This is a genomic window from Bacillus cereus group sp. MYBK14-1 (assembly GCF_051916885.1).
In the GTDB taxonomy this organism is placed as follows: Bacteria; Bacillota; Bacilli; order Bacillales; family Bacillaceae_G; genus Bacillus_A; species Bacillus_A cereus.
In genome coordinates this window covers 346,029-393,629 of the sequence record NZ_JBQAHM010000004.1, presented here as the reverse complement: position 1 = coordinate 393,629, position 47,601 = coordinate 346,029, and the positions used below count along the sequence as shown (strand labels likewise).

The following is a 47,601-nucleotide window of genomic DNA, read 5'->3' as shown; positions in this document are numbered from 1 at the left end:
TCTTGAATCGAAAGATTCATAAAAAACGTCATCCTTTCTAGTTAGTTTTGTAGAAAGAATAACGTTTTTTGACAATTGGGGGTAGTAAAATTTCTTAAGTTGATGGGCATGTGGCGGCACCCCATCGCTATCAACCTAACAGAACAGGTTGCTCCCAAAAGTTTTTTATACAAAATAACATCAAAAAATACGTCTTGAACAAGCGTTAAAAAAGAAAGCTGAAGGGCAAGTATACCCTTTTGGAATCTTTTTAAGAGAAAATGATAAAATGAAGATAATATTAGGGAATTGTGAGGATGATTACGTTGCTTACTTTGATAAAATTTGTAGTTAGTTATGCTGCAAGTCTATTTGCTTTTATTTTTGGATGGTTCTTAATTTCATATATTTTTAATCCTAGCTTTATTCACCCAGACGTTTTACAGGGGTTCATAAAAACTATCGTCACTTATGGTAGTATACCAGCTCTTATAGCTTGTCTAATTGGGGAAGTTTTATATAGGAAAATTAAACGATGTCGAGAGTTTCAATTTGGAATTCCTTTATTTATAGGACTAGCAGTTATCTATACACTTATACCATTTCTTTTTCTTTTTAATTTTTCTTTTTCATATTTCTTTGACTTCGTTGCACCTGTTATTATGGGTTCCTTAGCGTTTTATTTAGTACGTAGAAAAATATAATTTTCGTTTTGATGCATTATAATAGCTATCTCTGAATCACTAGTTTCAAAAAGCCTTCACGCAATGATAATTGCATGAAGGCTTTTGATGTTTTCTTATTTTTTTGTCTCGTTAACCCATGTAATAATGTCCTGGATGACGTACTCGGGAATATTAGCAGGGATTTCATATTCACTAGGGAGGCTTAATTCCCCGTCACCTTCCGTGAAGAAATGATTCAATTTCGGGTATTTTTTGAACTGAACATTCCTGCGGTTTGCAAGCCCTTCTTGCCATTTTGTATATTCATTTTTTACTGTTACTTGATAATCGCGTGCTCCTTGCAAAATGAGTAAAGGCTCTTTTCGTGATTTTGCCTCTTCAACTGGACGCCACCTAGAAACATCATACATAAAATGAGGTGACCTAAAATTGTAGCCAGCTGGAGGATGGTCAGGATTGAAAGTAGGGTCCTGAATAAAAGCAGCCTGTCTTTTTAGTTCATCGATTTCTTCCTTTGATGCCCCAAGGTATTCATACTGATCAATGGCAATGTCAGTCAAAGGGCGTGCAGGTGGTGCGAGTAAGATACTTCCTCGAACAAGTGAGGAAGGCGCTTTGCTCAGTATACGCGGCATTGTGCCAGCTCCTTGGCTATGTCCGAGAATGAAAATATTATTTGGATCAATGCCTTCCTGCTGCGCTGCTGACTTTGCTGCATATATGGCATCATCTGTAGTATCACGGTCTAATGTAACAGGTTCTGTACTCATCTTTAATGCATGTTCTAAGGTACGTTTTTCATAGCGCAACACTGCAATTCCGTTGGATGAAAGGCCCACCGCAAGGTCTCGTAAGATTTTTGTTCCCAAATAGGTAGCATCGCGATCATGGATGCCAGCACCATGCACAAGAACAACGACGGGTACCTTTTCACCACGCTGATGCTTCGGAACTGTTAATGTCGCTGGTAACGGATAGGTAGAATTTCCAATGACGATTTCACGTTCTTGATAGGAGTCAGGTTGATCATAGCTAGGATGTGGGATGGTATAAGATTCTTCGGGTGGCCTTTCTCCAATTTCATCTACTTTCCCGCCAGGTGTGAATTTAAGGAGTAGCGGTATGGTAGTTCCTTCGGTAGCTGCTGGAATTTCTACCGTCTGATGGACCAAGTTTCGTTCTTTTATCACGGGGGTTCCCATGCTTTTTATCCCGCTCCCGCCACTTTGTGTCCACCAGTTTTGTAATGTGGTTGCTGTAAACTTGGATTGAAAAGCAGTAGACGTCAACTGTAGTGCCTCTGCATACTTACCTTGCTGGAGATATTCAAAAAATAATGATGTACGCTCCGTTAAAGAGACTAGTTTCTTTTCAGCAGATTGTTCTTCGCGTGTATCTGCGTGAATAGTTGTTGTAAGCGGGAAAGATGAAACGCCTAAAGAAAAGAGTAGGGGAAAGGTAAGTACTGATCTTTGTATTTTCTTTTTTTTATTCATGTTTTAACCTCCAATACGTGATGGTACAAAACAGGTATGGTAATTAGAATTCTGGTGCGAAAACTTCAAAATATTTGCAAGCAATCTCCAAAACTTGGACATACTCATATTATTATTCTAAAAAAACGTAGCTTTCTTCTCTTGTCACATGCATATTAATCCCAGAAATAATCTTTCTTCCTTCACTTTATATTTTGATTATACGAAACAAAGCTCTCGTTTTTCTTACTTGATACTTACAAATTCCTTAAGTAAAGGATATTTTAAAATCTTAGCTTGATGAATATGTAGCGGTACTCCTATGTTAAGAGATAGCTTAAGGACCGAGGATTATATTGTTTTTATAAAGGGTTGATGTTATGTTTGTTTTGTAACATATGGTGTTTTATGCATGTAGGAGGATTTATTGAAGAAATTATTAATATTGTTTTTATTAGCTACATTTTGTCTACAGATTACAGGATGTTCTAATAATATGGGTACACTAAGGGAGAAGTCTAAAACTTCAACAACTGTGAAGTCTAAACGCATCAATAAAGGGTGGTACAAACATATGTAATAGTTTGTATCACCCTTTGTTGATGATAGAAGTCATAAAGAAAAGACACCCTAAGGTGCCTTCCTTCGACTTGAACCATCTTAATTTTAATAATATATTGGACTCCCATCCAACTATTATTTTACCATGTTAAATTGTTTTATTCCTTGAGAAATATAGTTTTAACCTATATTTAAAAGAATTATATCGATTTGAACCAACTAATAATTAGGGGGGAGCTGACATGCTGAGCCAATATTATACTATCCCCAGAACGGAAATTATGAGCAATATGTATACGAGCCACATATCAAAAAAAGACACTCTCAAGAGTGCCTCTCCTTAGCAGCCGAATCCGCCGCCCCAACAGCTAGCGCCAACGATGATTAATAAGATGAAGAGCACAACAAGTAAGGCAAATCCGCCGCCGAAACCACAGCCACCACCACAACTACCTCCATAGCCCATATTAACTCCTCCTTCCATAAAGACCATTTATTAATGGATTTAATTTAATTTATGTTTTTAAGGGTGAATGGAGCAGGTCCTTAAAAAAATAAAAGGATTTTGGAAGTTAAAAAGAGTTGACGATCTTATTTTTGTCACCGGAATTTTGTCTTCTACATATTGTATTTTATTCTGTGTATTGGGGGAAGGAGGATCTTATGGCTAATTCTGAGATGATTTTACGTTTACTTACGGATTTAAAGATTGAACAACAATTGTTGAAAGAACAGTTAGAGAAAATGCAAACAGCTGTGACTATTCTTGAAGAAAAGTCAGTGACGCTTAAAGAAAAACCAGCGACTCTTAAAGAAAAAACAATGACTCCTGAAGAAAAACCATCTGTTACAAAGCAAAGAGCTTTTTCTGGACGCCCAACATCTTTTCGTGATTGGAGAGCAGCTGCTCAAAAAAATTCATAAAACTACAAGCAAAAGAAGACATCAATTAAGATGTCTTCTTTTGCTTGTACAATCCAAATGAAGTTAAGAAGATATATCCATATTGCTTTAGAAATAAGAAGAAAATAACGATTGTCGACTCCTATTTTAGTTATCTATTATTTGTTTTAATTCATTTATTCGTATTATTTTTTGAGAGCCCCAGTAATGAGGCCTTTTTTATAATTGTGTTAAAGTAGAAACCCCTCAAGCGTAGTGAGGGGTTACATGACTAGGGAAATGAATGATTATTAGTGTTTCATGAGCTGAAGTTCAGGATATTGCTTCTGAATTTCTTCTAAATGATTTTCGTTTATCCCTTTTAAATTTTGATCAAAGAAGCTAGTTACTAGTTTATTAATGAGTGTATAATTTGCGGCTACATCTTCGTCTGGTTCATTAATAATAGGTGAAAATGCTGCTAAATCTGTAAAACTGGTATGGTTTGTTTTTGGAATTACCACTGTGTACACGCCCGGTTTTTCAATCGTTTTATTTCTTAAATAGGATATTTCCAATAATTCATTTTGGATTCCGGTTGTCTTTTGATTCTCGGCTTCTTTCATATAATGAATCGTCGCCTCAGCATTCATCAACATGAATGGTTTCTGAGGACCGTCTTTAGGCATTGGGTCGCCAAACAATCCGCCATCCATATCAATTGCAGCTTTAATACGCGTATCCTTTACTAGCATCTGTGCGGCAGTTGCTCCGCCAAAAGAGTGACCGAACATTCCAATTTTGTCATAGTTAATTAAGTCTGCAATCGTTTTAAAACTTTTATCGAAATTACCTTTTATTACTTCGTTTAAAACAAAAGTAGTATCCTGTTCCCATTTTTGAACTATGGTATTTAAGGCCGTAGGTGTATTTTCAATTGGTATAGAGTCTACACGGTTTCCGTTAGGGAAAATCGTTGTTGCTGCATATCCCGTGAAATTAAGAGCGATTACTACATAGCCTTGACTAGCTAATTCCTCTAACTGGAATGTATTTTGTTGACCATATAATCCCATCCCATGGCCGAATAAAAGGAGGGGGAATTTTTCTTTAGCTTGAAGTGGCTTAGCATTTTGATAAGAATGTGTTTTTGTCAGCCCTAAATGTGTCGTTACGATATACGGAGCACCGTTTGTTACTGCCAATTGTTCACCCAGTTCGTTTATGTTCTCAAAATAGGCAGAAGGATTCCCTGATCCTTTTGCGGCAGGATAGTATACTTGTATCATTAACTCACGATTTCCATGATTATTTGGTACAGTTGTTTCTTTTCGATTTGTATCAATTAAATGAAAAGCTTTCGTGCCTACTGTATATTTTCCACTAGGCTCTGGGAGTGTTATGATCGGAAAAAGTAAAGGTAATGTAAACATTGCGATAGCAGTTACGATAATTCCTAAACCTTTTAAAACTTTCATCACTAACTTTTTAGAAACGGCTGTAGTTTTTGGTTTCAAAAAAACTTGTAATGTTAAAACGAACAATAAGAAATAGGCGGGAATCATACGCCAGTTTGCACCAATTACAATGATGGTGACAAATAATAATGCATAATTTATTAGTAAAATGACTCCATTTTTTTTCGTCAAACCCCGTTTGATAAAGATGGGAATGATACTAGATAAAAGTAATGCAGCAACAAAAATGATTTCTAACATTTTTAGCTCCTTTCCTAATCAACATAAATATAGATTGATAATTTAAAACCTTCTCAATTATATAACTATCTTTGATAATTGTATGCATGTAAGTAAGTTTAGAATGTTTTTATATGACATTTAAAAAAGTACTCATACGAGTACTTTTTCTTAAATGAATTATTATTTATTTTTAAACCGTTCCCCATAAATGATAAACCATACCGAAAACAAAAAATGCTAGTCCTACAAATAAAACAATTAAAGCAAGCACTCCATTTTTGTTATGTTCCATAAAATTAGCTCCTTTTTCATTTACTTACATACAAAAAGCCTTTAGTCGTAATTATGGCTAAAGGCTTTGAACTTCATACTTTGTAGTTCATAAAGAAAAGACACTTTAAAGTGCCTTCTACAGATTTGAATTATTTAATTCATGTAATTAATATTCGTTAGCATAAAACTCTTTTATTAATTTTATTTCATTTGTATCTGGATTAAACTTAAATATTTTAATTTGATTCGATTCGTCTTTGTATGCAAATGTATTCTCACCAACTTGGGTCATATTGCTGGTGTTTAAGATAGGATCGCTACCGTGATCAGTAATTTCCACAGTTTTCTCACGATCCCAGAATGCAATGACAATAATCAAAATGATAAGACATACCCGTATAAAACGTAATTCTCTTGCAACAGGATGTTCCATCTGTTTGTCTCCTTTACTGTTTGATAGAGTCTGTTTATAAAAGAGATGATTCCTAGGAATATAAATAAAAAAGACACCGTAAAGTGTCTTTTTTATTTTAGTTATGCGCATTACTTAATAAGACGCTAGTTCCTCAGTCTGGCTATGAGTAACTATGTAGGGTAATTCCATTATAACATTTTAACCAGTAATGGGTCTATATGGAATTTGATTGATTTTCTTTTTGATTATTCAGAACGATTAATCGGGTATTTGGATGAAGGAAGCGGTGAGGAAGAAGGGACTTAACTTGTTTTAGAAGAGTGTCTTCTTTTTTGTATCATTGTGAGTAAAGTGTAGAGTTATATTTCCCTTTACACGAACATAACGGTATAATATAGTTAAGTTAAGTAAACTTAACTATTAAACAAAACGAAATAAAAGCATGGAGGAATAACGCTATGACTAGAACGTATAAAGAAGTAATTAATGAAATGAACCGAGCTTATAATGAATTCTACATTTTACTATTCCAGGAGTTAAAAGATGAATTCGGTCTTACAGGACAGCAAGAGAGCATGCTATTTCATATTAATTTAAATGAAAACACGACAGCAAATCACATTGCGACTACTTTTAATATATCAAAAAGTGCCGTTAGTCAAGTTTTATCTAAATTGGAGAAACAGAAGATGATTTCAAAACAAGTAAACCCTAATAATAAACGGGAGTATTTTCTTACACTTGGTCCAAACGGTAGTAAGTATATAGAGCGGTTGTCGGAGTTAGATGATGTATTAATTGAGAAATATTTTTCTAAAATCGATATAAACGCCCTAGAGCAAATGACAGATACGTTAACGAAAATAAATAAAGTCATATTGGAAGAAAAACAGAAAGATCTTGATTGTAATGAGTAAGAACGTAGATGAAGCAATTAGTAGAAAGGAGGAGAAGTGTATTATGAGTTTCATACCAAATATGATTACGATAGCAAATTTTGTATGTGGGCTTTTAGCTATTTACGCTGTTTTCGTTCACGATATTTATTTGGGAGCAGTTTTTATTATTACAGGTATGTTGTTTGACTTTTTAGATGGTATGGTCGCTCGGAAACTTGATTCTGTTTCGGAAATTGGTGGAGAGTTAGACTCATTTGCGGATTTAGTTACTTTTGGTGTGGCACCGTCTATTCTTGCATATAGTGCCTCGTTAAAAGATTTGCAGTCTATCGGGATGATATGCGCGCTTGCTTACAGTATTTGCGGCATGCTTCGGCTTGCAAGATTTAACACACAGCAAAGCAAACTCCCGACCTTTATCGGCATGCCAATCCCATTCGCGGCAATGTGTCTCCTCATTTTATGTTTTTTAAAGAATCCAGTTTCCGTGGCGTTTGGTACATGCGTACTCGCTTATTTAATGGTAAGCAAAATCAAATTCCCTCATTTTAAAAAAGATATAGCTGAAAGCTTGAAGCCTGGATTGATGATATGGGATTACAATGAGAAAGATAAAGGAGTATAACATGATTCGTATGGCATTAAGATCATTCAACATACAAATGTATTGTTTGCTAGGCGTAATGTTATTGGGATGGCTTGTGACACCTTTTTCAGCCCAGTTCGTAGGGATAAGCATTGGCCTTTTAGTAAGTATGTACTGTGCCTGGATTTTAGGAAGGCGTATTGAAAAGTTCGGAGATAGCATTGTAAAAAAAGAAAAAGCACCGATGCTTGGAATGATAAATCGGTTCGCAGCCGCAATACTCGGCGCGATTATTATGTATGAAATTGAACACCATGAATTCATGTGGACATTCGCTGCTGGAATTATGAGTGGGTATTTCTTGGTTATTATTAATTTGGGGTATTACAGTATGAGGGATGAGAAGGGATAAAGTGAAACCTAAGTTTAAGCATACTGTTGCCTAACAACGAATAGCGGATTAGTAATTAGAGTAATAATAAAATCTAACATAAAATTTAAGAAAAATTTTATATTTCCCCCACTTTTTATTTTAAAAGTTTTTTCTATCCTATAAACAAGTTACATCAAGGAGGAGACTGAAAATGAATAAGTGGGGATTTTTTTATTTTTAATATATTCCCTATATTCGAAGACAAAGTAGAAGATTAAACATATGAACAAAGTACTGGTTCTTAAACTATATTCTAAAATAATAGATGAAAATGTAAAGTTAGGGGATTCCACATGCATACAGAAGTTTTAATGAGTTATTTGTATACTTATTTTTTTACAATTATGTTTTGTATTTTATTTCAAATTGGATTTTATTTTAAAGCGAAAAGAAACATATCTATTCGGCATTTTCTATGGGTATATGTTTTTCTGTTCTACCTTTCGTTAGTGTATAAGGTGACGCAGATTGCAACTGTATGGGATATAAGTAGATATGAAACGTGGATTCGTGTAAGTCAAATCAACTTGACTCTATTTGATACGGCAGGTAGTACTACGTATCTTTTGAACATCGTACTGTTTATGCCGTTCGGTTTTTTATTACCGATGATTTGGCCGTATTTTAGAAAAATAAAAAACACGGTATGTGCAGGATTCTTTTTTTCATTGGCAATTGAGTTAAATCAATTGTTAAATAATAGAATTACAGATATTGATGATTTATTTACGAACACCCTCGGGGCGATTATTGGGTATTTATTATATAGAGCTTTAAAAATGATATTTAAAAGAGAGGGGGAAAAGCTTGATACCAGCTCTTCTCTAGTTATAAAATACGAGGCTATTTTTTGTTTAGTATGTTCATTTGTAGGAGCGATGTTAATTTATCATCCAGCTTTATTTGGAAGACCTGTCATCATTCAGTGAGGCAATTACGAATTTCTTTTGAATGCTCGAGTGATATTTCAATTTGCAAAAAGCCTTTAACTTGTTATAGTTAAAGGCTTTTATCATCATAATTTTTACTTACCAATTACCCACTCTAACATCCGCCTTCAACCACTTCACCCAATCAAAATCCTCTACCTTAAGCAAACTAAGCGAAACACCCTTCATATCTAAAGAAGTTAACAGTGTACCAACCTTTACGAATGTCACTTGCAATCCTTCAAGTTCACACAAACGGCGAATGTCGTTTGCGAAAATGTATTGTTCCATTAATGGAGTTGCGCCGAGTCCGTTAATGAGGATAGCGAAGTTGTCTCCTTTTCTCCAGCGATAAATGCTTTTTAGTTTGTTCATTAGTTCGATCGCTAATATTTCAGAAGAGGATAGTGCTTCTTTACGGTAACCTTTTTCTCCGTGAATGCCGACGCCATAAAACACTTCATCGTCATTTAATGTGAATGAAGCTTTTCCTTTTACTGGATCGTTGACAGGGGAAAGAGCAACTCCTAATGTGTGTAAGTTTTTAGTGATAGAGCGGCCAAGTGTTGTTAGTTCTTCTAGAGAATGGCCTTCAAGAGCGGCCGCACCAAGTATTTTTTGAACGAAAACAGTACCAGCGACGCCGCGTCTTCTTTTATTAAAAGAAGCATCATCTTCAATTGAAACGTCGTCATTTACGATGATGTGGTCAATTTTTCTTCCTTCTTCTTTAGCGATCTGCTTTGCCGCAAGAAAGTTCTCAACGTCATCTTTAAAGTTTTTAATAATGAATAGTATACTTTTATCTTTTGGCATAAGGCGAGTTGCCGCCGCAATTTGTTCCACTGTAGGCGGAGTGAAGATGCTTCCGTTTACTGCCGCTGTAAGCATACCTTTTCCTACATAGCCAATATCAGCAGGTTCATGTCCGCTACCACCGCCACTTATAATAGCGACGTCTTGCTTCATTTTTTCGATATCTTTTACATAAATGATGTTATTCGTTTCATCGTAATTTACTTTGTCGTTATGTTCAAAATAAAAGCCGTGCAGCATATCTTGAACGATATTTTGTACATCATTCATAATCTTTTTCATTGCTTTTGCCACCCTTTAATTACTTTGCTGATTGCTCCAGTAATAGTAGTAATTGATTGTTTATCATATTTTTCATAAGAGAAGACATAATGGAAGGATCTACTTCGCACTTACTTTCAATCCAATCTTTTATCGTTCCAACGAAGCCGTGACTATAAAAGGAGGCAATCGTATTTTTTGTCTCATCAGAAAGGCTGAATCCACAGCTCACAGATAGTTCATCGATAATCTTCATATATAAGTTTTTCGTATGCTCAAATAAATAGTGATTAAACGAGTTTTGCTCAATGACTTTAAAAGCATTTCGGTAAAATTTTTGATTTTCATAAAAGTAATCAAATAATAAATCGAAAATGTTTTCCCACGTTTCATAATCGAGAAAGTCGATAATGTTTTCCTTCGTTTCTTCTCTATAAATCCAGCTTAATAGTTCAAATTTATCTTTAAAATGATAATAAAAAGTTTGCCTACGCATTTGACAGTGTAACATAATATCGCTCACTGATATTTTATGAAACGACTCTGTTTCCATTAAATACTTCAATGAGTTCGCGATTATCTTTTTAGAAATTATAGAAGAGGTCATCTGAATCATCCCTAGAATGTTATTAATATGAAAATCCTATCTATAAATGAGAGCGGTGTCTTTAGACAGATTGTCCATTTTGTCCGTTTACTATAAAACGCTTTCATTTTAACATGGTTAGTAAGAAGAAGATTTCAAATATATCACAATATATTAAAGGAATTGAGGGAGAACTACAATGAAAAAGATTATAAACAAACCAGAAACATTAGTAATGGAAATGTGCAACGGAATGGTTATGGCTCATCCAGAGCTTGAGCTTTTGAAAAAATATAAAGTGATTAAGAAGAAAGAAATGAACGAAAATAAAGTAACGTTAATTAGTGGAGGCGGTAGTGGTCACGAGCCGGCACATGCAGGATTAGTCGGAAAAGGAATGTTAGATGCGGCAGTGTGCGGAGATGTGTTTGCGTCACCTTCACAAATTCAGGTATACCAAGCGATTAAAGAGACAGCTAGTAAAAAAGGTACGTTATTAATTATTAAAAATTATAGCGGCGATATTATGAATTTCAAAAACGGTGCGCATTTAGCGACGGAAGATGGAATTGAAGTCGACTACGTAAAGGTGGACGATGATATTGCGGTAGAAGATAGCCTGTACACAGTAGGACGCCGCGGCGTTGCGGGCGTTATTTTAGTTCATAAAATTGCCGGCGCAGCAGCGGAAGCAGGTATGGATTTAGGAGCGGTGAAAGCTGTAGCAGAAAAAGCAGCGGCTAACGTGCGCACAATCGGTTTAGCATTAACGTCTTGTACAGTTCCAGCGAGTGGATCACCTACTTTCACACTTGCGGAAGATGAAATGGAATACGGTGTAGGTATTCACGGCGAACCAGGAATTAAGCGTGAAAAAATGCTGTCAGCAGATGAACTAGCGAACCGTATGACAAATGACCTTGTAAAAGATTTAGGAGTAAAAGATGGCGAGGAAATCGCAATTCTAGTTAACGGTTTTGGCGGAACACCACTGCAAGAACTTTACTTATTTAACAACGCAGTTACGAGAGAACTAGCTGCAAGAAACATTAAAATTAATAGAGTATTCGTCGGTAACTATATGACAAGTATTGATATGGCTGGTATGTCTTTAACGGTAATGAAGTTAGATGAAGAGCTAAAAACATTACTATCAAAAGAATGTAATACACCAGCGTTTAAAGTAGACGGTCCAGTTGAAAGTGTAGAGTACGTAAATGTACTTGAAGAGACAGAAGAGAAGGAAGTTTCATTTGAACTAGAAACTGCGGAAGAGCACGCTGTTATTAAAGATAATGTTATTACATTAAACAACATGATTTATCTCGTTGATAAAATGAGCGATATTATTATTAAAAATGAAGTACCGTTCTGTGAGCTAGATACGCATGCTGGTGATGGCGACTTCGGAATGAGTGTGGCAAAAGGATTTAAGCAATTAAAACGTGAGTGGCACTCTATTGTAGAACAAGAAAACGTAACGATCGGATCATTCCTTGATGGCTGTTCGATGATTATTATGGAACATTGCGGCGGCGCATCTGGTCCAATTTGGGGCGGTGCATTCCGCGCAGCTAGTAAAGCAGCAGCCGAGAAGCGTGAGTTAACAGTGAAAGAATTCGCTGAAATGCTGCAAGCAGCATTGCAAGGCATCCAATCGATCGGTGAAAGATCATTCGGCAGAGGAGCAGTAGTTGGTGACAAAACACTTGTTGACGCACTTGCTCCATGTGTAGACTCTTGGTTAGATAGCGCCTCAAACGAAGTAGACGTAAAAACTGCCTTTGAAAAAGGAGCAGAAGCAGCGGTCAAAGGAGCAGAGTACACGAAAGAAATCGTAGCTCGCATGGGCCGCGCTGGTACAGTTGGCGAAAGAAGCTTAGGATATCCAGATGCAGGTGCACATGCACTTGGGGTTATCTTTACGGAGATTGTAGGTAGTTTGAAATAGTAATTGGAAAGTCCCTCTGCCTTAAGGTGGAGGGATTTTTCTGTAGTTTTCGAGAATAATAGTATGTGTCTTTTTGTATTACCAAAAACGACCGATTTTGGTGATACAGAAGGACATAAATCTCGTTTTTTATCGGACTTCTTTTTACTCTACTTTTATTTTCTTTATGAGTTATTAGAAAAATAATTGTCTATATAAGTCTTTATTTTTTCAAAATCCTTTTCCATAAATAAAATTGCTGGTACTTCAATTATTGGAAGATTATTTTCATTATCAAAAGGTGGACACGGTTTGGGAACTACCAAATAGTCAACTGAGCTTTTATCCCTAATATAATTAATTGAAACATCATAATGTTTGGAAAAATATTCCTTCAAATCATCCTGATTCCTTAAAAATGGTAGAGAAAATATTGAACCATAATTTATACCAGCGTCGACAATTAATACAAAGCATATTTTTTTCATGATACACCCTCCTCGTATAATAAGTTTTAAGTTAATAATTGTTCCTTGAAAATTAAATAGTTTTTATATTCAAGAGCTACATCAAAAAAATGATGTATGGGTAAAATTTAGTCTTGGATACTGGGGGGGTTCCTAGATAATGGAAGTATAGAAGTAAAAAGATATGGTTATAATTTAAGTCTTCGACACGATATAACATATCCCCTGTAAAAATTTTGTAAAATAGCCTGTGAAAAACTGGATTTTCACTTGTAAATAACAGAAATAGGAGATGGAGAGAATGTTATTTACTTTGGATGAAATTATGACGCCGAGGGAAGCATGTGATCGTTGGGAGATTACGCTGGATAATCTACACATGAAATTAAATAGATTAAAAAATAGTGATGTGTTGAATGGATTAATTAAAGAAGGAAAAGCAAAATATTATAAGCCAGAAGGAAAAAAAGAGGGGAATGGATATTTACAATAGAAGAGATTAATAAGGTGCAGCAAGTAAAATTATTAGAAATGGAACAAAGATTAGGTGATCGCATTGATCAAAGAAATAAATTAATTGAAAATGATATCAAAGATCGTAAGGAACGTGAAGAAAGAATAGAAAAAAGGCTAGAATTAAGAGATGATAACTTTATGGAAATGGTAAGAGAAATCCAAGATGCAAAACGTACTATCGTATTGGCTCAACAAGAAATAGCGGCAGCTAAAAAGAAGTCCTGGTAGAAGTTTTGGAAATGAGTATCATTTTTAAATTAATACAAGTAAAAGAGACCTTATATGGTCTCTTTTTTTTAGGGTATTTTACTGTTTTCGCTCAAATGGATTGTCTTATACATCTAAGTTGTTTCTACATAAATATCTGTAATCTCACCTATTACTATATCTTTAGAAAAATTTCCAACAGAACCAATAAACCGTTATAAAAAGTATTTAAAATAATAACAAATAGGTATAATAATTCCCACTATAGAAAATACAATACTTCCTAAATTAAATGCAGAAAGTTTCGCACGATGAACTTGAATTTCACCTAAATCTACCCCTCCACTAAAATGCTTATCCATAACTTTAGCGACGTTTTGTTGTTGATTAACAAAATAAGGTATTAGCCATATACAGCAGAACAAAATAATACTACCAAAAAAGAGTGTGTCAATAATTGAAGCTTTCCAATTTAATGAAGTAATGACTATGAGAACAAATTCTCCCACCATAACAATTATCATAGTTACTACATATCTGGTTTTTTCAGAAACGTTTTTAAATACAGTCTCGTCCATAATTTTTTCTATTTTAGTCCATATTACACTGATTAACACGATTAGGCTAATTAAGAAAATAGTAAATAAAGCTTTAACTAAAAGGTACTCAAACACTACCGACACCACCTAGTAATTTCTAAATTAGAATATAAAGTTGATTTTTTTAACTCTATCAAAAGATTAAATTCAATAATCTATTAACTAGCTTATCGAAAAATTTATTGATTTAAAGATACAACACTATATGTATTAGTTATATGGGATAAGATCTCCCAAAATTCCTTTTCTAATATATATATCTTCTAATCGTTGTTGGACTTCAATTGTCTAAATATTTTATTTAGCACTTTATATTAGTTAATAATTAGAATTTTCCGAATTAAAATTCCGTGATATTGTTAAGAAAATAATTATTATTATGATATTTCGATGTAATTGCTGCTAATGCTTTATCTTCAGGGGGAAATATAAGGTTTTCGTTACCATAATACTAATAACAACCTAACAAATTGAATAGTTACCAGAAAATACTAAAGTTGCCCCTCAGCAATTTACAGTATAATACACTTTTAGAAAAAATGGAATATTTCAATATTTTTTATTAATAATAATATTAATCGTCAGAATACTTATAATTATTGTATGGATTAAAGATAACTCATCTGTGGTGATCTTTATTCATTTTTTCTAGAGTTTATATTAACTTAGAAAACTTTGTAACAGAATCATATATAAGAGCAAATATGATACAAGCAATATCATAAGTTTTTTATTTTTTTACAGTAACCATTTCTCAGCTAATCTCCACTATTGATTCACAATATTCTGTTATTTTTTTATCAATTTACAATTGCAGGTTGAACTATTATATAATATACAGAATAATGGTAATATTCAGGTGAATAGAAGTAGTTGAGGAGGACGTAGTGATATGAGCACAAATATTTTAATGCATGAAGCGGTTATGCAACAACTTAATGATTTTTATCAAATGATGTTGTCGCAGCACATTATAAAAGCAACTGAATTAAAGAAAGAAATAGATGAAAAAATTGAACAGATTAAACATGCAGAAGAAAAAGAAAATCAAAATTTATTATTATATTATTCTTTACTAGACCTAAAATATAGAATGCTAACTGATCGAGTGAGTATTCGAAAAGATAGTTTTGAAGCAATTGATACAATTGATGAATCGACAGATACACTCACAGCTTATTACTATCATTCTTTTAAAGCAGAACATGCTTTAATGTTTAGTAACTATAATGAAGCCAGAAGGCAATATGAAGAAGCTGAGAGTTTATTAGAACATATTTCTGACGAACTAGAGCATGCAGAGTTTTATCAAAAATATGCGGTGTTAAATCATCATATGTCTAGTATGTTAATATCTATTGAATACGCAAATAAAGCGAAAGAAATCTTTGAAAGGCATGCTGGATATGAGGTGAAAGTTGCTTCTTGTGAAAACACACTAGGGACAGCTTGTATATTCTTAAAGCAATTTGAAAAAGCGGAAGAACATTTGAATCGTTCCATTGACCTGTTGCAAAAACATAATGTAGAAAAATTAATTTTAGTAGTAAGGCATAATTTAGGATTATTATATGCAACTCAAAACTTATCTACATTAGCGATTCGTCATTTATCAGAAGTGACAGAGAAGAATCCTGTCCATTTTAAAGCATTGTTCTTACAAGCACGTGAACACTACAAGCTAAGAGAAACAATTATTGCAAAAGAACTTATTGAAAAAGGATTAGCAGTTTGTATAGAATTAGGAAATGAAGAGTATGTATATCATTTCAATATTTTACGTTCTCTTAATGAAGATGAAGCAATTGAACTCTTAGAAGAAGAAGTGAAAAAAGGTATTTCTTACTTTGAAACGCAGGATTTATGGGATTTCGTAGAAGAATATGCAGAAGTATTAGCAGTTCGCTTCCGCAAATTGAATAAGCATGAAAAAGTTAGTGATTATTTCGATGTATGTTACGAAGCGAAACAAAAATTACTAAGCAAAGGGGCGTTAAAATAATGAAGAAGCTTGTATTAGCGACGTTAGGATTAGTGATAGCATTATCATTTAGTAACAATACAGGTGATACACAACATGCTCTAAAAAAGGAAGAAATTATACAATATTCACATGCTGATCATTTTTAATATCTCATTAACAAAGGGACTCCAATTATGGAGTCCCTTTGTTAATGGGATATTGCTTTAGTTTATCTAATTGTAATAATGCTTGTAAAAAGTGTAGATATTTTCTAAATTTGCAGAGGTAATTATTTGTTAATCTTTTAAAACATTGGCTTAGTAATACCGAGGGTTATTATAGATATATTAATCATGTAATTTGTCCATATCAAAATGAACGTTTTTTGCATTTAATATATTGTAAATATATTTTATTTTGGAAGGATGTGATTATATGGCTCATAAATCTACTGGAGTGTTTCGAGTTCCAGTTTCTGAAAATGGGATTATTCCAACTGCTCTCAACATTATGTTAAACAATGATTCACGCTGTCATACTAGTAATGTAACGGTAACTGTTAAGAGAAGTCGAAACACCTTTTTCCCAACTCAAAATGAATTAGTTGAAATCTCTCGTACTTTTGTTTCTTTAGAACCAAACAGAACAACTAAGATTGTGTTGTTTACTCCAGAATTCCAAGTAGAAGATTTCCTTGATGTCATCATTAGTGGAAATAGAGAGGATGTTAAGGATGTTCTTGTATATTCTTTCTTAGCAGATTCAGTAGGTCATAATCTGCCATCTACTGTTTTCAGAAATGCAGAATACACTTTTGCTTGCTGACACTGTGATAATGTATTCTTTACTGTCGTATATCTGAATTGAAATGTTGCAAACAGCACTTCAAGGCATATAATCTATCGTTGAAAGATCATTCGGCAGAGGAGCGGTAGTTGGTGAAAGAAGTTTAGGATATCCAGATGCAGGTGCACATGCGCTTGGGGTACCTTTACGGAGATTTCGGGTAGTTTGAAATAGAAATTAGAAGATCCCTTCTACCTTAAGGTGAAGGGTTTTTTTAATATGTTTTTTGATATATATTGCTAAATATGTTCCCATAATTCATTCTATTGTATTGAGAATAATGTCATCTACATCAAAAAACGGTTTATAAAAGGAACTAGTATTTGAAGAAGTTCCACCTCAAACATACTCCTATGCATATAAGTATGTTTGAGGTGGATTTATTAAAGAATTTTATATATAGCATGACTGAAAATGAGATAAATAAAACAATATTCCCTATTATGTTTTTAGAAATTAATTGAGCAGGTCCTTGTAAAAATAAAGAAAAGACACCTAAAGGTGCCTTTCGCCGACTTAAATTAATTTTAATATTATCGATCTAAGTTTAAAAGCTGTAGGGATTTTTTTTGTGGGTTTTGTAAGTAGTTTTTACGAAATTATGAGTGTTTTTTATTTTGTATTTCAATAAGTTCATCTGGTAGCATTTTTGTATAATATTCTTTTTCTGTTAGTTCAAATATAAATAATGCTTTTTTCCAGTTATAAATAACATCTTCTACATTATGTTGTTTCATTTTTAATAAACACTGACCTTTTAAATAGAATAGTTCACCTAGTAAGTATAAAGTATTTAGATTAATTGCTAATTTGATACCCTTATCAATATACTTTATTGCCTCTTCATGTTGATATGTGAAGTCGAAACATTTTGCTAAATTTAACATGAGTTTTAATTTAATTTCTTTATCTCTAGGAAAATCTAATTTATTAAAATTAGTTAAACATCTTTTGAATATATTAATACTTTTTTCATATTCTTTACTTTCTGCATAAAATATAGCCATTGTTTGCATAATATCTATTTCTCTTTCTGATAAAAAATCAGAATTAGTTAAAGTCAGTTTTAATGCATTATTTAAAAAATCTAAAGCAGTTTTTATTGATTTATCCACCATAAATATAGCAATTGCTTCATGCCACATTAGAAATTGTTTCTCATCTTTTGTTTGAAAATTATTTAAGTTTTTCTCTTTTTTTACTATTTCATAAAGTTCTTTATATTGTTTTTGCTTTAAGCAATCTTTTATTACGTATTTTACGTTTTCTACATATTTTAATCTTTTGTTTTGAGTTAGTGCAAATATGTTATTCGGATCAATACCAAGTCTTTCTGATAATTGATATAACAATATACTAGATGGATAAATCATACCTTTTTCAATCTTGCTAATTTGACTTTGTGAACATATTCCATGACATAATTCGGATTGTGATATATTTTTTTTAATTCTAAGTTCTTTAATGGTAATACCCAAATCGTTAAATTCCATTTTGCCACCTACTATTTAGCACTTTATTAATATAAGAACATTCTCTAACCTTAATGTAATGTAAAATTAATATAGTTGCAATTATTGTTTTAAAGGGCTTATCGTTTCGATAAAATGGTGAGATTTTTTTATGTACAAAAAAGACACCCTAAGGTGCCTTACGCCGACTTGGACCACATTCGTTTAATATAAACCTATCTGTATTTTCACACGTTTCTCTAATTCCTCTATTTTCCATTTGATAAAATAAAATCCTAATATTACTAATAATTAAATAAATATTTCTACATATTCAAGATATTTACATAAATTACAAAAGTGATACATTTAAGTTGTAATCTATAAAAACTATTAAAGGGGGATTTATTATGTTCAAGAAATTAGTAGTAGGAGCGTTAGCAACAGGTATTGCATTAACAGGAGGAATGGGTGCAGCTTCAGCTGATACACAAAAAGCTGTGAGCTCTCCGAAGCAAGCAGCCTGCTCCATTCCTTATGAGTATTCTAATGGTAAATTCAAAAGAACTCTTTATTACTCAAATGGAGTATATGCTAATAGTTTTAATGAAAATGTTTGTGGCGGGACGATTACGTGGTATTTAAAACATGTTCAACATGGAGTTGCTTTTTACGAAGGTAATTTAAAATAGTAGATTTTTTGAACCTCATTTATTGAGGTTCTTTTATTTTTAGTTTTTAAACTGATTCTCTATAAAAAAGACACCCTAAGGTGCCTTCTTGCGATTTGCTCCATTGTAATATGGTATTGGATGCCAGTCCAATTATTATTTTACCACGTTAAATAGTTTCGGTTATTGAGAAAAAAGACAACTCATTATTTGAATGCAAAAAGTCCTAGGGGGACTAGGACTTTTTGCTAGAATGAATATGATTTAAAAAAGGACTTATATAACGTAACATATGAATGTTTCGTAAATGTATCAAAAAAGTGAACAAAAGCGTTAATTTTAATAAAAAAAGCTCCGCGATAAAAGCTGCGGAGCTTCATAAGGTCGAGTTATGTCGTACTCACAAGGGATTTTAACATGAATGTTATGGTAAAAATACTGGTAAATTTATCCCGTAAAACTCCCGCTGATTAGAGTTTCACTTCATTCGAAGGAATTTATGTTTTATAAATTAGATTATAATAGTTGATATTCTCCATATTGACCAGAAAAGAACTAAAAATTCTAGTGAAATTCCAAGTGTTCGTTTCCTAGTTTTTTGAAATTCTTTTATTAAATAGCCAACAGCACTAATTGCTATAAGAATGAAAAGAATAAGTTCGAGTGTAACTGGCATTTTATCTACTCCCAATACATTAATTTGTTATATAAAGATTATAAGATATTTTTGTGATTAGTAGTGAAAAATTCAATAGAATTATCTCTAAATGGAGTAAATGTTTCAACGGACCAATCAAAGGTCAATACAACAAGTGTTATACAATATACGCATGGAGAGCCGTGGGGCTGAAGAAATATTGAAGTATAAAGAGTTGTTAGATCGAAGGATGATTACCGAAGAAGAGTTCTAAGTGAAGAAAAAGTAACTAATAAGTATATAGATGAAACGCTCAGATGAGCGTTTTTTTATTTATATATTCGCAAGTAAAATAACATAATATCACTATGAATCCTTATAACAATATGAATTTTTGCATATTTTAAAATTCAATATATCCCTCAAAAACTTTTAATTGTATAATATATTTTGTCATATTTTTAGATTTTTCGACATAAACCAACAAAAATAGAGAACGTATTGGGAGAAGACATTATGTATACAAAACTATTAAAATCAATTACATCATTATCACTGATTGGTGGTGCGTTGTTATATACAAATGGCAGTGGTGTGAAGGCTGCTGAAGTGGGTGTTTTTTCTGATGTGCCGACATCACATTGGTCATATCCTGCGATTAAAGATTTAGCGAGTAAAAATATTATTTCCGGTTATGGGAATGGGATATTTGGTTTTGGAGATGTTGCGACAAGGGAGCAAGTTGCGGCTTTAATTTATCGAGTGTTAGTACCGAATAAACAAGGCGGTTCGTTTAGTAATGATGGAACTCGTTACGTATTAAAGGATGGGTCTACGTTTAAAAATCCTTACGGTGATATTAATCAAAGTTCTACAATGTTTCCAGAAGAGGTATTAACTTTAACGAATTTAGGAGTTTTTAAAGGTGATGAAAATGGCCAATTTAGACCGAAAGCTTCTGTGAGTCGTGCGGAAATGGCACAAATTCTTACAAATGCTTTCCATCTTGCGGCAAAACAAAAACATACCTTTAAGGATGTTCCAAATCCATTTTGGGCAGAAAACGCAATTAGTGCAGTGCAGTCAAATGGAATCGCAGATGGCACAGGGAACGGGAATTTTGAACCGTATGGAACAGTAACACGTGAACAGTATGCGCAGTTTTTATATAAAACTTTAAAATATAAAAATGCCGATGTGAAAGATACAGGAGATGCTGCATTATTAACAGCGTTTAAAGAGGAAGTACAAAAGCGTATTAATACATACGAGACAAATATTACACTTCCATATAAAACGAAAAACAATAATACAAACGAAGTGATGAATACACTTTTTAACGCATATAAAGAAGTTGCAAGTAAAAATGAGTATACAAATAATAATAGATCGAATGTTTCATATGGACTTTCTGGATCACCTGGAAATTATACATTTACGCTTAAGATTACATATCGTGAAACGAAAGAACAGACGGAATATGTCATGAAACAAGCGAAAGCAATCGTTTCTTCTATTACTCAAGTTGGAATGGATGATCACGAAAAAGTGAAGGCGATTCATGATTACGTAGTAAAACATGTTTCTTATGATACGTCTTATAAAGCTTACACAGCATATGAAGCACTTGTAAATCGTTCTGCGGTTTGCCAAGGTTACGCACTATTAACGTATCAATTATTAAAAGAAGCAGGAATTGAAAATCATTTCGTGACAGGAACTGGGGACGGACAACCTCATGCTTGGAATTTAGTGAAAATCGAAAACAAATGGTATCATCTTGATACAACATTTGATGATCCGGTTCCAGATGAGCAGGGCCGCGTAACGTATTCGTATTTCAATTTATCAGATGAACAAATCGCAAGAAATCATGAGTGGAACCGCGGAGACTACCCGCAAGCTACAACGAATTATTATAGTACACTGACAAACAAAATTGCGGCAGGTAGTACGAAAACGCCTGCATATCAACAAATATTAAAAGATACAAAGTTAAACTATTTAGGAAATGAATATATCGCAAATAACTATACCGAATTAAAAAATAAAATGCAGCAACGCTATAGTGCAAAACCAGAGAAAATTGAAGTGCTATACAAGCAATCAATGAATGGTGCACTGCAAGATGTGAAAAAGGCAATTGGTGAAATCGATTATCCGCAAGGGGCAAATCGAGTTTCTTATAAAGCGGAGCCTTACAATGCGAAAGAAGGGTATTCTTTAGTAACAATTACGTTTACGTATTAAGAATGAGAAAAAGCATCTGTTTCAGATGCTTTTTTTTTATTGTATTGATTCGACAAAATATGACAGGGGAAAGCGAATTGGTCTGTTATGATAATTTTTGAAATTTTACATTTTGGAGGATTAATCATGAACAAAAAGAAGATTTTTGGTGCGTTAATAGGAATTATAGCTTTATTTGTAATTATTAATGTAGTTGTTACGAAAGAGAAAACGACATCAACCAGTGAAAAAATGTACTCTGAGAAAGAATACAATAAATTAGTAGATGAACATTTTGAAGAAACGCAAAAGTTGAAAAGTGATATGAGTGTGTTAGAAACTGAAAAAAGATCTCTTGATGAGCAAGTGAAGAAGTTAAAAGATGAGTTAGCGAAAAAAGAGCTACAAGTAGCGCAGCAGCCGGTTCAACAAGAACAACCAAAGCAGGAACCACAACAACCAGCACCAGCGCAACAGCCGGAAAAGAAAGAAGAGCCAAAAACGGAACAACCTACTGGAGTATTCGAAAACCCAATGAAAAGCATAAACAAAACAGAGGCAATGAATAAAGTAAAAGAAAAGGCGAAGAAAGACTTCCAAGATGATTATATGACACAAAACTTTGTTGCGGAGGAACAATCAAAAGCATTTGATTTCTTAAACAGTATTGAAATTAAATCACAAGAAGAATTAAATGTAATGAAGAATGCATTGAAAGATTTTTCTAACGACTTTATGACCGCGAAGTTTGTTTATGAAGAGCAAATGAAGGCGAAGAATAAGCAAGGGTAAAACAAAAACGTTATCTTTTAAAAGATAGCGTTTTTGTTTTGGGTTATAAAGTTATTCCTACATTTGACATATACAGTCTGACTGTATAAAATCAAACTATACAGTTTAACTATACAGTTTAACTATACAGTTTAACTATACAGTTTAACTATACAGTTTAACTATACAGTTTAACTATATAGTTTGGCTATATAGTTATCGTGACATTGGAGGTCTTTATGAATAGAGATAAAAATTTACCATTAACGGAAACAACGTATTACGTTCTTTTAGCTTTATTAGAGCCAGCTCATGGATATTTAATTATGCAAAAGGTGGAGGAACTGAGTAATCATCAAGTAAAAATCGCAGCGGGTACATTGTATGGTGCGGTTGAAAATTTATTAAAACAAGGGTTAATAGAATCAGTAAAAAGTGAAGATAAACGAAGAAAAGTGTATGTCATTACGGAACGCGGGAAAGAAGTATTGCACTTAGACTTTATGAGAATGCAGCACATTATTGAGGTTACAAAGAGTTTATTACACGTATAGTTAGGGGGAAACGATGATATGGAGATTGAAATTCTTTTTAGACTTTGAGAAAGAGGAAAAATGGTTAGAAGAGATGGCTTGGAAAGGCTATCAACTGGAAAGCACTACATTTGGTTATACATTTAGATATTTTGAGGGGCTTTTTTGAATTTAAAAATGCAACATCTGGGTTATATTGTAAAAAATACTTTATAAACATTTGAATGTTATATAATTTTAATAATAATATTACTTAGGAGGATGATCATCATTCATACACTTTTAGGTATTATTGGAGTAATTGTTTTACTAGCTTTTGTTATCCACCCCGGCGTCCCAGACAAGCGTGTCCCTCTAAAAAATAAACTCGCAGTAATCCTTCCATTGATTGTTATAGCCGGTTTCATTTCCTTTTATATATGATTAAAATAAGAACTTATCAAGTAGAAAGAAGTATATATATTTTTCTACCAATGTGTAGTTCCACTAGGAGGTTGCTTATAATGAAATTTCATAAATACACAGTAACGCTTATGTTTCTAGCCATCAGCTCAAGCAATGACTTTTAGGTGTCATCACTGCTATTGTCCTCTTGTTAATCGCTGCATGGACCATACAGACAACCAGCACAAATAAATTATTGTATTTCTCAATAAACACAAATAACAGTTGGATGGGAGTCTAATACATATTATTAAAATTAAAGTGGTTCAAGTCGGAGGAAGGCACCTTAGGGTGTCTTTTCTTTATTTTGCTAATGAATAGCGTGTCCTCTTCTATATAACTTTTTAAAATGTAAAATGTGCCATCTTTGCCCTTCCCTTATGAAGGGAGGGACAGGAATGAAAAAACGTAAAAAAAAGGCGACCAAAAAGACAGAATCCCAGTCTTTCGTAAGTAATCTAGCATCGTGGACGACAGTACTGAGAAATATTCATTACTTCTTCACGCAAAGCCAGTTTGTAAAACATATAATTCAATTCATCAAAGAACAAATCGGAATGTAAAAAAGTGCTGCTATGATTAGCAACACTCAACTCAAAAACTAAAGTAGATCGAACACTGAGCTGAAAGTACTGACCATCCTTTCTTCGCACAAGACCAAAGTGATTTAGAAGCGGCAAAGATGTCAGTGTTCTATCTTCTACTAAGATTATATTTTATTTTGTCCATAATAGACCTATATATACGTTAATAAAAAAGAAATACCCCAGCGACCAACCGGGGTATTTCATGACCGATAGGAATGAAAAAACTTGGCGACCAAACCTAGCTTTTGTGTTATTCCCATAAAATTTAAAAACTAAGCAACATCTTGTTGCACTTTTATTTTATCATTATCTTTCTCTTATTGGAATACATTAGATTATTTTTTAGATAAGAGTCCAATACATATTATTAAAATTAAAGAGGTTCAAGTCGGAGGAATGAACTTTAGGGTGTCTTTTTTTCTTTCTAAAAGAGAGTTTTGCTTTCAAGAAGATACATTTTCAATGGATTACTGTCATGAGTATATAGATAAAGTCCATCAAGACATGTATGTTCATGAATATGTAAAATTACATAAAATTTCAGTGAAAAAGAGAGTATACTTTCGTATTGTGTAATAAAGATAAAGCCCGCCTACGGAAATAGGCGGGCTTTTTTTACTTATAAAGAAAAGACAACCTTTAAGGTGTCTTCCTTCGATTTGAAATATTTTACTAGGTTAAGTTTTTGTGATAATAAACTCTTTTAATTGGAATGAACCTACGCAGTACATCACTTTATTCTTAAGCATCATGCTCAACAAAAGTGAAGATTTTCATTATCTTTTTAACTACAAAGGGTAATAATTTAGAAGCTAAAAATGCAAGTATGAAAGCAATTCCCCATGTTTTTATCCATGATTTGAGAAATAAAGCTGTATATCCAACATTCATTGAAACCATGACGAAAGAGATAATGCTAGATATGCCTAAAATCATAAAGATATTAAAAATTATTGGTTCGAATTTTTTATTGATTTTCAACATTAACACCTATTTTCTATATATGCTTTGCTGCCCAATTTCACCAACATCTAATCTTACAGTTTGAAATCTAGGTTGTCCAGTTTGTTTTACTTTGGTGCAATAGCGATATTGTTTGGAATAAAGTTTCACTTTATTATTTAAGAGCGAATAAATGAAAAATAAAATATCCAAAAATATAGATAGAAATCCGCTTTTATACCTTTCAATAAAAGAATACTAGCATTATATATTATAAGGAATACTTGTCCTTAATTGTAAATGAAAGGGGGGAATTGGTATGAGTTATGGCTATGGTCACCCTCCAAAAAAATGCTTTGAACATCATAATGAAACTTTATCAACGGGTGTATTACGTAGACATTCCGCTACGTTATTTCTTACTGTTGAAGCTATGAATGTTGATCCAGATGATACTCGTAGAGTAACAGTTGAAATGTTTGATTGGTCATCGGGTTCTCCGGTATTGTTACCATTAATAGACCCTTCAACACAAACATTGCCACCTAATCGATATGTTACTTTTCGTTCAGCAGCTCTTCCTCCAGCACTCTTTGCTTATGAAGTAAGAATCATTCGTCCGAAAGATAGAGATGTTGTTACAAATGTTTTTGGTCTTAGTGCAATCGTATTTAACCCACAAGAAGGAAATAATGTTTTACAACATGATTTAGCAAAATTAGACCTTAAATAGATTTTATAAAGGTCTATTTATTGAGCATGATTAAACAAAAGAGTAGGGTGTAATCCTACTCTTTTTTTAACGTTAACTAGAATTTTAAAAGAAATCCTTCATCATTTTAGCATCTTTAATATTTACTATCACACCTTCTACCTTATCTTTCTTCTCATCTTTAGCAATTGTAATTTGTTCCTTATTATCAACCCAAACAAGAAACTCTTCTTTGGAATCATCTTTATATGTAACGGTAATAGTAGAATGTGCAGATTCTCTCTTTTTTTGATCTAAAGTAATTGTTGTAGGTGTTCCATTTTGAACTGCTGAAACGATAGATTGTATCATTTCTTCGTTATCTGTTTGAGATTTGGAAGTAGTATGATTTGTTGTTTTCAGTATTTCAATGTCTGTAATATTTGCGGAGTTTAATTGAAAGGTATTTTGTGTATGTTCTTGCTTAGCTTGTGAAGCTTTATCTGTAGCTGAGGTGCTTGTACAGCCTATTAAAGTGAAAGATAGAGCGGTTAGAGCGCATATAGATATGATTTTTTTCATAGTATCCCTCCTTAAGTTTAATTATAATAATTTTCTGTTAATTTAGATAGTTATTGTAAGGTGGGTGAGGTGTGTTGAAGTGGTAAATCACGCTATTCTTTCTCTATCAAAAACAAAATTTAGATATTTTTTTAGATTTTATGTTTAACATTTCGAGAATAGGTGTACTACATATAATATAACAAATAATTCATTTTAAAGGAGGAAGTTAAAGATGGAAACGAAGTATAGTAAACCTTTTGTATATGAATTTATTACGGAGAAAGAGGTCATAAATGCGGCGAATGATCTAGTGAAGAAAGGGATAGACCAAAAAGATATTTACGTATTAACACACGAGAAAGAAAGGACAGATAGAATCGCAGACAATGCAGACTTGAATACAATTGGTATACAAGAGGAGGGACTTGGGACAAGTATTATTAACGTCTTTCAAAAAACGGGAGATCAGTTAAGAAATAAGATGCAGGAGTTAGGGCTTAATGAGGAAGAAGCGAACTTCTACGAAGAAAAGCTAGATGAAGGAAAAATCTTGTTATTCGTTAAAGATTTAGAGAGAGTCGGTGAATGGTTACAAGAAAGAAGATGCATGTATTCTATTTAAATTTGTATCCTGTAAATCTATAAATCTATTACGAAAAGGAGATGGGAAATATGAGTGAGAACGGACTAAAAGAACAAATTACGGGTAAAGTGGAAAAGACAAAGGGACAAGTAAAAGAAGGAATTGGTGAGGTTACAGAAGATAGAAAGTTGAAAAATGAAGGGAAGTGGGACAAGACGAAGGGAACGATAAAAGAAAAAGTCGGAAAAGTGAAACAAAAGATAAGTGATGGGTTGGATAATAAAGAATAATACATGTTTATCAAGCTTTGGTTACATACCAAAGCTTGATAAATACAATATAAAACGAATATAGGAGGGTTAATTGTGGGACTTATTATTACGTGTATTGTAGGTGGACTTATTGGTGCGTTAGCTGGAATGATTACGGGAAAAGACTTTCCTTTAGGTATAGTTGGTAATGTGATTGCCGGATTAATCGGATCTTGGGTAGGTAGTGCATTATTTGGTCATTGGGGTCCTGAATGGGGAGGCATCTTTGTTCTTCCAGCGTTATTAGGTGCAATCGTCTTTATTTTAATCGTAACATTTTTCTCTAGAATGCTGCGGAAAGCGTAAGTATGATCATGAATAGTAATCTTAAGTTTATTATATATAACTATAAAGTGAATGAACTGATAAATATACATAAAAAAGCATCCAATTAAACTAATTTGGATGCTTTTTTAATGTAACCTACATAGGAATGAGTGGGGGATGAAGGCCCCCACTCATTGAAATTACACTTTTTATTATGTATTAAACCGTCGTTACTTTTTCACAATTATTTATTCTTACGACCTGCCTCGGTTCTATATGAGATAAGTCCTCGTTATTACCTATATCCACTACAATTGTATTCGTTAGTATATTAATAATGGAACCAACTAATTTTGTAGCATGATCGTGTCGATAAGAAAATTGAACAAAATCTCCCTTTTTAAAGCTGTGCTCTTCCATAGATAGATCCCCCTAAAAATAATGTTTATACATTATATATACACAAATTTATAAGGTTTAAACATTTGGTAGTATTTTTTACGTGTTAAGCCGAGAAAGCTGTAGAAAATTTATTTATAATAAAAATAAAAAAATATGTTTAAAACTAATTTTTATGGGTAATTAACATAGTAGTAGTTCGAGATAAGGGGGCGGAAATGATGAATTTGGCAATAAATATTTTGCAAAATGATGTAGGTTATACGGTACAACTTAATGGTGAAATTGATGCATATACGGCATCAGATTTAAAAAATAAGATTATGCCTATTACAAGCGAAAAAGAGGTTCATATTGTAGTAGATTTTCATAACGTAGATTATATGGATAGCACCGGTTTAGGTGTTTTTATAGCGCTATTAAAAGCGGTTAAGAAAAATGATGGGAAACTAGAGTTTATCGGTGTATCTAAAAGATTAAAAAGATTATTCGATATTACAGGATTAACGGAAATATTAAATTTGAATTCTGATTTTGAAAAAGTAGAAAGAAGGTGACTAGGGATGATGGAGAGATTTGAAAAGATAGAAATGAAAATTCCTGCAAAGGCAGAATATGTGGCTATTATTCGTTTAACAATGGCTGGTGTTGCGAATCGAATAGGCTTTGCTTATGACGATATAGAAGATATGAAAATTGCTATTAGTGAAGCATGTACAAATATTGTACAACATGCATATAAAGAAGACGTTGGAGAAATTGCAATTGTCTTTGGACTATATGAAAATCGATTAGAAATTATGGTTGCGGATAATGGGGTTAGCTTTGATTTTAATAACTTAAAAAGGAAAGTTGGTCCGTATGATATTAGTAAACCAGTAGAACATTTGCCAGAAAATGGTTTAGGTTTATATTTAATTAATACGTTAATGGATGATATACAAATCATGCATGATGAGGGCATGACAGTTTTAATGACAAAATATATACAAAGAGAGCAGGTGGAGAATGATGGAAATCCAATCTCAACCTACGAATCTTACTAAAGAAGACGTTATTAAACTAATTGCAGACTTCCAACAAAACCAATGTGATGAAGCGCAGGAAAGGTTAGTTGAGCATTATAAAAATCTTGTCTATTCCATTGCATATCGCTATTCAAAAGGCGGACCGATGCATGAGGATATTATACAAGTAGGCATGTTAGGGCTCTTAGGCGCAATAAGAAGGTATGATTATTCGATAGGGAATGCCTTTGAGCCTTTTGCAATACCTACAATAGTAGGCGAAATAAAGAAGTATTTACGTGATAAAACTTGGGGCATTCACGTTCCAAGGCGAATTAAAGATTTAGGCGGAAAAATTAAACTTGCGATAGAGGAGTTAACAGATCATCTGCAACGTTCACCGAAGATAATAGAAATTGCAAATCATTTAGGACTATCGGAAGAGGAAGTTCTAGAGATTATGGATGCGAAAAATAATTATCGAGTATCTTCCTTAGATGATGTAGTTGAAAATTCATCTGATGGAAGTTCGGTAGCGAGAATTGAATCTGTAGGTGAAGTAGAGCAAGGATATGAAGAGACAGAAAGGCGTCTCGTTTTAAAGGATATTTTTAACGTATTAAATGATACGGAAAAGAGTGTTATTCATTATATATTTGGAGAAAATTTAAATCAAAAAGATACAGGGGAACGGTTAGGTATTTCACAAATGCACGTTTCTCGTATTAAAAGACAAGCGATAAGTAAATTGAAGCAAGCCGCATTTTTAGATACATAAAAAATTTAAAATAATGATGTTTAAAACATGAGAAAAGGGGTACTTATTAAGTATAGGAGGAGATATGAAAATGTCACACGATGTGAAAGAACTAATCGAAGGGTTGAATGAAGATTTAGCAGGAGAATACGCAGCAATTATTATGTATAACCATAATGCAGCTACAGTTTCTGGTATATATAGACAAGTGTTAAAGCCTTTCTTTGAATCTGAAATTAGTGATGAACAAGGACATGCCCTATATTTAGCGGAGAAAATTAAGACGCTAGGTGGTACCCCCACTACGATCCCTTTACCAGTGAAACAAGTAGAAGATGTTAGAGAAATGTTAGAATCCGCTAGACAATCAGAATATGAAACAATTAAGCGTTATGAAACGAGAAAAGAACAGGCAGCGAAATTAAATATGACAGAGTTAGTTGTAAAACTAGAAGATATGATTGCCGATGAAACAAATCATATGGAAGAATTAGATCGTCTTTTAAATGACAAAGCAATGGTATTAAATTAATAGTGGAAATTTATAGAATGAAAGAACAAACTCTCATTTCTGGGGGTTTGTTCTTTTGCTGTATAAAAATTATGTTAGAGTAGGAAATTTTCATTTTGTAACTGAGTATGCAATACTAGAAAAATAGAAAATGATAATAGATTTACATTTTAAATAAGAAAAGGGGAAATAACTTGTGTCCATTTTAATTGTCGATGATAATCCGGTTAACATCTTTGTAATTGAAAAAATTTTAAAACAAGCCGGATATCAGGATCTTGTATCGCTGAATTCTGCACAAGAGCTTTTCGAATACATTCAATTTGGAGGAGATTCTTCCAGGTATAATGAAATTGATTTAATACTATTAGATATTATGATGCCTGAAATTGATGGACTTGAAGTTTGTAGGCGATTACAAAAAGAGGAGAAGTTTAAAGATATTCCTATTATTTTTGTTACAGCTTTAGAGGATGCAAATAAATTGGCCGAAGCTCTTGATATGGGGGCAATGGATTATATTACGAAACCTATAAATAAAGTTGAACTATTAGCACGTATGCGTGTAGCGTTACGCTTGAAATCAGAATTAAATTGGCATAAAGAACAAGAAGAAAATCTTCGGAATGAACTAGATTTAGCTACGCAAGTACAAAGAAACTTATTAAGTAGCCCATTAAGAGAAGATCATATAAAAATTGAAGCAAGTTACTTGCCCTCATTTAAACTAGCTGGAGATATGTATTATTGGTATAAAATCGATGAAAATCGCTACGGTATTATATTATTAGATGTGATGGGACATGGTGTATCTGCTTCATTAGTTTGTATGTTTATTTCGTCTGTATTACGTGAAACGATTAAATGTTTAATTGATCCAGAACTCGTTATTAAAGAATTAAATAAATATATGACCCTTTTACATAATGAAAATGACAATATTCCTTATTATTTTACGGCGATATACTTAGTTGTTAATACAGAAGGTAGAACAGTTGAATATGTCAATGCAGGGCATCCTTCTGGATATGTTTTAGTTGATGAAACAAATGTAGTTGAACTAGATCGCGGGAGTTGTGCGGTAGGATTTTTTGATGAAATAAAAGTTGAAAAGACAGTTATACCTTTTGAGAAAAATGCTCAAATCGTATTATTTACAGATGGTGTTCTTGAAGCAATTGCAAATGATGAATTTGAGGCTGAAGAGAAATTACGTACTTTTACAGAAAGAAAATGGGGAGATTTAGAAGGCGAGATAGAAGGGTTTTACAAGGAAGAACAAAAGAAAGCGCAATCAGATGATATGTGTCTCATTATGATACAAACGAATGCGAAATAAAAAGCGTATGAAATCCAAACAGAGGATTTCATACGCTTTTTATTGTATTTTTTGATAAATTTGTTCGCTAGGATTAAATTGAGTATAATGCGGCATTATATTTGAAAAACGAAGAGTTTCTTTATTTCCTAAACATAGAAATCCATTGTGACCTAAGCTTTCATAAAATAGTTGCTGCACTTGATTTTGAAGTTTGCTTGTAAAGTAAATTAAAACGTTACGACAAAGTATAATATGAAACTCGTTAAAAGATTGATCGGTTACTAAATTATGCTGTGCAAAAATAATGTTTTGTAAAAGTGATGGATTAAAATAAGCAAAACGATTATCTGTTGAATAATAGTTAGAAAACGCTTGTGTACCGCCAGCTTGTAAATAGTTTTTCGTATAAGTTTGCATTTTATTTAACGGGAGGATACCTTGTTTTGCTTTTTCTAACACATTTGTATTCATATCTGTTGCGTAAATAACCGACTTTTCACTTAATCCTTCTTCGTGAAGTAAGATGGACATTGATAATACTTCTTCACCAGTTGCGCATCCAGCATGCCAAATTCTAATTTCAGGTTGCTTTTTCAATTCAGGAATAACATGCTCTCTTAGCGCTTTAAAAAAGGCAGGGTTACGGAACATCTCAGTTACATTAATCGAGAAATCATTTAATAACTGTTCTAAAACCCCTTCCTCGTGAATTACTTTTTCAATTAATTTTGAAATGGTTGGGATATTAGAGAGCTGCATTCGATTACAAATCCTTCTATAAATAGATGTGCGAGCATATTGACGAAAATCAAATCCTGATAGTTTAAATACCGCTTCCAATAGTAATTCAATTTCTAAGTTTGTGCGCTCATCCGTATCTACTGATGGATCAAAATTATAATACTTATTTTCCACTCCAACTAAACCTCACTTATTTTATTAACCATACACTCATTACCGAATAGAGTTGATGTAGATTTAATGGTTTACTTATATAATCTGAAGCGCCAGCAGATAAACATTTTTCCTTATCATTTGGCATTGCTTTAGCAGTTAATGCGATAATAGGTATTTCATTTAGCCCTAAGTTCATTCGGATATTTTCCATCGTTTCATAACCGTCCATATTCGGCATCATAATATCCATTAAAATAAGGTCAATATTTGTATTGCTTTTTAGTATTTCTAAACACTCTATGCCGTTTTGGGCAGTAATAATGTTGGCATTTTGTTTTTTTAATGCATTTTGTAACGCAAATATATTTCGATGATCATCATCGACAATTAAAATGTTTTTCTCTTGGAAGACGTTATTTGTTTCTGGAGTAACGATAGTTTCTTCAACAACTTCAGCAGGAATAACATCTTCTATCGTTGCTGCGACTTCTAAATTGGATAACTGTATATCATGTAATCCATTTGGAAGGTTAGGAATATATACGGTGAAAGTACTACCTTCTCCTACATTACTCTCTAACGTAATCCAACCACCTAATAATCTCGCAAACTCTTTACAAATAGATAAACCTAATCCTGTACCACCATACTTTCGAATCGTTGCTCCATCTGCCTGTTGAAAGGCTTCGAAAATAAGTTGATGCTGTTCTTTAGCGATACCAATACCAGTATCTTTTACTGAAATTGTAATCCAATCTTTACTGATAGACTGCATATCATGACTTAAATTGGTTGTTTCTATCGAATCAAAATGTAAAGAAACGGATCCTTTTTCTGTGAATTTAAATGCATTGGATAATAAGTTTTTAATAATTTGCTCAATCCGTTTTGCATCTGTATAAAACAGATCAGGAATCGTATCACTGTCCTCAATAGTAAATTCGACATTTTTTTGTGCAGCTATATGTAAAAAGTTTTGATGCATATTGGCTGCCATGTCACTTATGTTCGTTGCCTCAAAAATGATGTCTAGTTTGCCTGCTTCTACTTTAGATAAATCTAGTATGTCATTAATTAAAGTAAGTAAGTCTTTCCCTGATGAATGAATGACAGTTGCTAATTCAATCTCATCGTCGGATAAATTGTTATCATGATTTTCTCTTAACATTTCAGATAATAGTAAAATACTATTTAACGGTGTGCGTAATTCATGTGACATATTTGCTAGGAACTCAGATTTGTATTTTGAGCTGCGTAACAACTCGCTTGCTTTTTCTTCTAATTCTGATTTGGTAATTTGTAAGTCAGCTGTCTTCTGCTCAGCCTCTTCAGTTCTAGACTCTAATTGTTCATTCGTTGTTCGTAATTCTTCTGCTTGCATTTGTAGTTCTTCCGCTTGCGTTTGTAATTCTTCTGATTGAACTTGCAACTCTTCTGTCATTGCTTGTGATTCATGTAAAAGAGTTTGAATTCGCATACGTCCCATAATGCTATGAATTGTTAAACCTAGATTATCAACGGTTTGTTGAATTAAATCTTGATGTAAATCTGAAATCTCAGTTACACTTACTAACTCCATTACTGCGATCACTTCATCCTCAAATAAGATAGGGATGACTAGTAGATTTTTAGGACGTATTTCTAATACTCCACTAGTGACATAACGAAACTCTTCGGGTATGTCACTGAGAATAAAACTTTTCTTTTCTAAGGCAGACTGTCCAATGAAACCTTCACCCATTTTAATGGATTGTTTTCCAATATCAGCACCTTGATCGGCGAAAGAAGCTTTTTTCACATAGTAGACAGTTTCTTCATATTCTTCACGTACATAAAATGCACCGCAAGAAGTTTGCGTTTTTTGTATGATGCCACTAAGAATTTTTTTACCTAACATCTCAATAGAAGATACACCTTGATACATTAAAATTAATTCTGCAAGCTCAGTTTGTAACCACTCTCTTTTTGATATTTCGTCTAGTAGGTGATTTGTTGTATGAGCAAGATCTTTTATTTCATCATGTGTATTTACATGAATTCTTTCCGTAATTTTTTCTTTAGAAGAAATGGATTTAATAGCTTGAATTACATTTTTAATCGTTTTTGTAATGGCATTCGAAATATAGAGTGAAACGATAATAGAAATACAAGAAAGTAAGAACAATAAACTGTATAACCAAATCTCTAATTTATTATTTTCAGTATCTAATTGTGCAGCTCTTTTTTTCGTTAGTTGCTCCTCAGTGCTCCGGAAGTTAGTTACCTGCGATTGTAATGATTGAATTTGAGTCGTGTCGATTGTTTGTACATTATTACTATTATTATTTGTAATGAGTGGGTGAATCTCTTTATTAATCCAACTAGTAATGTTTTCGTTAATCTGTTTTAATTTTTCTTGCTGAGAGGGATTATCCTCTAATAAAGCAAAAAGATCTTGATAATGTTTTTCGTAATCCTTTTCCGCAGAGTTAAGGGATTGCACGTAAGTAGGGTTATTAGAAATGATAAACCCTTTCGCTTTATTTTCAATTGTTAGTAACTCTTTCTCCACTTGATTCGTTAAATTGAGAACTTTAAAATCGTGATCAATAATAAAATTACGAGATTTTTGTAAGCTGGAAATCTCATTGTTTAACATAATGAAAGAAACAAGTAAGAACAAAATGATAACTAAATAACCAGCCATAATTTTGTAGCGAATACTAAATTTTGCTTTCGAGTTCATTAAAAATTCCTACCTTCAAGGTTATTAAAACTTTTCTATTTTAAAGAATGAAAAACGTAATATATATTATATCAGTTTTCATAAGGTCAAACTAGAAATCCCCCTATTGTATTAGGGGGTTCTTTTTTAATAGAGGAAATCATTTTGAAATATAAAAACATATATGAAAGGTAGTAGACGAGGGAATAGAGGATAACAAACATTCTAAGAAGGGAAGAGTGTTTTTAAAGCTCTTTCTGCATCTATTCCTTCAAAAATAAATAATACAAGATCTCTCTTTTTTACAGTAAGGAAAAAGGATACTAGAGTGCTTAAGTTTTTAATAGAAGTAAGTGTTCCGTGTTTACTTATAAATACATTCGTTTGAAATGTTGTCATTAAAGCATAAAAATGATGAATCTGCGTTATTGTAGGTGTTTCATTATAAGAAATAGTAGTAGAGTGAATGGCGTTCATCGTAATATTCCTTTCCATATAGTAAGCATAACAATATAAACATACCCGTTTAAAAAAATGTTAAACATATAAATAAGAAAAAATATAATTATAGTTTTTTACGTTTAGAAAAGGTTAGGAAGGGTATACATATACTACAAAGAGATTAACTGAAGATGAATTGTAAGATGTCTATGTTTAGTAGATTAGTCTATCAAAATATACTTTTACTTTAAATAAAAAGGAGCCTGGTATACATGAATGAAATGATGATTAATATTACATTTGATTTAATTTACTTGTTAAGTAGTTCACTTGTAGTGCTTTTACTATTCGCTTTTTTCGTAAATGGTTATGTTAATAAGAAGATTAGTGTATACAGAAATGAAGAAAAATAAAGATACATTATATAAAACTTTAGGAGGTTAATAGTTATGAATGTAGATAGAAAAATAGTAGGTGTTTTTAGAACAATTGATGATGCGGCACTCGTTATTAATGAATTAAATGAAAAAGGATACTCAGCAGATAACATTTCAGCTATTGCAAAAGATCAAAAGGAAATTGAACATCTGGAAGAAAAATCGGGTGAAAAAGTGAATAGCGAAACTGCACATAAAGCAGATATCTTTTCAGCGACAGGGCTTGTAGCTGGAGGAGTAGCAGGCGGACTCGGTGGTTTATTAACAGGTCTTGGTATACTTGCCGTTTCTGGAATGGGTCCAATCGTAGCAGCGGGACCGATCGCAGCAGCTATTGGAGGAGCTGGTATTGGCGGAGGAGCTGGAAGTTTAATAGGAGCATTTATAGGATTAGGAATTCCAGAAGAACATGCTAAAAAGTATGAAGAATATATTTACGATGGCAATATATTAATTTTAGTAGATGCAAAATTAGATGATAAGTTAGAAATCTATAAAATATTTGATAAGCATAATGCCTATAACTCTGATTTCTTTAAATAAAATGTAAACAAAGTGAATATCATTTTTTGATCTTACAACTTTGGCGCGGCCGAGGAGTCGTATGACTATAAGAGAGGAAGGGCTTATAGTAAAAGATCAAGTTCTATCATGCTATTTAAAAGGGAAGAGGTGTCTTTTCGTGATTGTAAAAATATTAAAGGATAGCAGTAATAGTTTCCTTTGTACAGTTCAAAATAAAAATGGAGACCAGTATGTGAAGAAGTGGTTTCGTAAACATGAAAATAACAAAGAATTAGGGCGACCAACTTTTAAAGAAGTAGAAAAGGATTGGAAAGAAAATAAAGAGTCGTTTATGTATCCTAATTTTAAAGCGCTTTATTAAAATGAAACATAATGCGCGTTTCATTCTTACAAAACTGTCACATTCCTGTAAGGTAATTCAATAGATTAGTTGTTTGTTCCATGTCATAATAAAGACATAAGAAAGCTAATTAAAACTACAACTTATTAGGAGAGTGTCAGTCATGATTGTAACAACAACTTCTGGAATTCAAGGTAAAGAAATTATTGAGTATATCGATATTGTAAATGGTGAAGCTATTATGGGTGCAAATATTGTCCGCGATTTATTCGCTTCTGTTCGTGATGTTGTCGGTGGTCGTGCTGGTTCTTATGAAAGTAAGCTAAAAGAAGCTCGTGATATCGCAATGGACGAAATGAAAGAACTTGCAAAACAAAAAGGTGCGAACGCTATCGTTGGTGTTGACGTAGATTACGAAGTAGTTCGTGATGGAATGTTAATGGTTGCTGTAAGTGGTACAGCTGTACGTATATAAGTAAATAAAAAACAGGCTCACCCCTTGAAGTTTATGCTTTGAGGGGGTTTTTTATTTTTCTTTTGTTCATGACTAAAGTTAAAATAGAGAAGGGCCGATGTACTAGCTCGCTTATTTCAAATGTAGTATATTATTTCTTAAGAAAAAGCAAGTAAATGGAAGTTTTTGTATTTAAAGAAGGTGTTAATTTTATGACAAATAATAAAATTGCTATTTGAGGTACGAAGAGAATGAGTGGTATGAATAATTTTAGAAAGTGTATAGTTAATAGAAATAAACGATGGAGTATGTAAAGAGTTATATTACATAAAATTTATTATGAATGGAGGCGGTTACACTATGTTTTGGTTAGGATGTTTTTTAGGATACATTGTAGGTTCTATTATTACATGTGCGCTACTTTACTTTGGATATAGATCCAATGAAAATAAAAAAGCGAATATGCAAAAGGTGGAGGAGAGGAAAATCAATAAAAAAGGTGTATAGTAGGCGAAAGGTAAGGTGATAGTGTTGATACAAAAATAAAGGACAGTACATATTGTATATGACTACTATGTACTGTTCCGCTTATTCTTTTTGGATTATGAGAGGTTGTTTCCTGTCTTGCTATAAATTTCATAGGCGAAAAACCCCAATAAATAGCCGATTCCAGATCCTAAACTCACTGCAAGAAGTGAATAATCTGGGAAAAACATGCCGAAAATTAAACCGATTATACAGCCAACAAGCATTCCCATAGGTATTAAACTGTCTAATAAAATTTGAGCGTTTTTTGATTTTTTCTTACCTAAGTTACCGTTGTTATATTTATGTTTAAGGCTACCAATCACATATACTACAATTCCCCCGACTATTAAAACAGGCGCAATTGCCGTGAGTAACCACATGTTAGAATCTCCTTTCGCTTTTTTAATTAAATTACATAAGCTACTTAAAATTCTATGCTACTAAATGGATTGATAGTTGAATGTACTCAATTTAATAATTCGTTAAAAAAACTTTCCCTTTCGTTTTCTCCGCAGATTGCACAACATCAACCGCCGTTTTCACATCCGCTAAGTCATATGTAGAATGTACTTTCATAAAACGTAATTGCTTATTTTCTACTAAGTGAATTAAATGACGAAACGTCTCTTGCCATTTATATGGTGACACTTCTTTATTCCAATGTCGTAAATGAAATATGTTCGCGTGCACTTTTGCTTTCGTGACAATCTCTGCCCAGTTAACTTGTATGCCTGATAGAAGACCGATCGTTAAAAAGTGTCCGTTTGGACGTAAGGAGAAAGCTAATTCATTTCCATCCGGCCCCCCGATAGAATCAATCGCAGCATCCGCGCCGATCCCGTTTGTTAATGTCATAACGGTTTCATAAAGCGGGGCAGTGGAAGTATCAATTACATATGTAGCACCAAGGCGCAGTAACTCTTCTGTATGCTTATTATTTCTTGTAACAGCAATTAATCGGAAGTTTAAAATTTGTGATAACTGCGCAAAAAGATGACCAATTGCGGATCCACAAGCATTCACTAATAAAACATCATTACGTTGTAAGTTTAGCGTTTCTGTACATGTAACCCACGCCGTAAGAGGATTAATATACATTTGTGCCGCTGTGAAATCATCGATGGAATCAGGAATAGGAACTACAAAGTCAGCTGATGTTTTCACATATTCTTGCCAAGTACCTTCCCCGCGTAACGGTAACACACGTTTACCGATAAGCTCTCTAGAAACAAAAGCTCCTACATCTTCTACAATACCAACACCTTCATAACCAGGTATGTTAGGTAACGGAATTCTATGAGCGTACGCTCCGGTTATTGGAATTAAGTCAGATGGATTAATCGGTCTAACTAGCATACGGACGAAAACTTCATTATCTTTCAGTGGTTCTATATTTTTATATTCAACTTGTAATACGTCTTTTGGATTGCCAAACTTATGAAATTGAATGTGTTTTCCACGCAAGATAGATGTTCCCCCTTAGTTTGATTGAGTTTATTATAGCATTTTTGGTTTGGTTGGTTATTTTGTTAATGATAAATAGGGTTTGTACAATGGTAAGTAAAATAGATTTTAATTTACGTATTTATCAGAATTTTATAAAATGTGTATATAACTATGAAATGGGGGAGATTTCTTCATGTGTACTAGTTTGACGTTACAAACTAAAAATTTCCAACATCTTTTTGCGAGAACAATGGATTTCACATTAGATATGAATCAGGAAGTAATAATCATTCCTCGGCGTTATCAGTGGAACAATATAACTGGTGAAACAATCCGAACGAAAAAGGCTGTTGTCGGAATGGGAATTAATTTTGGAGGAAGGGTCATGATGGCAGATGGAGTAAATGAAGCTGGTATGACATGTGCAACTCTCTATTTCCCAGGATTCGCTACTTATAGTAGTCATGTAGATAGCAATAAAACGAATGTAGCACCATTTGATTTTGTGACTTGGAGCCTCACGCAGTTCAATTCTGTTGAAGAATTAAGAAAATCTATTGATAGCATTGCCTTTATAGATGTGCCATTACCAATTTTAGGGGTTACTCCACCGCTACATTGGATTTTAGCAGATAAATCGGGAGAATGTATTGTACTTGAGCCGACAGCTGATGGAATAAAAGTGTATGACAATCCAATAGGAGTGATGACTAATAGTCCGGAGTTTAGTTGGCATTTACAAAATTTAAGACAATATATTGGTCTTAAATCGCAGCCATTTGCGCCAACGGAGTGGGGCGATGTACCATTAAGTGCTTTTGGCCAAGGTTCAGGATCGATGGGACTTCCTGGAGATTTCACACCGCCATCAAGATTTGTACGGGCAGCGTATGGCAAACAAAACATTCAAGGTATAGAGAACGAAGAAGAGGGTATATCGGCTATTTTTCATATTTTATCGAATTGTGAGGTTCCTAAGGGGGCAGTAATAACAGAAGACGGTATATTAGATAATACGATCTATACAAGTGCAATGTGTATGGAGTCTGGAACATATTATTACCATACTTACGATTGTAGACAAATTATAGCCATTCATTTATTCAATGAAGATTTAGATACAGCTGAGATTAAAACGTATCCGTTTCAGCGGAAACAAAAAATATTTTATGAAAACTGAAGCGCCCCTGAAAAAGTGAGACTAATAAAAACACCTCCATTTAATTTGCATACTTAGTATGCGAATTTAGGAGGTGTTTTTTATCATTTACCAATATTCAGGTTTACTTCTTGCTATTCTATTAAGCCGAAGCTCTCTTCATTCTCTCAAGTAAACTAGACAACACATGCGTACGATAAGATTCTAGTTTTTTACCTTCATAAGTACGGATACCTAATTTTTTAAGTTCTTTTACATACCAACCTTTGCTTCCGAAATACATGTGATCGCTCCCCTTCAACTTTGTTTTTATTTATCCTGATTGCATATGGAGGTACAGGAATTATAATGAAGGAAATGAATTTCGCGCGAAAATGGTTAACTTTGTTGCAAAAGACATATATACTAAAGATAGTATACAACGAGGTGGACAAGACGTGATTATAGAGAAGCACGAAATTCAAATTGACCAAATTACTAGCGGTAAAGTGAATATCTTTACTTTCTATCGAAATAGAAAGCAAATTGATGATCATTTTTTACGATTGCAAGAACCATCGCTTACAGCAAACTACTTCTTCCATTTTCATTTTGATGCAGAGAGCTTGCATCTACTGCAGAAAGAGTTTCCGAGCGTATATCCGTACGACGGCAGTGAAACGATTCACGACTGGACGGAAAAGATGAAAGCTGAATTGCAACATCAGATCCAAACAGGAAAATGGAATAAACGCGTACGTATCGGTAATCGCATTCTAGATGTGGTGTTTACGTGGTGTGACGAAGATATAGTAGAGTGAAAAAGAAGCGGATGACGCTTCTTTTTTTTAGCGCTGGAATAAAACGAGCTTACCTGCAGTAGATGTACAGCGATGTGTTTTTTCATACAACCCTTTTTCTTGTAAGATAGATTCACCTTTTGCTTTTGCTTCTTTTTCAGTTGCCGCCTCAAATGATTCGTCTAATGCTTTTGAACCATCTTTTTCAAAGACTGTTAGAACGTATACTCCCATGAAAATTCCCTCCAATAATTAAAATCAGAATCTTATAATTATTTTGACATAAAACGCTACAATATGCAAAGAAATATATGACATTGCGTGGTAAAATAGAATGAAACTTTACTCATCGAGAATATTTTTATTCTCGATGAGTATTAGTTTTCAGCGATTTTAATTTTAATAAAATGAAACTTTTGAAAGATAGAAAGGATCGTTATTTGTGAAACAAGTAAAGTTTATACATGCGGCTGATTTGCATTTGGATAGTCCGTTTAAAGGGATGGAGATGAATGTTGCGCAGTCTGTTTGGGAGAGAATGAAGCAAAGTACGTTTGAATCATTTGAGCGTATTGTTGATAAAGCAATTCAAGAGCGCGTTGATTTCGTATTACTAGCTGGGGATTTGTATGATGCGGAGACGAGAAGTTTGAGGGCGCAAGTGTTTGTGCGTGAGCAAATGAAGAGACTTTCGCAGTACGATATCCCTGTTTTTATTATTCACGGTAACCATGATCATTTAGGAGGAAGCTGGGCAGCAATTGAGTTTCCGGAAAATGTTCATGTATTTACTGAGCCTTATGTAGAAGAGAAATCATTTTATAAAAATGGTGAGCTATTAGCTTCTATTTATGGTTTTAGTTATTTGCAGCAAGCGGTAACAGATAATATGACAGCGCAGTATACGAAAATGAGTGATGCGCCTTTTCATATTGGCATGCTTCACGGAAGTGTGGAAGGAGATGCAGAGCATAATCGCTATGCACCGTTTCAAATTCGTGAGTTGAAAGAAAAACAGTTTGATTATTGGGCTCTTGGCCATATACATAAACGTGAAATTTTATCAGAAGAACCATGCATTATTTATCCAGGGAACATACAAGGTCGTCATCGTAAGGAAACAGGCGAGAAGGGTGCGTACCTTATTGAACTTACGAAACAAGGAACGCAGTGTTCATTTTTCCATACGGCAGATGTTGTATGGGATGAAATCGAAGTTTGTATTGATAGACTTGAAACTGTTGATGAACTTATGACGAGCCTATCTACTGCGATGAATGAATGCCGAAGAGAAGAGGAAGGTACGCTATTAACTGTCGTATTCACAGGACAAGGCTCACTTTCCCCTTATTTGCGTGACGAAAAGCGCGTGGAAGAGATTTTTCACATTTTAGCATCTAGCGAAGAGCGAAAAGATTTTGTATATGCGATGAAGTGGAAAAATGAGACGGTTTCTTTTGCGGAAATCGAACGTTTGAAAGCGGAAAATCATTTCATAGGTAGTGTGCTAAAGGAGTTAGAAGCTTTCAGCAATATGGACGGAGTATTGCGCACTATTTGGACATCTCCTGTAGCGCGTAATAGTATTGAATCTTTTACAGAAGAAGAGAAGAAAGAGATTCAAAAGGAAGCAGAAAATATTATTTTAGAGCAATTATTCCAGCAAGAGAGGGATAAAAAATGAGAATTGAAAAACTCCATATTTATGGGTACGGAAAATTAGAAAATGTGGAAATGGATCTTTCCTTGCTGACGGTGTTATACGGTGAAAATGAAGCGGGGAAATCGACAATTCGCTCATTTATGAAAAGTATTTTGTTCGGTTTTCCGACGAGAGGACAGCGCCGTTATGAGCCGAAAGAAGGCGGGAAGTATGGCGGCGCGATGACTGTGCAAACAGAGCAGTACGGTCGTTTGAAAATTGAGCGATTGCCAAAGACGGCAGCTGGCGAGGTGACCGTTTATTTTGAAGACGGGAAAACGGGCGGAGAAGAAATTTTAAACGATATATTAAGCGGGATGAATGAAAGTTTATTTGAATCTGTCTTTTCATTTGATATGCATGGTCTTCAAAATATTCATCAGCTAGGCGAAGCGGATATTGGCAATTATTTATTTTCGGCAAGTGCAGTCGGAAGTGATGCGCTATTGCAGTTAGATAAAAAGCTAGAAAAAGAAATGGATCAGCGCTTTAAGCCGAGCGGGCGTAAACCAGAAATTAACGTGTCATTGCAAGAGATGAAGAAACTTGAAGAGAAGATGAAAGAGTGGCAAGGAAAAATTGGGACGTATGAAAAACAAGTAGAGCAGTTAAAAGAAAGTGAAGAGAAGCTTGCTTCTGTTCGCGTGGAGAAAGAGAGTGCAGAAAAAAGAAAGCAAGATTATGAAATATTAGCAGCGCTTGAGCCACTCGTTATTGAAAAACGTGTGCATGAGAAAGTGTTAGAGAACGAGAGCGGGCAGTTTCCTGTAAACGGAATGGCGCGTTATGAAGCAATGAAGGCGAAGATGGAGCCGCTTGAATTACAAGTTGATTCGCTCCACAAGAAAATTGAGACAGTGCAATCGGAAATTGCCTCGATTCAAATAGATGAAGAGTTTTTACAAAAAGAAAGTTATGTAGAAGAACTTCGTATGCAGCATATGTCTTACGAAAATGCACGCCAAGAAATGCGTGATATGAGCGGGAATATTACGAATATAAAAGAAGAAATCGCAGAACTAGAACAGCAAATTGGTACTACTTTTGAAAAGGAAACAGTTCTTTCATTTGATATGAGTTTGGCAACGAAAGAGTTAATTACGCAAACAGTGCAAAAGGCGCGCGAATTAGAAACGCAAAAAGCACAGCTCGATGATCGTTTTAAAGTAGCGCAAGAGCAATTAGAAGAACAAGAAGAAAATATAAGACAGATTAAGAAACAAATGTTAGTGGATGAAGAGAGAAATGTGTTAGTTGAGAAAGAGAAAGCGTTCCAAGATGCGGCGTTTATCGGTATGGGCGCAGAGAGAATGAAGCGCAAGTATGAGGAAAAAGCAGGAGTAGCTAAGCAAAAGAAAAAGCAGTGGCAAAGGGTTTGTCTTCTGTTACTTCTTATTAACACAGGCGTTTTATTCACAAGCTTATTTATAGATAACCGAGCGCTCTTATTTATTAGTGTCATTGTTTTTGTAGGGATTGTTCTCGCCCTTGTTTTATATAAAGATCCATCAAATGGATTACAAGAAGAGCTCCTTACACTTCAGCAAAGTGCCGGCGGGAGACAAAGTGAAGAAGCGATGTCTGTTCGCTATCAGTTAGAAAAAGATGAAGAGATACGTAAATTATTTGAGCGCGAGTCTTATAAGTTACAGCAGTTGGAACGAGCGTATGATAAAGTCGTTTCATCGTATGAGGAATGGGAGAGAGAAACGTTCCAGGCGGGAGAACAAGTCGATGCATATAAAGCGCGCTATATGTTTCCTGAATTTTATACGTATGCACACATATTGCCGGCGTTTGAGCGTATGGAAAAAATGCAGCAATTATATCGTGAATTAGAGAAACAAGGCACGCGAAAATCTTCATTATATGAAATGATTTCGCAATTTGAACATAAACTAGAAACTGTTATCGGTAGTGCGGAGTATAGTAAGCTACACGAGGCACAAAGCCGTATGCAAAATGAGAAAGAGAAGCGCCAAACTTGTAAGCAGTTAAAAGAAAAACTGGCGGAATGGCAAGAAGAATATGAGTTTATGCAAGAACAATTAAAGCAATTACTAATAGAACGAGATGGTTTATGGCATATTGCAGCGTCTACAGATGAAGAGATGTTTTTAGAAGCGGGTAAACTAGCGGAAAAACGTGAAGATGCAGAGAAACAAGTGGGGCGTTTATTACCGCAAATTGATCTGTTAGAACAGCGTTTAACGAGTTTATCATTAGCTGAACATTACGAAGCTGACGGTTATGACGGAAAATTAAAGCAAGAACTGACAGTCGTGCAAAACTGTCTGGCACAAGAGAAAGAACTGACAGAGCGTATTGCGAAACATCGTATGGAAATTGCGAATTTAGAAGAAGGTAGTACGTACGGCGATTTAATGCATGAATGGGAAATGAAAAAAGCGCAAGTGCGTGAACAAGTGAAGAAGTGGGCTGCTTATGCGGCCGCAAAAACGGTGTTAACGAAAACGAAGCAATATTATCATGAAGTACATCTTCCTCGTATTTTACAAAAGTCAGAAGAGTATTTCGTCTATTTAACAGGCGGACGATATAGTAAAATCTTTTCACCGTCAGAGTCAGAGCCGTTTATTGTAGAGCGTAACGATGGTATGCGTTTTTACAGTCATGAACTAAGCCAAGCGACAGCGGAGCAGTTATATTTATCGCTGAGATTTGCACTAGCAAAAACATTTGAGCATGATTATCCATTTATTATTGATGATAGTTTCGTGCACTTTGACGCGGTAAGGACGAATCGAACGATTGAACTTATAAAGGAAATTGCAAAGGATAGACAAGTCATATTCTTTACATGTCATGCGCATTTACTCGCCTATTTTACAGAAAAACAGATTATAAAATTAACACATATGCGTAAAGAAAATGAGTTGTAGTGTGCTATACTAAAAGTAACTGATTTGGTGGAGGAATTCGAATGAAAAAGAAAATTGCAGAGTATGAAGTTGGTGAACAAGTCGATATTTTCTTGTTAATTAAAACAGCGACAAAAGGTATCGCAAGCAATGGAAAGCCATTTTTAACAGTAATCTTACAAGATCCAAGTGGAGATATTGAAGCGAAGTTATGGGACGTATCACCAGAAGTTGAGAAACAATATGTAGCGGAAACAATCGTGAAAGTAGCTGGAGATATTTTAAACTACAAAGGACGTATTCAATTACGTGTGAAACAAATCCGTGTTGCGAATGAAAATGAAGTAACAGACATCTCAGACTTCGTAGAAAAAGCACCAGTGAAAAAAGAAGATATGGTTGAGAAAATTACGCAATACATATTTGAAATGAGAAACCCGAACATTCAGCGTCTAACAAGACATTTATTAAATAAGCATCAAAATGAATTTTTAGACTATCCAGCAGCGACAAAGAACCATCACGAGTTCGTATCTGGACTAGCTTATCACGTCGTATCAATGCTTGATTTAGCGAAAGCTATCTCAAATCTATACCCATCATTAGATAAAGACTTACTATATGCAGGCGTTATTTTACATGACCTTGGTAAAGTAATTGAATTATCTGGCCCAATTTCTACAACGTATACGTTAGAAGGAAACTTACTAGGCCATATTTCGATTATGGTGAACGAAATTGGTAAAGCGGCAGACGAATTGCAAATCGATGCAGAAGAAGTATTAATTCTTCAACACATCGTCCTTTCTCACCACGGAAAAGCAGAATGGGGTAGTCCAAAACCACCATTAGTAAAAGAAGCAGAAATTCTGCATTACATCGATAACTTAGATGCAAAAATGAACATGATGGACCGCGCATTAGGACGCACAAAACCAGGCGAATATACAGAGCGTGTCTTCGCTCTTGATAATCGTTCGTTCTATAAGCCGTCGTTCCATAATTAAAAGTGTGAATAAAATGGCCTCATTAAGTTTTAATATGCTTAGTGAGGCTGTTTTTATAGGAAGTAAATAATATGATACAAAAAATATCTCGAATTTGAGATAAATCACTTGCATTTTAATCACTTGAGGTGTAAAGTGATAGTAACGAAAGCGATTGAGTCATATGAAAAACATACACTCAGTTGTTTTCGATTAAAAACAAAGTAACTTATACAGTAAAAACTAAGATGAATTTACAAAAACATAATTAAGAATAAATTGAAAAGCTAAAAACCATATTAGTTGTGGGAAATGTTATTTTTTTAGTTGTCACTTGACTAGTAAAACGAAACGGAGGAATAACCAATGTATGAAATTAAAGGGCATCATCACATTTCAATGGTTACGAAAAATGCAAATGAAAATAATCACTTTTATAAAAACGTGCTTGGCTTACGTCGTGTGAAAATGACAGTAAACCAAGATGATCCGTCAATGTACCACTTATTTTATGGAGATAAAACAGGAAGTCCAGGTACGGAATTATCATTTTTTGAAATTCCATTAGTAGGAAGAACATATCGCGGTACGAATGCGATTACTCGAATTGGATTACTTGTTCCTTCAGAGGATAGC

54 protein-coding genes and 6 pseudogenes (1 of these 60 cut by a window edge) are annotated in these 47,601 nt (G+C 33.7%); 40 read left to right on the top strand and 20 right to left on the bottom strand.

Going from position 1 to position 47,601, the window contains the following annotated elements; genetic code table 11:
- Positions 1 to 148: 148 nt before the first annotated feature.
- Positions 149 to 268, top strand: a pseudogene (locus ACTFR3_RS14965) (GNAT family N-acetyltransferase); the annotation flags it as partial.
- A 28-nt stretch (positions 269 to 296) separates the two neighbouring features.
- Positions 297 to 683 carry a hypothetical protein gene (locus tag ACTFR3_RS14960; protein ID WP_000631589.1) on the top strand — a complete coding sequence of 129 codons (387 nt, stop codon included), beginning with the start codon at positions 297 to 299 and terminating at the stop codon, positions 681 to 683.
- A gap of 95 nt (positions 684 to 778) precedes the next feature.
- Here the strand turns inward: ACTFR3_RS14960 and ACTFR3_RS14955 are convergent, their stop codons facing one another.
- Complete coding sequence (locus ACTFR3_RS14955) at positions 779 to 2,161, bottom strand: alpha/beta hydrolase family protein (protein WP_440044519.1); 1,383 nt, start codon at positions 2,159 to 2,161, stop codon at positions 779 to 781.
- An 880-nt stretch (positions 2,162 to 3,041) separates the two neighbouring features.
- Entirely contained in the window at positions 3,042 to 3,167 is a 126-nt protein-coding gene (locus tag ACTFR3_RS14950) for a YjcZ family sporulation protein (protein WP_000540377.1), read from the bottom strand.
- Between the two features lie 197 nt (positions 3,168 to 3,364).
- Here ACTFR3_RS14950 and ACTFR3_RS14945 point away from each other — a divergent pair, with 197 nt between their 5' ends.
- On the top strand, positions 3,365 to 3,625 hold the full coding sequence (locus tag ACTFR3_RS14945) for a hypothetical protein (RefSeq protein WP_000013691.1): 261 nt from the start codon (positions 3,365 to 3,367) through the stop codon (positions 3,623 to 3,625).
- A gap of 269 nt (positions 3,626 to 3,894) precedes the next feature.
- Here the strand turns inward: ACTFR3_RS14945 and ACTFR3_RS14940 are convergent, their stop codons facing one another.
- Positions 3,895 to 5,301 carry an alpha/beta hydrolase family protein gene (locus ACTFR3_RS14940; protein WP_017672948.1) on the bottom strand — a complete coding sequence of 469 codons (1,407 nt, stop codon included), beginning with the start codon at positions 5,299 to 5,301 and terminating at the stop codon, positions 3,895 to 3,897.
- A gap of 421 nt (positions 5,302 to 5,722) precedes the next feature.
- Positions 5,723 to 5,989 carry a YmzC family protein gene (locus ACTFR3_RS14935; RefSeq protein ID WP_000400965.1) on the bottom strand — a complete coding sequence of 89 codons (267 nt, stop codon included), beginning with the start codon at positions 5,987 to 5,989 and terminating at the stop codon, positions 5,723 to 5,725.
- 440 nt (positions 5,990 to 6,429) lie between these two features.
- Between ACTFR3_RS14935 and ACTFR3_RS14930 the strand changes: the two genes are divergently transcribed.
- The 4 genes from ACTFR3_RS14930 to ACTFR3_RS14915 all read left to right on the top strand — a co-directional run bounded on the left by ACTFR3_RS14930 (position 6,430) and on the right by ACTFR3_RS14915 (position 8,818).
- Positions 6,430 to 6,888, top strand: a complete 459-nt coding sequence (locus ACTFR3_RS14930; protein ID WP_000198939.1) for a MarR family winged helix-turn-helix transcriptional regulator — start codon at positions 6,430 to 6,432, stop codon at positions 6,886 to 6,888.
- Between the two features lie 43 nt (positions 6,889 to 6,931).
- On the top strand, positions 6,932 to 7,495 hold the full coding sequence (gene pssA / locus ACTFR3_RS14925; RefSeq protein WP_440044518.1) for a CDP-diacylglycerol--serine O-phosphatidyltransferase: 564 nt from the start codon (positions 6,932 to 6,934) through the stop codon (positions 7,493 to 7,495).
- A gap of 1 nt (position 7,496) precedes the next feature.
- On the top strand, positions 7,497 to 7,868 hold the full coding sequence (locus ACTFR3_RS14920; RefSeq protein ID WP_000620610.1) for an ATP synthase subunit I: 372 nt from the start codon (positions 7,497 to 7,499) through the stop codon (positions 7,866 to 7,868).
- A 314-nt stretch (positions 7,869 to 8,182) separates the two neighbouring features.
- Positions 8,183 to 8,818 carry a VanZ family protein gene (locus tag ACTFR3_RS14915; protein ID WP_000556719.1) on the top strand — a complete coding sequence of 212 codons (636 nt, stop codon included), beginning with the start codon at positions 8,183 to 8,185 and terminating at the stop codon, positions 8,816 to 8,818.
- A gap of 99 nt (positions 8,819 to 8,917) precedes the next feature.
- On the opposite strand, the gene dhaQ is transcribed toward ACTFR3_RS14915, so the two are convergent.
- Both dhaQ and dhaS read right to left on the bottom strand, forming a co-directional pair.
- The gene (dhaQ, locus tag ACTFR3_RS14910) at positions 8,918 to 9,916 is read right to left on the bottom strand and encodes a DhaKLM operon coactivator DhaQ (protein ID WP_000723363.1); all 999 of its coding nucleotides are present in this window, start codon (positions 9,914 to 9,916) and stop codon (positions 8,918 to 8,920) included.
- A 19-nt stretch (positions 9,917 to 9,935) separates the two neighbouring features.
- Positions 9,936 to 10,502 (bottom strand): dihydroxyacetone kinase transcriptional activator DhaS, encoded by a 567-nt coding sequence (gene dhaS / locus ACTFR3_RS14905; protein WP_000204220.1) that lies wholly within the window; start codon positions 10,500 to 10,502, stop codon positions 9,936 to 9,938.
- A 178-nt stretch (positions 10,503 to 10,680) separates the two neighbouring features.
- Here dhaS and dhaK point away from each other — a divergent pair, with 178 nt between their 5' ends.
- Positions 10,681 to 12,432 carry a dihydroxyacetone kinase subunit DhaK gene (gene dhaK, locus ACTFR3_RS14900; protein ID WP_440044517.1) on the top strand — a complete coding sequence of 584 codons (1,752 nt, stop codon included), beginning with the start codon at positions 10,681 to 10,683 and terminating at the stop codon, positions 12,430 to 12,432.
- Positions 12,433 to 12,596: 164 nt separating this feature from the next.
- Here dhaK and ACTFR3_RS14895 read toward each other — a convergent pair whose 3' ends face one another.
- Positions 12,597 to 12,899: a hypothetical protein gene (locus tag ACTFR3_RS14895; protein ID WP_000717610.1), complete on the bottom strand. Its 303-nt coding sequence runs from the start codon at positions 12,897 to 12,899 to the stop codon at positions 12,597 to 12,599.
- Between the two features lie 280 nt (positions 12,900 to 13,179).
- On the opposite strand from ACTFR3_RS14895, the pseudogene ACTFR3_RS14890 reads away from it, so the two are divergent.
- Positions 13,180 to 13,382 (top strand): annotated as a pseudogene (locus tag ACTFR3_RS14890) (hypothetical protein); the annotation flags it as partial.
- Positions 13,368 to 13,622 (top strand): annotated as a pseudogene (locus ACTFR3_RS14885) (DUF3967 domain-containing protein); the annotation flags it as partial. The pseudogenes ACTFR3_RS14890 and ACTFR3_RS14885, both read left to right, overlap by 15 nt.
- 194 nt (positions 13,623 to 13,816) lie before the next feature.
- On the opposite strand, the gene ACTFR3_RS14880 reads toward ACTFR3_RS14885, so the two are convergent.
- A complete protein-coding gene (locus tag ACTFR3_RS14880) occupies positions 13,817 to 14,275 on the bottom strand; it encodes a hypothetical protein (protein ID WP_000464477.1) in 459 nt (152 codons plus the stop codon).
- A gap of 104 nt (positions 14,276 to 14,379) precedes the next feature.
- Positions 14,380 to 14,485 (bottom strand): annotated as a pseudogene (locus ACTFR3_RS14875) (BtrH N-terminal domain-containing protein); the annotation flags it as partial.
- Between the two features lie 607 nt (positions 14,486 to 15,092).
- Here ACTFR3_RS14875 and ACTFR3_RS14870 point away from each other — a divergent pair.
- From ACTFR3_RS14870 to ACTFR3_RS14855, 4 genes and pseudogenes are all read left to right on the top strand, one after another.
- Positions 15,093 to 16,202, top strand: coding sequence for a tetratricopeptide repeat protein (locus ACTFR3_RS14870; RefSeq protein WP_135811474.1), 1,110 nt, complete (start codon positions 15,093 to 15,095; stop codon positions 16,200 to 16,202).
- The gene (locus ACTFR3_RS14865; RefSeq protein WP_000737557.1) at positions 16,202 to 16,330 is read left to right on the top strand and encodes a hypothetical protein; all 129 of its coding nucleotides are present in this window, start codon (positions 16,202 to 16,204) and stop codon (positions 16,328 to 16,330) included. Before ACTFR3_RS14870 ends, ACTFR3_RS14865 begins: the two co-directional genes overlap by 1 nt.
- Before the next feature lie 268 nt (positions 16,331 to 16,598).
- Complete coding sequence (locus tag ACTFR3_RS14860; RefSeq protein ID WP_000940664.1) at positions 16,599 to 16,988, top strand: hypothetical protein; 390 nt, start codon at positions 16,599 to 16,601, stop codon at positions 16,986 to 16,988.
- A 94-nt stretch (positions 16,989 to 17,082) separates the two neighbouring features.
- Positions 17,083 to 17,183 (top strand): annotated as a pseudogene (locus ACTFR3_RS14855) (DAK2 domain-containing protein); the annotation flags it as partial.
- A gap of 425 nt (positions 17,184 to 17,608) precedes the next feature.
- Here ACTFR3_RS14855 and ACTFR3_RS14850 read toward each other — a convergent pair.
- Positions 17,609 to 18,502, bottom strand: a complete 894-nt coding sequence (locus ACTFR3_RS14850; protein ID WP_440044516.1) for a helix-turn-helix domain-containing protein — start codon at positions 18,500 to 18,502, stop codon at positions 17,609 to 17,611.
- Positions 18,503 to 18,870: 368 nt separating this feature from the next.
- Between ACTFR3_RS14850 and ACTFR3_RS14845 the strand changes: the two genes are divergently transcribed.
- The 6 genes and pseudogenes from ACTFR3_RS14845 to ACTFR3_RS14820 all read left to right on the top strand — a co-directional run bounded on the left by ACTFR3_RS14845 (position 18,871) and on the right by ACTFR3_RS14820 (position 24,308).
- Positions 18,871 to 19,152 carry a hypothetical protein gene (locus tag ACTFR3_RS14845; protein WP_000473820.1) on the top strand — a complete coding sequence of 94 codons (282 nt, stop codon included), beginning with the start codon at positions 18,871 to 18,873 and terminating at the stop codon, positions 19,150 to 19,152.
- Positions 19,153 to 20,284: 1,132 nt separating this feature from the next.
- Positions 20,285 to 22,018, top strand: a complete 1,734-nt coding sequence (locus ACTFR3_RS14840; protein WP_000288216.1) for an S-layer homology domain-containing protein — start codon at positions 20,285 to 20,287, stop codon at positions 22,016 to 22,018.
- Positions 22,019 to 22,144: 126 nt separating this feature from the next.
- Positions 22,145 to 22,789: a hypothetical protein gene (locus ACTFR3_RS14835; RefSeq protein ID WP_001035207.1), complete on the top strand. Its 645-nt coding sequence runs from the start codon at positions 22,145 to 22,147 to the stop codon at positions 22,787 to 22,789.
- A gap of 218 nt (positions 22,790 to 23,007) precedes the next feature.
- Positions 23,008 to 23,322 carry a PadR family transcriptional regulator gene (locus ACTFR3_RS14830; RefSeq protein ID WP_001078066.1) on the top strand — a complete coding sequence of 105 codons (315 nt, stop codon included), beginning with the start codon at positions 23,008 to 23,010 and terminating at the stop codon, positions 23,320 to 23,322.
- Between the two features lie 13 nt (positions 23,323 to 23,335).
- Positions 23,336 to 23,458, top strand: a pseudogene (locus tag ACTFR3_RS14825) (DUF2812 domain-containing protein); the annotation flags it as partial.
- 685 nt (positions 23,459 to 24,143) lie between these two features.
- Positions 24,144 to 24,308, top strand: coding sequence for a hypothetical protein (locus ACTFR3_RS14820; protein WP_000746319.1), 165 nt, complete (start codon positions 24,144 to 24,146; stop codon positions 24,306 to 24,308).
- 765 nt (positions 24,309 to 25,073) lie between these two features.
- Here the strand turns inward: ACTFR3_RS14820 and ACTFR3_RS14815 are convergent.
- Complete coding sequence (locus ACTFR3_RS14815) at positions 25,074 to 25,313, bottom strand: DUF2798 domain-containing protein (RefSeq protein WP_000700207.1); 240 nt, start codon at positions 25,311 to 25,313, stop codon at positions 25,074 to 25,076.
- Positions 25,314 to 25,593: 280 nt separating this feature from the next.
- Here ACTFR3_RS14815 and ACTFR3_RS14810 point away from each other — a divergent pair, with 280 nt between their 5' ends.
- Positions 25,594 to 26,007, top strand: a complete 414-nt coding sequence (locus ACTFR3_RS14810; protein ID WP_000120217.1) for a hypothetical protein — start codon at positions 25,594 to 25,596, stop codon at positions 26,005 to 26,007.
- Positions 26,008 to 26,091: 84 nt separating this feature from the next.
- Here ACTFR3_RS14810 and ACTFR3_RS14805 read toward each other — a convergent pair whose 3' ends face one another.
- Positions 26,092 to 26,547, bottom strand: coding sequence for a hypothetical protein (locus ACTFR3_RS14805; RefSeq protein ID WP_000720848.1), 456 nt, complete (start codon positions 26,545 to 26,547; stop codon positions 26,092 to 26,094).
- A gap of 214 nt (positions 26,548 to 26,761) precedes the next feature.
- On the opposite strand from ACTFR3_RS14805, the gene ACTFR3_RS14800 reads away from it, so the two are divergent.
- The 3 genes from ACTFR3_RS14800 to ACTFR3_RS14790 all read left to right on the top strand — a co-directional run bounded on the left by ACTFR3_RS14800 (position 26,762) and on the right by ACTFR3_RS14790 (position 27,729).
- Positions 26,762 to 27,151 (top strand): general stress protein, encoded by a 390-nt coding sequence (locus tag ACTFR3_RS14800; protein ID WP_440044514.1) that lies wholly within the window; start codon positions 26,762 to 26,764, stop codon positions 27,149 to 27,151.
- Between the two features lie 50 nt (positions 27,152 to 27,201).
- Positions 27,202 to 27,402: a CsbD family protein gene (locus tag ACTFR3_RS14795; protein WP_001293465.1), complete on the top strand. Its 201-nt coding sequence runs from the start codon at positions 27,202 to 27,204 to the stop codon at positions 27,400 to 27,402.
- A 75-nt stretch (positions 27,403 to 27,477) separates the two neighbouring features.
- Positions 27,478 to 27,729 carry a GlsB/YeaQ/YmgE family stress response membrane protein gene (locus ACTFR3_RS14790; protein WP_000522903.1) on the top strand — a complete coding sequence of 84 codons (252 nt, stop codon included), beginning with the start codon at positions 27,478 to 27,480 and terminating at the stop codon, positions 27,727 to 27,729.
- 180 nt (positions 27,730 to 27,909) lie between these two features.
- Here ACTFR3_RS14790 and ACTFR3_RS14785 read toward each other — a convergent pair whose 3' ends face one another.
- The gene (locus ACTFR3_RS14785; protein WP_000391017.1) at positions 27,910 to 28,110 is read right to left on the bottom strand and encodes a hypothetical protein; all 201 of its coding nucleotides are present in this window, start codon (positions 28,108 to 28,110) and stop codon (positions 27,910 to 27,912) included.
- Between the two features lie 197 nt (positions 28,111 to 28,307).
- Between ACTFR3_RS14785 and rsbV the strand changes: the two genes are divergently transcribed.
- The 5 genes from rsbV (at position 28,308) to ACTFR3_RS14760 (ending at position 31,703) form a co-directional block, all read left to right on the top strand.
- Positions 28,308 to 28,646: an anti sigma b factor antagonist RsbV gene (gene rsbV, locus ACTFR3_RS14780; protein ID WP_002040740.1), complete on the top strand. Its 339-nt coding sequence runs from the start codon at positions 28,308 to 28,310 to the stop codon at positions 28,644 to 28,646.
- Positions 28,647 to 28,652: 6 nt separating this feature from the next.
- Positions 28,653 to 29,135 (top strand): anti-sigma B factor RsbW, encoded by a 483-nt coding sequence (rsbW, locus tag ACTFR3_RS14775; protein ID WP_000970571.1) that lies wholly within the window; start codon positions 28,653 to 28,655, stop codon positions 29,133 to 29,135.
- Positions 29,098 to 29,874 carry an RNA polymerase sigma factor SigB gene (sigB, locus tag ACTFR3_RS14770; protein ID WP_002183358.1) on the top strand — a complete coding sequence of 259 codons (777 nt, stop codon included), beginning with the start codon at positions 29,098 to 29,100 and terminating at the stop codon, positions 29,872 to 29,874. The genes rsbW and sigB overlap by 38 nt, the downstream gene beginning before the upstream one ends.
- 70 nt (positions 29,875 to 29,944) lie before the next feature.
- Positions 29,945 to 30,385, top strand: coding sequence for a ferritin-like domain-containing protein (locus ACTFR3_RS14765; RefSeq protein WP_000017741.1), 441 nt, complete (start codon positions 29,945 to 29,947; stop codon positions 30,383 to 30,385).
- A gap of 175 nt (positions 30,386 to 30,560) precedes the next feature.
- Positions 30,561 to 31,703, top strand: coding sequence for a fused response regulator/phosphatase (locus tag ACTFR3_RS14760; protein WP_000025541.1), 1,143 nt, complete (start codon positions 30,561 to 30,563; stop codon positions 31,701 to 31,703).
- 39 nt (positions 31,704 to 31,742) lie between these two features.
- Here ACTFR3_RS14760 and ACTFR3_RS14755 read toward each other — a convergent pair whose 3' ends face one another.
- The 3 genes from ACTFR3_RS14755 to ACTFR3_RS14745 all read right to left on the bottom strand — a co-directional run bounded on the left by ACTFR3_RS14755 (position 31,743) and on the right by ACTFR3_RS14745 (position 35,763).
- Complete coding sequence (locus ACTFR3_RS14755; RefSeq protein WP_000429044.1) at positions 31,743 to 32,600, bottom strand: CheR family methyltransferase; 858 nt, start codon at positions 32,598 to 32,600, stop codon at positions 31,743 to 31,745.
- 16 nt (positions 32,601 to 32,616) lie between these two features.
- Positions 32,617 to 35,307: an ATP-binding protein gene (locus tag ACTFR3_RS14750; protein WP_440044513.1), complete on the bottom strand. Its 2,691-nt coding sequence runs from the start codon at positions 35,305 to 35,307 to the stop codon at positions 32,617 to 32,619.
- 204 nt (positions 35,308 to 35,511) lie between these two features.
- Positions 35,512 to 35,763 (bottom strand): hypothetical protein, encoded by a 252-nt coding sequence (locus ACTFR3_RS14745; RefSeq protein ID WP_440044512.1) that lies wholly within the window; start codon positions 35,761 to 35,763, stop codon positions 35,512 to 35,514.
- A 236-nt stretch (positions 35,764 to 35,999) separates the two neighbouring features.
- Between ACTFR3_RS14745 and ACTFR3_RS14740 the strand changes: the two genes are divergently transcribed.
- The 5 genes from ACTFR3_RS14740 (at position 36,000) to ACTFR3_RS14720 (ending at position 37,990) form a co-directional block, all read left to right on the top strand.
- On the top strand, positions 36,000 to 36,140 hold the full coding sequence (locus ACTFR3_RS14740; protein ID WP_001004571.1) for a hypothetical protein: 141 nt from the start codon (positions 36,000 to 36,002) through the stop codon (positions 36,138 to 36,140).
- Between the two features lie 36 nt (positions 36,141 to 36,176).
- Positions 36,177 to 36,707 carry a general stress protein gene (locus ACTFR3_RS14735; RefSeq protein ID WP_088362527.1) on the top strand — a complete coding sequence of 177 codons (531 nt, stop codon included), beginning with the start codon at positions 36,177 to 36,179 and terminating at the stop codon, positions 36,705 to 36,707.
- A 139-nt stretch (positions 36,708 to 36,846) separates the two neighbouring features.
- Entirely contained in the window at positions 36,847 to 37,050 is a 204-nt protein-coding gene (locus tag ACTFR3_RS14730; RefSeq protein WP_031312203.1) for a DUF4028 family protein, read from the top strand.
- 142 nt (positions 37,051 to 37,192) lie between these two features.
- The gene (locus ACTFR3_RS14725) at positions 37,193 to 37,504 is read left to right on the top strand and encodes a YbjQ family protein (protein WP_000637511.1); all 312 of its coding nucleotides are present in this window, start codon (positions 37,193 to 37,195) and stop codon (positions 37,502 to 37,504) included.
- A gap of 339 nt (positions 37,505 to 37,843) precedes the next feature.
- Positions 37,844 to 37,990: a hypothetical protein gene (locus tag ACTFR3_RS14720; protein WP_000498629.1), complete on the top strand. Its 147-nt coding sequence runs from the start codon at positions 37,844 to 37,846 to the stop codon at positions 37,988 to 37,990.
- A gap of 95 nt (positions 37,991 to 38,085) precedes the next feature.
- On the opposite strand, the gene ACTFR3_RS14715 is transcribed toward ACTFR3_RS14720, so the two are convergent.
- The gene (locus ACTFR3_RS14715) at positions 38,086 to 38,391 is read right to left on the bottom strand and encodes a hypothetical protein (protein ID WP_063535809.1); all 306 of its coding nucleotides are present in this window, start codon (positions 38,389 to 38,391) and stop codon (positions 38,086 to 38,088) included.
- A gap of 91 nt (positions 38,392 to 38,482) precedes the next feature.
- The gene (locus ACTFR3_RS14710; protein WP_061456888.1) at positions 38,483 to 39,475 is read right to left on the bottom strand and encodes a zinc-dependent alcohol dehydrogenase family protein; all 993 of its coding nucleotides are present in this window, start codon (positions 39,473 to 39,475) and stop codon (positions 38,483 to 38,485) included.
- Between the two features lie 175 nt (positions 39,476 to 39,650).
- On the opposite strand from ACTFR3_RS14710, the gene bsh reads away from it, so the two are divergent.
- Complete coding sequence (gene bsh / locus ACTFR3_RS14705; RefSeq protein WP_000337598.1) at positions 39,651 to 40,637, top strand: choloylglycine hydrolase; 987 nt, start codon at positions 39,651 to 39,653, stop codon at positions 40,635 to 40,637.
- A 121-nt stretch (positions 40,638 to 40,758) separates the two neighbouring features.
- Here the strand turns inward: bsh and ACTFR3_RS14700 are convergent, their stop codons facing one another.
- Positions 40,759 to 40,899 (bottom strand): YflJ family protein, encoded by a 141-nt coding sequence (locus tag ACTFR3_RS14700; protein WP_000273537.1) that lies wholly within the window; start codon positions 40,897 to 40,899, stop codon positions 40,759 to 40,761.
- A 154-nt stretch (positions 40,900 to 41,053) separates the two neighbouring features.
- Here ACTFR3_RS14700 and ACTFR3_RS14695 point away from each other — a divergent pair, with 154 nt between their 5' ends.
- On the top strand, positions 41,054 to 41,416 hold the full coding sequence (locus ACTFR3_RS14695; RefSeq protein WP_000582785.1) for a hypothetical protein: 363 nt from the start codon (positions 41,054 to 41,056) through the stop codon (positions 41,414 to 41,416).
- A gap of 27 nt (positions 41,417 to 41,443) precedes the next feature.
- Here ACTFR3_RS14695 and ACTFR3_RS14690 read toward each other — a convergent pair whose 3' ends face one another.
- A complete protein-coding gene (locus tag ACTFR3_RS14690; protein ID WP_000539552.1) occupies positions 41,444 to 41,629 on the bottom strand; it encodes a YhzD family protein in 186 nt (61 codons plus the stop codon).
- Between the two features lie 208 nt (positions 41,630 to 41,837).
- Here ACTFR3_RS14690 and ACTFR3_RS14685 point away from each other — a divergent pair, with 208 nt between their 5' ends.
- From ACTFR3_RS14685 to ACTFR3_RS14670, 4 genes are all read left to right on the top strand, one after another.
- The gene (locus ACTFR3_RS14685) at positions 41,838 to 43,079 is read left to right on the top strand and encodes a metallophosphoesterase family protein (protein ID WP_000815696.1); all 1,242 of its coding nucleotides are present in this window, start codon (positions 41,838 to 41,840) and stop codon (positions 43,077 to 43,079) included.
- Positions 43,076 to 46,000: an AAA family ATPase gene (locus tag ACTFR3_RS14680; protein WP_440044510.1), complete on the top strand. Its 2,925-nt coding sequence runs from the start codon at positions 43,076 to 43,078 to the stop codon at positions 45,998 to 46,000. Before ACTFR3_RS14685 ends, ACTFR3_RS14680 begins: the two co-directional genes overlap by 4 nt.
- 41 nt (positions 46,001 to 46,041) lie before the next feature.
- A complete protein-coding gene (gene yhaM, locus ACTFR3_RS14675; RefSeq protein WP_000726638.1) occupies positions 46,042 to 46,986 on the top strand; it encodes a 3'-5' exoribonuclease YhaM in 945 nt (314 codons plus the stop codon).
- A 345-nt stretch (positions 46,987 to 47,331) separates the two neighbouring features.
- On the top strand, positions 47,332 to 47,601 hold the 5' end (the start) of the coding sequence (locus ACTFR3_RS14670; RefSeq protein ID WP_049107794.1) for a ring-cleaving dioxygenase. The gene runs 675 nt beyond the window's last position; 270 of the gene's 945 nt are visible here — the first part of the coding sequence; its start codon is at positions 47,332 to 47,334; its stop codon lies off the right edge, out of view.

Bases quoted from the DNA above. Each gene is read 5' to 3' on its own strand.
- ACTFR3_RS14715 (WP_063535809.1), bottom strand. From the start codon at position 38,391: ATGTGGTTACTCACGGCAATTGCGCCTGTTTTAATAGTCGGGGGAATT.
- ACTFR3_RS14750 (WP_440044513.1), bottom strand. From the start codon at position 35,307: ATGAACTCGAAAGCAAAATTTAGTATTCGCTACAAAATTATGGCTGGT.
- ACTFR3_RS14805 (WP_000720848.1), bottom strand. From the start codon at position 26,547: ATGAAAAAAATCATATCTATATGCGCTCTAACCGCTCTATCTTTCACT.
- ACTFR3_RS14725 (WP_000637511.1), top strand. From the start codon at position 37,193: ATGATTGTAACAACAACTTCTGGAATTCAAGGTAAAGAAATTATTGAG.
- ACTFR3_RS14850 (WP_440044516.1), bottom strand. From the start codon at position 18,502: ATGGAATTTAACGATTTGGGTATTACCATTAAAGAACTTAGAATTAAA.
- ACTFR3_RS14845 (WP_000473820.1), top strand. From the start codon at position 18,871: ATGTTCAAGAAATTAGTAGTAGGAGCGTTAGCAACAGGTATTGCATTA.
- dhaQ (WP_000723363.1), bottom strand. From the start codon at position 9,916: ATGAAAAAGATTATGAATGATGTACAAAATATCGTTCAAGATATGCTG.
- ACTFR3_RS14700 (WP_000273537.1), bottom strand. From the start codon at position 40,899: ATGTATTTCGGAAGCAAAGGTTGGTATGTAAAAGAACTTAAAAAATTA.
- ACTFR3_RS14915 (WP_000556719.1), top strand. From the start codon at position 8,183: ATGCATACAGAAGTTTTAATGAGTTATTTGTATACTTATTTTTTTACA.
- ACTFR3_RS14785 (WP_000391017.1), bottom strand. From the start codon at position 28,110: ATGGAAGAGCACAGCTTTAAAAAGGGAGATTTTGTTCAATTTTCTTAT.
- ACTFR3_RS14720 (WP_000498629.1), top strand. From the start codon at position 37,844: ATGTTTTGGTTAGGATGTTTTTTAGGATACATTGTAGGTTCTATTATT.
- ACTFR3_RS14940 (WP_017672948.1), bottom strand. From the start codon at position 5,301: ATGTTAGAAATCATTTTTGTTGCTGCATTACTTTTATCTAGTATCATT.
- ACTFR3_RS14765 (WP_000017741.1), top strand. From the start codon at position 29,945: ATGTCACACGATGTGAAAGAACTAATCGAAGGGTTGAATGAAGATTTA.
- ACTFR3_RS14960 (WP_000631589.1), top strand. From the start codon at position 297: ATGATTACGTTGCTTACTTTGATAAAATTTGTAGTTAGTTATGCTGCA.
- ACTFR3_RS14865 (WP_000737557.1), top strand. From the start codon at position 16,202: ATGAAGAAGCTTGTATTAGCGACGTTAGGATTAGTGATAGCATTATCA.
- ACTFR3_RS14820 (WP_000746319.1), top strand. From the start codon at position 24,144: ATGAAAAAACGTAAAAAAAAGGCGACCAAAAAGACAGAATCCCAGTCT.
- ACTFR3_RS14690 (WP_000539552.1), bottom strand. From the start codon at position 41,629: ATGGGAGTATACGTTCTAACAGTCTTTGAAAAAGATGGTTCAAAAGCA.
- ACTFR3_RS14740 (WP_001004571.1), top strand. From the start codon at position 36,000: ATGAATGAAATGATGATTAATATTACATTTGATTTAATTTACTTGTTA.
- ACTFR3_RS14810 (WP_000120217.1), top strand. From the start codon at position 25,594: ATGAGTTATGGCTATGGTCACCCTCCAAAAAAATGCTTTGAACATCAT.
- rsbW (WP_000970571.1), top strand. From the start codon at position 28,653: ATGATGGAGAGATTTGAAAAGATAGAAATGAAAATTCCTGCAAAGGCA.
- ACTFR3_RS14955 (WP_440044519.1), bottom strand. From the start codon at position 2,161: ATGAATAAAAAAAAGAAAATACAAAGATCAGTACTTACCTTTCCCCTA.
- ACTFR3_RS14870 (WP_135811474.1), top strand. From the start codon at position 15,093: ATGAGCACAAATATTTTAATGCATGAAGCGGTTATGCAACAACTTAAT.
- rsbV (WP_002040740.1), top strand. From the start codon at position 28,308: ATGATGAATTTGGCAATAAATATTTTGCAAAATGATGTAGGTTATACG.
- dhaK (WP_440044517.1), top strand. From the start codon at position 10,681: ATGAAAAAGATTATAAACAAACCAGAAACATTAGTAATGGAAATGTGC.
- ACTFR3_RS14745 (WP_440044512.1), bottom strand. From the start codon at position 35,763: ATGAACGCCATTCACTCTACTACTATTTCTTATAATGAAACACCTACA.
- ACTFR3_RS14895 (WP_000717610.1), bottom strand. From the start codon at position 12,899: ATGAAAAAAATATGCTTTGTATTAATTGTCGACGCTGGTATAAATTAT.
- ACTFR3_RS14800 (WP_440044514.1), top strand. From the start codon at position 26,762: ATGGAAACGAAGTATAGTAAACCTTTTGTATATGAATTTATTACGGAG.
- pssA (WP_440044518.1), top strand. From the start codon at position 6,932: ATGAGTTTCATACCAAATATGATTACGATAGCAAATTTTGTATGTGGG.
- ACTFR3_RS14920 (WP_000620610.1), top strand. From the start codon at position 7,497: ATGATTCGTATGGCATTAAGATCATTCAACATACAAATGTATTGTTTG.
- ACTFR3_RS14835 (WP_001035207.1), top strand. From the start codon at position 22,145: ATGAACAAAAAGAAGATTTTTGGTGCGTTAATAGGAATTATAGCTTTA.
- dhaS (WP_000204220.1), bottom strand. From the start codon at position 10,502: ATGACCTCTTCTATAATTTCTAAAAAGATAATCGCGAACTCATTGAAG.
- ACTFR3_RS14860 (WP_000940664.1), top strand. From the start codon at position 16,599: ATGGCTCATAAATCTACTGGAGTGTTTCGAGTTCCAGTTTCTGAAAAT.
- ACTFR3_RS14830 (WP_001078066.1), top strand. From the start codon at position 23,008: ATGAATAGAGATAAAAATTTACCATTAACGGAAACAACGTATTACGTT.
- ACTFR3_RS14930 (WP_000198939.1), top strand. From the start codon at position 6,430: ATGACTAGAACGTATAAAGAAGTAATTAATGAAATGAACCGAGCTTAT.
- ACTFR3_RS14680 (WP_440044510.1), top strand. From the start codon at position 43,076: ATGAGAATTGAAAAACTCCATATTTATGGGTACGGAAAATTAGAAAAT.
- ACTFR3_RS14935 (WP_000400965.1), bottom strand. From the start codon at position 5,989: ATGGAACATCCTGTTGCAAGAGAATTACGTTTTATACGGGTATGTCTT.
- yhaM (WP_000726638.1), top strand. From the start codon at position 46,042: ATGAAAAAGAAAATTGCAGAGTATGAAGTTGGTGAACAAGTCGATATT.
- ACTFR3_RS14945 (WP_000013691.1), top strand. From the start codon at position 3,365: ATGGCTAATTCTGAGATGATTTTACGTTTACTTACGGATTTAAAGATT.
- ACTFR3_RS14950 (WP_000540377.1), bottom strand. From the start codon at position 3,167: ATGGGCTATGGAGGTAGTTGTGGTGGTGGCTGTGGTTTCGGCGGCGGA.
- ACTFR3_RS14840 (WP_000288216.1), top strand. From the start codon at position 20,285: ATGTATACAAAACTATTAAAATCAATTACATCATTATCACTGATTGGT.
- ACTFR3_RS14795 (WP_001293465.1), top strand. From the start codon at position 27,202: ATGAGTGAGAACGGACTAAAAGAACAAATTACGGGTAAAGTGGAAAAG.
- bsh (WP_000337598.1), top strand. From the start codon at position 39,651: ATGTGTACTAGTTTGACGTTACAAACTAAAAATTTCCAACATCTTTTT.
- sigB (WP_002183358.1), top strand. From the start codon at position 29,098: ATGATGGAAATCCAATCTCAACCTACGAATCTTACTAAAGAAGACGTT.
- ACTFR3_RS14735 (WP_088362527.1), top strand. From the start codon at position 36,177: ATGAATGTAGATAGAAAAATAGTAGGTGTTTTTAGAACAATTGATGAT.